Source organism: Chamaesiphon sp., assembly GCF_041737865.1.
Taxonomy (GTDB): Bacteria; Cyanobacteriota; Cyanobacteriia; order Cyanobacteriales; family Chamaesiphonaceae; genus Chamaesiphon.
In genome coordinates, this window is sequence record NZ_JBGSQZ010000214.1 from 1 (window position 1) to 40,909 (window position 40,909).

Below are 40,909 nucleotides of genomic sequence, written 5' to 3' on the forward strand. Positions count from 1 at the left end.
TATCAAGGCAGGGCTGATCTATTGGAAAAAGAATAATGCTAAAACCCAATTGTTTCGTTTAACTTCCATCTACATTCGATCGAGACTTAACGACAGAAAAGGGTTAGAGCGGTTTTTCTCTGGTGGATGGATCAGCCCTGCTTATCAAGGGGGGGTTGGGGGGGTAAATCAACCTCAGTATAGATCCAGCCGACTTGTGGATAAACAGTAAATCGATCGAGAAAAGTTGAGAGGGTTAAATATCTATGCTTTAACCATGAAGCTCGATATCGGTTTGATTTGCTTCAATATAGATGGTGAAAACTTCCCACCATCTACGTTTCAAGAGCGATAGATTAAATAAATATTTGTGCCTAGATACTTGGTTAGGCAATTTTTCACTGCAACATCAGAAAATTATGACGAAAACAGTTTCAGTTGCAGTGATGCCATCTGAGCCAGGAACTAGGATGGGCGATAGCAAGTTACAGACAAGAGTGAAAACAATAGCCACTCTTCTATTATTGCTATTGGTACTACCGTTGAATCTCACCTTAACGGCGATCGCCTTACTGGTAGCCGTACTCACCAAGCCGTTCCAGTCGAGATCGATCGCCGCCAATCCCCAGACAATTTTGATTAGCGGCGGTAAGATGACCAAAGCCTTACAGTTGGCTCGATCGTTCCATCAAGCGGGGCATCGGGTGATTTTGGTAGAAACTGAGAAATATTGGCTGACTGGGCATCGTTATTCCTGGGCGGTCGATCGCTTTTATACAGTCCCCAACCCCCAGACACCGGAATATCCCCAGGCACTCTTAGATATCGTCAAACAAGAAGGTATTGATGTCTATGTGCCCGTTTGTAGTCCAGTTGCTAGCTATTATGATGCCGCAGTGCGAACGATACTCTCCCCCTACTGCACCGTTATGCACGTCGATGTAGACATGCTCCAACGCTTAGATGATAAGTATGAATTTGCCACTGATGCCCAAGCACTGGGGTTGCGGGTACCCAAGTCTTACAAGATTACGCATCCTCAGCAAGTCATCGATTTTGATTTTTCTAACGAACGGCGGAAATACATCATCAAAAGTATTCCCTACGATTCGGTGCGACGCTTGGATCTGACTAAGTTGCCTTGTGATACGCCAGCGGAAACTGCGGCTTTTGTCAAGTCTTTACCGATCTCTGAGAGTAAACCTTGGGTGATGCAGGAGTTTATCCCAGGGCAAGAATACTGTACTCATAGCACGGTTCGCAATGGGCATCTTCAGTTACACTGTTGCTGTGAATCGTCCGCATTTCAGGTGAATTACGAGCATGTAGATCGATCGGACATCGAAGCTTGGATTCGTACTTTTGCCAGTAGTTTGAAACTAACTGGACAAGTCTCATTAGACTTTATGCAGGCGGATGATGATGGGCAGGTTTACGCGATCGAGTGCAATCCTCGCACCCATTCAGCCATCACGATGTTTTATAACCATCCCGATGTCGCCAAAGCTTATTTACAACAAGAGGCACTGACTCAAACAGTACAACCATTAAGATCTAGTCGTCCGACTTACTGGATCTATCATGAAATTTGGCGATTGATAACGCATCTCTATTCGCCACAATTGACTTGGCAACGATTACAAATTATTACTCAAGGTAAAGATGCTATCTTTGAATGGAACGATCCGCTACCATTTTTGATGGTGCATCATTGGCAGATTCCATTACTACTATTAGGAAACTTACGTAATCCTAAAGAATGGATTCGGATCGACTTTAATATTGGCAAACTTGTCGAAATAGGCGGAGATTAAATTAGTTGATAGTTGATAGTTGATAGCGGAAAACCCTCTTGTCCCTCCTCCGTTTTTAATTATGTTCAGCCCAGTAGGGTGGGTACTCCCCACCAGCTAGGTTTCAGACATACTCTACCCGACCGATAATTGCTACCTACTTATGTCTAGTTACTCATGACACCATTACGCATTTTGCACTTAGTCGGATCGGCAGTCAGTGATTTTTATGTCGATCTGTCGCGCCTCTATGCCCAAGATTGTCTGGAAAATACCGCCAATCCAGCTCTCTATGAATTTCATATTGCCTATATTACGCCCGACAAACAGTGGCGTTTTCCGGTAGAGCTGAGTCAGGAAGCGATCGCCACAGCCAAGCCCCTGTCGCTAGCTCAAGCACTACAAGTGCTAGAACAGCTCCAGATTGATGTAATGGTGCCTCAGATGTTTTGCGTTCCTGGGATGACTCAATACCGGAGCCTGTTCGAGCTGTTGAATATTCCATATGTGGGTAATACCGCAGATCTGATGGCACTAGTTTCTGACAAAGCCAAGACCAAAGCAATAGTCGCCGCCGCCGGAGTAGTTGTACCCGCAGGAGAAGTCCTCCGCGCTGGCGATCTTCCAAGTATTAACTTCCCAGTTGTGATCAAGCCAATGAACGGCGATAATTCGATCGGTGTGACGTTGGTCAAAGATATCGCTGACTATGATGCAGCTTTGCAAACCGCATTGACTCATTCAGATGAGGTACTAGTAGAAACCTTTATCCCACTGGGACGCGAAATTCGCTGTGGAGTCATCGTCCAAGCTGGTAAACTAATCTGCTTACCACTCGAAGAATACGCACTCGATGCCGCTACGCGACCGATTCGGAGTTATGCTGACAAGCTCAAACAAAATGATACTGGAGACTTGGACTTTGCAGCTAAGGATAGTACCAAGTCATGGGTAATTGACACCAGCGATCCAATTACTGAAAGTGTCTGGGCGATGGCTAGAAAATGTCATGAAGCCTTGGGCTGTCGTCACTACAGTCTATTTGATTTTCGGATCGACCCCCACGGAAATCCGTGGTTCTTGGAAGCAGGTTTATACTGCTCATTTGCTGAAACCAGTGTACTTTCGGCGATGACTGAAGCAGCGGGAATTCCTTTAGATAAGTTCTTTCATGGTATGTTGCAAGATGCGATGGACGATCGATCGTCCTTTGTTTAGATCGATATCAAATTCTACTCACACCAAATCGATCGAATCTAGGCGCAGCATCCAAACTAGTACGCCCAAAACATTATCTACTGGCAGCAGTGGATAGTCAGTTAGATCGATCGATACCACCCGTTCTGTCAACTGCAAAAATCGCCAAACTGTCCCGCTCGTAACTACACCATAAACTGTCTCTACTAATTGACCCTTCATCGCGTTAAACCGCTGCGCCGCGACCATTTCTGCTAAACATTGACCTAAAGCAGGTTTGAGATCCTCCTTTTTTGCTTCCACTAGCATTAGCACTGGAGCTTTGACATAAAGCTGCTCTGAAGATCGACTCACCAAAAAATCACAGAACCCATTCAGATCCGCTGCGATATCTACGTTAAATTCTTCGCCCGAAAACACCCCAACCTGTCCGCCAAGTTGACGTTTGACTTCTAATAGCACTGGATTAATAATCCCCTCAGATCGCGCCTTCTGGCTACCTACAGCCACCGCCCAGGGTACATTTTCTATCAATAGCTCTCGGAGCAGCGGCGTGGGTACCACTGGCTGAATTGCGGCAAATAGATTTGACTCCTCTCGCACCGTCAAATCAAAATCTTCCACCGCACGACTAAGAGTGAATTTGCTATATGGCATGGGTTTGTCCGAACTTGTGGTGATGAGATGGCTATCTTTGATTGTGACATCTAAGCTTCACACTTAGGACGTGCAAAGATTCCGGCATATGGCTCTGCCGAAAATACGCCAGCACGATCGAGTAAATATCGATCGCATACCCCAAATAGTTCCGCCTCAGTCTGTGCTTTTCGCATATCACGCAAGAATGCCCCTTCTGCATCCACGCTTTGCCCGATGTAATTGAGATACATCTTCAAGTGACTAATCCGCGATCGCTCCTGCACTGCTTGCACCTTGGGCATCTGGTATAGTCGATCGATATAGTCCCGCACTTGCTCTAGTGTGACGATCGAAATCTCCTGTCCCGATAATGCCTCCCGCATCTGCTTGAAAATCCAGGGGTTACGAATTGCCGAGCGTCCGATCATCACTCCTGCTGCTTGAGTTTGGGATAGCACCGCCATCGCACTCATGGCAGAGGTAATATTGCCATTTGCTAACACTGGACATCGCAACCGTTGGACGGCGTGGGCAATCAGATCGTAATGGACGGTGCCATGGTAGCCTTCTTTAACCGTGCGACCATGTAAGCTCAGGAGATCGATCTGATGCTTGTCGATTAAGTCCAAAATCCGATCGAACTGACTCGTATCCTCAAACCCGATCCGCATTTTCACCGTCAACCGACCTTCTACAGCCGATCTCAATTCTCCCAGGATGCGATCGATCTTATCTGGATCGCGTAATAGTCCCCCCCCGACATTCTTGCGATAAATTTTGGGTGCAGGACAACCCATATTTAGATCGAACCCCGCAATGGGATAGTGGCTCAATAGCTGCGCCGTCCGCACTAGATCGGGAATACTTTCACCGATGGATTGAGCAAAGATCGGCCGACCTGTAGTGTTTTCGGTAATCGATCTGAGGATGTGTTTCTCCAACCGCGAACTGTCATGCACCCGAAAATACTCAGTAAAAAAGTAGTCAGGACAGCCATAACTCGCGATCGTATTCATAAAGCAGACATCTGTGACATCCTGCATCGGTGCCAATGCTGTCAATGCTACTGCTGAAAATTTTGGCATCATCTGAGCCGGAATCAGATCTGAGAGTGTCATAGAATGGCTGAGTGCGCGATCGAGCATGTGAAAATTAGTGTCCTCTTCACCATTCTATGCCCTAATCTCCAAGCCTTTAAACTAACCAACTCCTAAAACTACCCTCTATCCCTAAAACCTAAACCCTAAAGCCTAAAACCCACATTCCGCACTTCAATTTTTCGCGGGTGTAGGGTGCTGCGGCAGCAGCGGCTCGCGCACGCCTTTGTTCCCCGAAGGTTTAGCGGCGTTTTTATTCGGGGGTTCCCCCTGTCTTGGCGTTTTTTATGCGGGGGGAACCCCCGCATAAAACGCCGCCGAATAAAAAAACGACAAGACAGCGAGACAAGACAGCAAAACGCACCGATCTTCGTCCTCAAACCCCTAGGTGTGTTATCCCGTAAGGGTAACGCACCCTACATGAGCGAAAAACAAGGCTTTTTAGACATGAATTTTATGAAGTGCGGAATGTCGGCTAAAGCCTAAAGCCTAAGCCTACATCATGCCCCAATATTCTGGTTTGACGGAATCTTCGATCGCCACCATCCACGCCGCCAGATCGAACCCTGCGGCTACCCGCCAAATTTGTACCTGGGCAAACTGTCGCTGGCTGCCGCTACTAGCGATCCAGCGATAACTCCAATAACTCAGTGCCATCCAGCGCAGATAACGACGTTTTAGCCAGCGTAGGGGGTTTTGTCGAAAAGACTTTAATTCTCCAAGCATGGGTGACTTCTTACTAGATTCGAGCGGATATGAATAATTATGACAATAATTCTACTAACTTGCTGCTACCTTGTATTAAATTGAGAGCAATTCGGAGGTGTTAGATGTAGTTTAGAATAGGTATCGAGGAATGAAGTGCAGATGTAGAGATCGCATTGTGAATTGGCTCTTGTTCCCTGCTATGCCTCTTTTGTTTGATGCCGAACGCTTTGGCGATATGGAGCATCGACTCATCCTGATGTCTGACAGTTAATGTTTACGGTAAATATGTATCAACCTTCCACCCGCAATAACTTTTTAGACATTTTACTCGATCCGACGACGATCGCGATCCTCGCATCGATCGCGCTACATGCCACGATTGGAGCTAGTTTACCCTTCTTTACCCAGCCAGAAAAAGAAGGTAAAAAAGTCGGCCCCAGCACAGTAAAGGTCGTACAACTCACTCCCAGCGAACTGCAACGCATCCCCCAAGCACCACCAGCCCCCACGCCCCAAGTTTTACCCCCTGTCACTCAACCTATTCCCTCTACTCGCCCCTCTGTGGCTCCAGTGCGTCCTCCACAGTTCTCTACCGCTCCTCAAACGATTCCTTTTTCCCCGATTCGCGGTGCTTTTGATGGAGTAACCATCAAACCACCCGCAGGAAACAAACAGCAGCCAGCAACACCCCAAAAAACACCCATCGCCCCAATATTCGATCCCGAAAGCATTTTCAAGCCTACTCCTAAACCTAGCAAACCACCCATTAAAAAAGGCATTACCGCTAAGCCATCAACTCAACCATCCCCGTCAATAAAGAAGCCGCTAGCTAAAAAAGCTCAAGCAGTCCTTACTCCCACTCCACAGCCAAGCGCAGTGACAGATGACGATGGTGGCGAGCAAACGGCTACCACTCCAGCATCTACTCCGACAAACCAAAGCCAGCAACCAGCGGGGACACCACAACTATCTCGTCCCACGGTCACACCCGCACCTGCACCAATAACACCATCAGATAGCTCCGCAGGAGGTGGTAATGGTAATTTTTATGGTAAGTACACCAAATCGGCGACGGAGCGATTACAGCAGTACATAGGGGCAAATCCAGGTCTAAAGTTGTACCAGCCGAAATTATTATCGCAAAGTTACCCCTTGGGAGTAGCTTGTAGTAAAGTCAAGCAACCGCCATTTATCGTCCTGATGGTTGCTTTTGATAAAGTGCCAGAAAATCAGGAAAACAATATTTTAGGCGAGAGTAGCGCACCGTCGATCGACAAACCATATGTTGCTGGAGATCGAGACACACCTGAAAATCGCAGGTTGGGAGATCTTGCGGCTAATGCAGCACTATATGATGCCAATAAAGCCGACCAAGATCGCCCAGCCGCAGATAAAGATAAGCGAGTCCTCTATCAATATCGAGTCCAATTCGATCCCGCAACCTGCAAAAATTAGGCTGTAAACTCTTTTGCTGTGGGATTATCTAAAAATATGAGTGCATCTTTTATCGATCGATTCCAACCACCGCAAGTATTAGTAATTAGTGACTTAACTCTAGATGAATTTCTGGTCGGACAAGTGGAACGTATTTGAGGTTAAGCTTCGATAATTATAATAGATGCCCGAATTGCGGGAAACAACAACGTGCCTTTTTACCATCATCAAAAAACGCCAGCATCAAACGCTTTAACCGAAATTGCAGATGTTGAAGATATGCTCGATGCGATCGAAGCAGCAGGCACTCAAACCGACCTGCTCCAGACCTTGTGCAAACCGCTACCCCTCAAAACAATCTGCCGCCTACTGGGTGTGCCGCTGGCAGATGCTGCGAAGTTGAGCGGTTGGTCGGATGCGCTAATTGCTTTCCAGACCCCAGGCTTGCCTGTCGATGTGCAAGTCGCCGCCGCCCAAGGTTTGCGGGAGTTGGAAAACTATATGCGCTACGTATGTTCAGCTAGATAATGAAGAGACAATACCAAACGTCAGGCTGCTAGAAATTCAATTGTAACTATTGGCAAAGTTGCACTCTTTTTCAAATTTGATTGGGGCTTTCTCGCTCCATTGATTTCTCGATATATTGGGATAAAGCACCATAAAATTGACTGCTATGTTCGTGGTCTGGATTTCTATGATCGTTACTTAGCTAAAAGTTGAGGAATGCTTGTCACCCCTTCAGGTGCAAAAGATAAATATACCGAACCATAACCTCGATCTAAATCTTACTGATTCTGGATATCACCGCATTTTTCAGAGAATAGGTGGAAAGTTTCCGTATAATAAATAGTTGTGTGGCAACGCGCGGCTTGGCTACGTGCAGCGGCCTCAATATGATTAAAAAGTATGAAATCACCGAAAGAAGTCGCTCATGATTGGATTGCAGCCTATAATTCGTGCGATCCTCATGCACTTATTGAGCTTTATCATGATGATGCGGAAAATCATCAGGTCGCCTTCGGTGCTCCGCTTTCTGGGCGCAAAGTTTTATTAGAAAGTTTCATTGCGTTCTTTACCGCATTTCCAGATAACTATACGCATCCGTTAAGCATATTCGAGGATGGAGAATGGGTAATTATCGAGTGGAAAGGTGGTGGCACGTTTACGGGTCAATTGGGTGACTACGCTCCAAATGGTAAGAGTTACACGTTGCAGGGCTGCGGTTTCTTGCACGTCATTAACGGCAAAATCAAATTCCAGCGTGGCTACATTGACAAACATACATGGTTTACGCAGCTTCAAATACCAGTCGCGTAAGTCGTCAACTGCCACACAACAAGGAGCTGCATCCGACCGCCTACAGCATCGTTGCCCTGGTTATCGCTACAATGCTCTGTGCGCTGTTGGTTGTGATGGCAAAGTTTGAGTCGCTTATACCCCTAATCGCGGCTGTAGGACGGGTATCGGTGGCAGTCTGGCGATCTATTCCCCGCACGATCGATACCAACTCAATCCCGATCGGCTATTTCCCTGCGTGAGTTTCAATCTCTATTTATCTCTGGTAAATGGGTACTCTCTTAAATAGAGATTAACTAGATTTGAAAACAATGGAAATAGGCGTAGAGCGGGTGGTTCATCTGAGCAGTATGGGGGCGCATTTAGATCGTGGCACCGGATTTATCCTCGGTTCTCACCATACAGAAAGGATTCTCAATGAGCTATCAGACATCAATATTACTTATCTACGCCCTAGTTACTTCTACACCAATTTGTACAGCTTTGTAGACATGATAAAAAGCCTAAGCTCTATCGGCGCAAACTATGGTGGCGATGACAAGATTGCTATGGTTCACCCTCAAGATATTGCCACCGCTGCTGCTGAAGAGATCGAAACACCTGCGACTGGATTTAAAGTGCGCTATGTGGGCAGTGACGATTGTACAGCTAACGAAGCCGCTCAGATTTTGGGCATCGCTATTGGCAAGCCGGATTTAAAATGGGTGACTGTTACTAATGAGCAGATGCAAGCGGGTTTAGAACACAAAGGAATGCCAGCACATATTGCCGCCAACTTTGTGGAAATGTTTACTAGCATTCATAGCGGCGCATTACGCAAAGATTCTGACCTGCATCAGCCAGTTGCGATGGGTAAGGTAAAGTTGGCAGATTTTGCTTCAGAATTTGCTGCTGCTTTTTAAAAATATCGATTCTCTTTACCTCCTCTATAAGAGGCTGTGTCTACGGCAGGCTTTGCGTTGGCGTAGCCTGCGCTTTGTGCTTACAGAGAGGCTACGCCGACGATTGGAGGTAGCTAAAGTATCAAGTGATTCCAAATCCTAAATGCCATGTGGTAACAGCAAAGACGATCGCCGCAAACAACGATAATAAACCTTGGATAATCAGACCAATTACCGAACCGAGGACGATTCCAACTCCAGCTTTGACCGAAATCTTCAATCGATCGACCAGTGGTGCCTGACGCGGGTATAGTAACTCGCCGACTACAGCCCCAATAAATGGCCCAAAAAATAAGCCAACGAGCGGGCCACCTACAGGCAAAGCTGGCAGCAGTCCAAAGAATCCGAGGAATAAACCGAAGATCGAGCCAATTTGACCCCAATGACTCGCTCCAGCTTTTTGGGCACCCCAGATGCCCGACAACTGATCGATCGCAAAGCACATGACAAACACTACACTGGATACTACCAATGTGACTGTCACTTGGTTCCAGTCATACAAGAAGCCCGAAACGATCGATGCACCCAAAATTAATAACGGCCCAGGCATCACGGGTACTACAGACCCGACCACCCCCACTAAGGTCATCAGTAGTAAAGCAACGTAAATTAGTGTTGTAGTTGTCACTTGGGGGATATTTGTTAATTGTTAGTTACCAAGAACTTTTGTGTTTGTGCTGGAGCCACAGTTAGATCGTTGGCGTAGCCTACCGGAGGTAATCGTGACTAAAAAGCTAGTGCTGGAGCCAGGGTTGACAAAGCCTGCATCGCGAATTGTAAGGCAAAGATGGCGATAATTGGGGATAGATCGATCGTACCGATTGGCGGTACAAATCTAAACAGGTTGAGATAAGGATCCGTTACTGGACTGAGAAAGCCCACGATTTGCTGCATCCAGTCAATATTCGGAAACCAAGTCAGTAACAACCGGACAAAAATAATAACTAGATATATATTTAGAAAATTTGAAATGCTAACAATCAGTAATGGTAAGATCGCGGCGTTGTTCATAAAAATTATTGTTTGAGCGGAAACCTGCTCCACCTATTTTAACCGATCGACTGGTAATTATGGCTTGTGTGGCATACCGTACAAACCGACTAAACCATACTGCTAGCGGTATGGTTTAGCACGATCGCTCAGATCTGAGGATCTAGCGGTGGTTGAGTCTGGACATCTTCATCCTTGCGTTCGGGGGAGAAGCCTCTGGTTTGGAGCATCGGATCTCCAGGTGCATGTCCGATCGACGATCTGACTGAATCGATCGCATTATTTAAGTCACTGATTTTATCATCCAAACTGCGTCGGGCTATTTCCATCCGATCGAGCGTCCGGTTGCGGCTGGATTTAAATGGTCTTTTTTCACCACTTGCGCCGGACAATCTACTATTCTCAGTTTCATCATCAAGCCGATTGGCTCTTTGTGTCGCGATCGCAGCACCAACAATTCCCCCAACTACGCCACCTACGAGCGTCCCCAACCAAAACCCACCACCAAATCCATCCCGATTACTCATAGATCTTCCTACCTAAAATTACTATTTTACAATTATCCCCTATTCCCGATCTCCGATCCCCTAAGTGGTTTGACCAAAAAAGCATATTCCTCGACAATGCGATCGCCTAATAAATGCTCTTGAATAATCCGCTCGATAACGGCTGGGGTAACAGAATGATACCAAACACCATCAGGGTAGACAACCGCGATCGGCCCGTGATGACAGACCCGCAAACAGTTTGCTTTAGTCCGAAAAATACATCCTGGCTGTGCATCGGGACGATCGAGATTTAATTCTTTTAGTCGTTTTTTGAGGTAGTCCCATGCCACCAAGCTCTCTGCTTTAGAGCAACATAGGGGTTTAGTTTGGTCTGCACAAATCAGGATATGTCGATCGATCCGATCTAGTCCCAGACTAGCGATCGAGTTATCGAACATCTGAAGATCCAGTAATTCATTATCCATAATCGACAGATTAGCTATTATCTTTATTTTACTAATCTGAGTCCACTAATAACTATCAACTAATAACTATCAACTATCAACTATCTTGCTGCCCCCACTGAATCGGGGGTAGGCAAACTTACTGGTACTGGAGCAATGGTAGTCACTTCTAGTTTATAGCTACTGCTCATGGTACTTGGGAGTGACACGATTTCGATCCGATATTCACCAGAGAGCGGGAGATTCCCCTCCCAATTGACAGTATTTTTGGCGAAGACATCTACATTTGCTTGATTGGGAGCAAGGATGTTCATGGTTGCCCCCGCAGGTATACTCACCAGTGTCACCTTGAGTTTTTGTCCGACTGGCAGATTGATGCTAAAGACTGTCGGTAGGGGCGAATTTAGATTGCCTTCTTTGATTAGTGGTTTACCTACTTCGATACTCAAAGCTTCTACACTTGCTGCTACAGGTGGGGTGGTAGTAACCGCCACAGGTGGGGATGCTGTCTCGATCGGGAGCGGTACTTGACTGGGCGGAACCGCTGAGAATGGCGAGGGAGTTATGGTTGCAGTCAGTGGTGGTGTCTTGGTGCCACTACTTGATGTCGTCATCGATCGACTAATCAAATATATGGGGAGAATGATAACTACAAATGTGGCAAATACCGAACCTAGGGCAACCCCCCAAGGTGTGTTGAAGATGCCGCGCAGTGGATTTTGTCGTCGCTGATGATTACTAGTTGGATAGGAACTAGATTTTACTTTAGTCGATCGCTTGCCTCGCGATAGTGGTACTGATTCTCGATTGCTCGGAGCTGACGGCTGAGATCGACTAGTTGAAGGGCGGTTAGTGCTCGGCGGGATCAAGATGCCGCCAACCGGAGCATCCGCTGTCGCTCCGACAAAATCTGATACCGCACGCAAGGCTTGAGCGACCTCAGTGGCTGACTGGTAGCGACTATTTGGCACCCGACTGAGCATTCTATTGAGGATTTTGGCAAACCAAGGTGTGAGGGTGGGTACCCACTGATGCCATTTCCAGGTCATGGTACTTTTGTCAATCAGACTTTCGGGTTTTCGTCCAGTCATCATTACGACAACCGTGACAGCTAAGGCATATAAGTCACTATTGGCATAAGCTTCCCCTGTTTGGAGTTGCTCTCCAGGTGCATATCCAGCTTTACCAACAGTTGTCCCTTGGTGGATTTGGGTAGATACTTCTAGTTGAGTCACACCTGCTTTGACTACACCAAAATCAATCAGCACGGGCAACTTATCGCGATCGCGAAAAATCATATTGTCAGGAGAAATATCGCGGTGAATAATTCCCATCCCATGAATATGTGATAGTACGGGAAGCATATCGAGCAAGAAGGCAACTGCTTCAGCTTCTGTAAAAGTTTTACTATTTTTGAGTCGATCGCTGAGAGTTTTGGCAACTGTTTTCCCCTCTGCATACTCCTGCACTAAAAAGAGCCGTTTTTGCTCTTCAAAGTTGGCCCGGAACTTAGGAATTTGGGGGTGATTAATTTGGTATAGTACTTGAGCTTCACGCTGAAATAACTCCTTAGACTTTTTGAGTGCTTCCCGACCGCGATCGTTGGGACTAAATTCTTTGAGCACACACATCTCGTCAAAACAGCCAGTGTCTTGAGCTAAGTATGTCCGCCCAAAACCCCCTTGACCCAACACTTTGGTCACACGATAACGCTGTTGAAGTAGTGTTCCCAATGGAATTGGTGGTTGCATAACTCGAACTTACGCCTCGAACTAAGGAGAATATAGAAAAGTTGACTAAAGAGTTGCTAATAATCTGACTCAGTACCTTTATATGCGGATAGACGGCAATCGATCGGGATGAGATGGCTCTTCGACTATTGTTGGCTCACTTGCTGCTGTGGAGCCTCGATTTACCACGATCGGTTTGTGAAGATCGCGATCGTCAGATCGTCAATCGTCCCGAAAATCTAACACAGTCTGACTTTATAATTGTGATGTCGCAATATTTTAGTCAAAACGAGTAAACAATCTAAATGTATATTTGTCTGGGTTGGATCGAACAATCGCTGGTGATTCGATCGCGTTGGCGTTAGCCTTGCCGTTGTGCACAGCGCGGGCTTTGCCCAATCGGATTTAGATTCATGACAGCAACTGCGATCGAAAGGTAATTTCGCTCTAACCGCTCTTATCATACCCTCGCATCAGTCAGAATCGTTCATCTGTGTGCAATAAACTTCCAATGAAAATTTTGCTTGTTGATGATGAACCCGCTCTCACCGAACCACTAAGTCGGTTACTGACTAGAGAAGGGTATACTGTGGATGTTGCGACAGACGGTCGAGTTGGTAGCAATTTGGCGATCGGTGGCAATTACGATCTGCTAATTTTAGATTGGATGTTACCACGTCTGACTGGGTTACAAATTTGTCAACAATTACGCGATCGTGGTGACTTGACCCCTGTATTATTCCTGACAGCTAAAGATACTCTCGACGATCGCGTGATTGGACTGGATGCGGGAGCTGATGACTATTTGGTCAAGCCGTTCGAGCTGCGGGAATTGCTAGCTAGAGTTCGCGCTTTGCTCCGGCGGGTACAACCAATAGATCCTCATCCGACTCAATCTAGACTCCAAGTGGACGCTCTAGAATTAGATCTAGACAATCAACTTGCCTATGTACATGGGCGGAGTATCGAACTTTCGGAGAAGGAAACTCAATTACTGGGATACCTGATGCAAAATGCCGGACAAATCCTGCCTCACAGTCAAATTCAAGCCTATCTCTGGGGGCAAGATACTCCCCCTAGCAGTAATGTTCTTGCCGCTCTAGTTCGGTTGTTGCGGCGTAAAATTGAAGTCAAGGGGTCGCCGGAGTTGATTCAGACTGTGTATGGGAAGGGATATCGGATTGGTTTTAAACAGTTGACAGTTGACAGTTGACAGCGATTCGCTAAACCGTCGGCTGTGCCGACGGTTTAGCGAATCGCTGTCAACTTTACTGGGTGGGGAACCCGCCCACACAACTGTCAACTGTCAACTGTCAACTGTTAAACATGCTTACTTCCTCGATCGTTACCGCCGCGACGCTCAATAGTTATCTATCCTCAGTATCAAATCTCGATATCAAGATCGTCGATTGTCGATTTGCGCTGGGCGATCGAGATTTGGGTAGACAGCAGTATGAAACCGCGCACATTCCTGGAGCTTATTACTTGGACTTAAATCGCGATTTATCGAGTCCTGCTGGAGTTCACGGGGGCAGGCATCCGCTACCGGACGATCGAGTACTGGGGGACAAATTAGCCGCTATGGGGATTAGTTCTGACACCTTAGTAGTTGCTTATGATGATTCGCGATTTGGTTTTGCGGCGCGGTTGTGGTGGTTGCTGCGCTACTACGGACACGATCGCGTCGCTCTCCTCGATGGTGGTTATAGTAATTGGCAAGCTGGTTATCCAGTGACTAGCGATCCACCAGCAGTAGCGGTGCCTGGTAATTTTCAGCCGCAACTTCAGTCAGACTGGATCGTCGATATCGATCGAGTTAGAGCTATCCAACATTCAGCCGCTCATCTGCTGATTGATTCCCGCGAACCCGCTCGATATCTAGGCAAAACCGAACCGATCGATCCTGCTGCCGGACATATCCCCAGTGCTGTCAATTATCCCTGGCAAGGCGTGACTACACCTGAAGGATTCTGTTTACCTATTCAAGAGCAGCAACAACGCTGGTCGGCAATTTTACCAGATCTCGCATCGTCGGCACAGCCACAGCTTGAAAAAATCGTCTATTGCGGTTCGGGGGTGACGGCTTGTGTCAATTTATTTTCCTTGGAGTTGGCGGGAATCGCTGGAGCCAAATTGTATCCAGGGAGTTGGAGCGATTGGTGTTCTTATTAGGGAGTAGCCAATAGCGGTAATTATTTCCTTCGGGTCGATCGGCATATCCGCGAATACCGTCGAGGATTGGAAAGGATAAAAATCGGGAGAAACTTTAATCTCCTGCTCTGACTTACCAGGATCTTAGCGGCTCAGACCTGTTTTTCAGCCTATATTCTGGAGCTGCGGCACTGCGGATTAAACGGGGATAGATCCGCCGCAGGTTGCCATCGGCAGATTTTTTTATCCTCAGATCGTAACTTGACCTTGAATTCCAATATTAAAATACATTAAGATAAATAAATAAATATATATAAACATCCCAATCACTTAATCATGATTAACTCTCTTATTCTTCGGCTCCTTAAATCGAGCACGACCCCAAGCTTTTGGTCGCAGTCTGCTCTGACCGTATTGCGAGTTTGTATCGGTGTCACGATGGTTCACAACGGTATGGATAAGTTAGGAGATATTTCGAGCTTTGCTGAAGCATATGTAAAAGTGATTGGGTTGCCATTTCCGATCTTCTTTAGCTACGTCGCCGCCTTCACCGAGTTGATTGGTGCGCCCTTACTAGCAATTGGTTTTCTAGCTCGTCCCGCGGCTTTCGGCTTATTTAGCACGATGTGTGTAGCAATGTACCATCACATCCTCGTTGCAGGTTTTAGCATTCCTTATCTGGAGCTGTCAGTAGTTTACGCATCTTGTTTCCTATTCTTGACAGTCAACGGTCCTGGTCTATTTTCAGTCGATACTTTGATCCTAAACTGGTTAGACTCCAACGCTCTATCGGCGAAAGCGAAGCAAATCATGAACCTAGAGCGAGCTTCTAACTTAGACGTTTCTGACAAGTCGGCAGCAGTAGGCAAGTAGTAAGTAACTAGCCTGTCAATCTGAGTATTCGATCGATAATAAATAAGGGTAGGGGCAATTCATGAATTGTCCCTACCCTTATTTATTAGAAATGCCTGTTAGTAGACACCGCAAATCGAGGCTACTATAGCAACCGTTAGGGCGATTCAGACAGCACAGCGATTGTGTCTTGTCGCACTTTTCGCTTCGCGGATTAAGAGAATAGTCCGCGAAGCGAAGCGTCTCGAAGAGAAGGCGGACTTTGCATCATGAGCAGAGCCTACCCTTCGCCAAAGGCGACGCTTCGCGAACGGGAACGCTTCGCGAACAGTCCCTAGGCTCTGCTCAACCCGTTGGCAAAGACACTCACATTGGGATTACTTCATTGAGTTCCCCAAAAACATCGGAATAAACTGAGTCACAAAAGCTTCAGGATCGCGACTCCAGGCTTTTTGAGCGGCGGTGATGCGAACTTTTTGGAGTTCGGGGTCGAGGAGGGTTTCGGGTAGCCGTGCCATTAGATATTGGGGACGTTCCCAGAGTGGGAGAGTGTTGACGACATCCATCAAGTTACTTACTCGACGAAGTTCGGCACCAAACATGATATCCATTCCCGACTCGTAGGCAGCTTGCTCGATCGCGATAAACTTACGTTTAGCTACTTCGACTTTTTGACGATGTTCGGGACTTTTGGCCGCTATTTTAGCTAGTTGGCGATTACCCCAACGAACGTGTCCGGTTTCTTCAGGAAAGATTTTCTCGATCGTTTCGCGGATCTTAATATTTTCTTCAGTTTGTAGCCCAGTTTTGAGCGCGTGAATGTGCGCTGAAAAGAATTCACAACCACGCTTTTCAGTGATATTAATAGCGGCTAGGGCGGCAATTACAGCATCTTCGGGAGTGGTATAAGTCTCTCGATCGATCAACCGTTCAAACTCATCGATATATGATACGCCTGGTGGGGTATCAATCGGGCCACCAAGATCGACTAAAAGCTCTGTGAGCCACATCGCATGGCGGGATTCATCATTGATGTGATGGGAAAGATCGCGAATTAACTCTGGGGGCTTTCCATTGAGTTGTTCGATTAATTCGGTGAGATCTTTGCAACTGCGTTGTTCGTTATAGCGGTAGCGATTGAGAGTGACGAGGTGAATTTCTCGATCGCTGACAACACGTTTTAAGATATCTCTGGCACTAAGACTGTTATTTAGTTTGCGAGGGTAGGCAACTGTCATAATATTTTTCTCAATAGTTAGCTATTGGGTGCTTTAAGAATTGTAACGCAATCTTAATTCCTTCCCAGTATCAAATTAGCGAGCTAGGGTAGTGAGTGGATGGTGGATGGTGGATGGTGAATTGTCTCTCGATTGGGTTGAAAGGGCGTAATGACTGCTTTCCCCGATCCTTTTACCCCGAACTCAAGTCTAATTGGCAACGCAGATCGGTTAGCCCCTGTTCTCGATCGCCCAAATCGCCGATAATGCTGTGGTGTCGATCGCTGGATATCAAAGCTAATGCTCAAGATTGCTAATTTTCGTCGGTTTCTGATTTGTGGTTTGTTAGGACTGATCCTCACTGGAGTGGTAAGTTGTCTCAAATCCCCCAATACCAAAGCACCACAGTTAGAATTTTGGACGATGCAGCTTCAGCCCAAGTTTAATGGTTATTTCAAAGATGCGATCGGGACATTTGAAGTCGCCAATCCTGGTATTAAAGTTCACTGGGTAGATGTGCCGTGGGGAGCCATGCAGGGCAAAATCCAAGCCGCTATGGGTTCGAAAACTGCTCCCGATGTCGTCAATCTCAATCCTGATTTTGCCATTCAACTAGCCGCTAGAAATGCTTGGTTAAATCTAGATCCTGTTTTGACTAAAGGTGAGAGCAAGGAGTATCTACCCAGTATCTGGCAAGCTGGCACCCTCGACGGTAAAGCCTTTAGTTTTCCCTGGTATCTGACCAGCAATATCACGATCTATAATCAAGAACTGTTCGCCAAAGCCGGAATCGTCAAACCACCGACTACTTATCAAGAATTAGCCCAAACTGCCAAACAAATCAAAGAGAAGACAGGAAAATATGCCTTCTTTGCTACCTTTGTCCCTGAAGATACCAACGATGTCCTAGAGTCCCTAGTCCAAATGGGTGTCCAACTAGTAGACAAACAGGGCAAGGCTGGCTTCAATACCCCTGCTGGTAAAGCTGCCTTTCAATATTGGGTTGACCTTTACAAACAAGGCTTGCTACCCAGGGAATCGTTGACGCAGGGACATCAACAGGGTATTCAACTCTATCAATCGGGTGAGACGGCGATGCTGTTTGCTGGGGCACCATTTATTGATACGATTGCTAAAAATGCACCCCAGATTGCGAATATCTCCGCCGTCGCTCCCCAAATATCGGGACAAACGGGCAAAAAAGGTGTCGCTGTGATGAATCTAGTCATTCCTCGGACTACTAAAACACCCGATGCAGCCGTTAAATTTGCGCTGTTTATCACCAACGCTACCAATCAATTAGCTTTTGCTCAAGCATCGGATACATTGCCTTCAAATGTCCAAGCAGTGACAGATTATACGACTAAACTAGCCAGTGGTAATGATAAATCTACCATTGCTCAGGGAAAATCGATCGGCGCGCAACAATTAGCGCAGTCAGAGATATTGATTCCCCCACTCAAGAATCTCAATGTACTCAAGAAAGCAATTTATGACAATCTTCAAGCTGCGATGCTGGACGAAAAAACAGTCGAGCAAGCAGTAGCTAATGCGGCTAATACTTGGGATGCAGGGAAATAAGACATAAGATCGCGCATGTGCAGGAGTATTAAATACTGGTGCGTTGCGGCTCAAGCCGTAACACACCAGACATCAACCTAGCTATTCATCTAGGATTGCTAGATTAATTAGCAACTATCAACTAATTAACTGCCATATCCATCAGAATTTGTTGAGTACTTTCTTCATTAGTACCAGGTTGAGGACGACGTTGTTTATAACTACCATCAGATTGCATATCCCAAGCTTGGCGGTTGTCTGACAACATGATACCTAATATTTCTTGGAGATCTTTAGATATTTCTGGATCTTCGATCGGTGTAATTACTTCTACACGTCGATCGAGATTTCTAGTCATCCAATCAGCACTACCAATTAAGACTACCGGATCGCCATCATTATTAAAATAGTAGATCCGAGAATGTTCGAGAAACCTCCCAATAATACTGATAACTCGAATATTTTCGCTCACGCCTGTTACGCCTGGACGCAAACAGCACATCCCGCGAACGATCAGATCGATCGAAACTCCAGCTTGAGAGGCTCGATAGAGACTTGCAATCATTTTTGAATCGACTAAAGCATTCATCTTGATCGCGATTCGCCCAGTTTTACCTGCATGACAGTGCTCGATTTCTTGTTGAATTAGTTGCTCGAATGATTCACGCGTATTTACAGGTGAGACAAGTAGCTGGCGATACGCACGTTGCTGAGAATAGCCAGTGAGATAATTAAATAAATCTGTCAAATCTGCACCCAATTCAGGGCGACAACTAAACAAACCAACATCTGTATATAGTGTTGAAGTTTTAGCGTTATAATTTCCCGTACCAATATGAACATAACGGCGAATCTTTTCATCTTCCCTGCGGACAACTAGTACAACTTTAGTATGTGTTTTTAGACCTACTAGTCCATAGACAACATGAATACCAGCTTGTTCTAGTTGACGTGCTAAGTTAATATTATTTTGCTCGTCAAATCTAGCTTTTAGTTCGATTAGTACCGAAACTTGTTTACCATTTTCGGCAGCTTCAATTAAAGCTTTGAGAATCAGAGAATCTCCAGTAGTACGATAAAGTGTCATCTTAATTGCTAACACTTTCGGATCGTTTGCAGCACAAGTAATAAACCGTTCTACCGTATCGGGAAAAGATTGATAAGGATGATGGACTAAAATATCTTTCTGAGCGATTAAACTAAAAAAGTTCCCGCCGTCTTCAGTGGCTTTTCGTCGCCGTAAATATGCAGGTATGACTCCATTCCACGGTGGATCTTTTAATTCAGGAACAGGTAAAGATAAAAAAGACATCAGATCCCCTAAACCTAACATCCCGTTAACTTCATAAACATCTTGCTCTGTGACTTCCAATTCCTCTTGCAGCATCTGTCGAATCTGTTTAGGCATAGCAGATTCTACTTCAATTCGGACTGTAGAGCCACCTTTACGCCGCTTCCGCAAGCCTTCTTCGATCGCTTGGAGTAAGTCATCAGCTTCATCTTCAGCAACGCTGATATCAGCATTTCGAGTGACTCTGAAGGTGTAGCAACCTTGGATATTCATCCCTGGAAATAGGGATTCTAAATTGTGAGCGATCAATTGTTCTAAAGGAATACCCGTCCAAATTTGAGGACGTTCTCGATCGATTTGGAGCGGATTAGTTCGATCGATTACTTGTAGTGTTGGTAAATTGATAAAGCGTGGTAAAACTTTAGGTACCTTAACTCTGGCAAATAATTCTTCCCCAGTATCGGGATGTTCGATTACTACTGCCAGATTTAAACTAAGATTGGAAATATATGGAAATGGATGTCCAGGATCGACAGCTAAAGGGGTCAGAACTGGAAAAATTTGCTCTTCAAAATAGCTTTGGAGATAGCTACATTGCTCCTGATTTAGATCGAAATAGTCTAATAGGTAGATGCCCTGCTGGATCATTGCTGGGCGTAATACTGTTTCAAAATGCTGGTGCTGCTGGGTAATTAGCTGCTGGACTCGATCGCTAGCTACTGCTAATTGTTCTGTCGGCGTTCTTCCATCTGGAGTTAGTTGGCTGACTTTCGCTTCAATTTGTTGCTTGATTGCAGCAATCCTCACCATATAAAATTCATCGAGATTCGAGCTAAAAATTCCCATGAATTTCAGCCGTTCGATTAGTGGTGTCCGCTCATCCATCGCTTCATGCAATACGCGAGCGTTAAATTCTAGCCAAGTTAGTTCCCGACTCAGATAGTATTGAGGATCGGACAAATTAATATCTGATGGATTTGTTGTCATTGATTTTGAGAAGTTCATGTAGCAACGCTCCAATTTAAATTAATTGATAATTGATAATTGATAATTGGATTGTTCCACTGTGGGGATTTCAACCCCGAAGCCATAGCTTCTGCTCTTTGTTAAAACTTAAACTTTTAAGCCAGATTCCTTACAATTTGGTAGTATATTTTACGCTTTCTTTTGACTCAGTACCCCAACCACCTCAATTATACATTTCTATTCTATAGTTACCCTTCCCCACTTTCCGTTCGCGAGGCGTACCGTAGGTAATCGAGTCCTATCTCCAATACGGAACCCACCCCAGCCCCTCCCAAGAGGGGATTGATACGGATAGCTGGGCGTGGCTTCTGGGGTTTAGGGGGATCTACGATTTCACTGAGGATGACGATCTAGATGAACTACATTAGTACAAATTTTCTAAAAAGTATTGACGATTGCCTCCTTTGATGGTACAATAGTATTATGAGTTGAGAGCTTGAATTAATTAGCCTTAGCTCTCAAACAGCAAATCAAGCGATATTTAAGTTAATTCACTCGCAGATTTGGGCACAATTAGTTAGTGACTAAAATCGGACTAAACTCTATCTGTATTGCAGGGGAGTGGTTTTCATGCGTCGTTATCCTCAAGGCATCTAAATTATGGCAATAGTAAAAGATAGTAAGTTCCAAATTTTAACCGAACTCGATCGGATTTTAGCCCAACAACGTCAACCTGGTTCTAAAGTTGCCACCAAAGAGGAAGAAGCGCAACTAGTCAAGAATCAAGAAATTGTGACTAAAGCTGCTACTTATACCGTTGACACGATCGTCAAGGGGATGGCAGATTTACAGTTAGAATTTGGGAGTATTATTAATGGACTATCTGACAGATTAACTCTAGAAGTCGAAAAACTCACCGAAGTCAAGCAATCGATCGAGATTGAAACACAACATCGCTCGGAACTCCAACAAGTCAGAGTAGTTGCAGATGCCCTACACATCATTACTCAAGAGCATCAACAAAGTTTAAAAGCGATCGAGCAGGATCTTGCAACCGATCGAGAAAATCTAGAGAAAGAGCAAACAAACCTCCGTAAACAGTGGGAACGAAACGATCGAGACTATACGGAGCAACAGACAGAATTAGTTACTATCGCTGCCAAAGATCGTCAAAAAGAGCAAGACGAAGTTCAGTATAAAGTCACACGCGATCGCCAGTTGCAAAATGACACTTATACTGAGACAAAACGCAATCAAGAGCAAGATCTGCAATCGCAAGATCGCGAAAAACAGAAGCAATGGAAAGAACGTGAAAAATTCTTGAAAGAGCGTCAAAAACTTGCTGATGAAAATACGGCTAAAATTACTGCTTTCCCTACAGAGCTAGAAGAAGCAGTCAAGAAAGCCAGAGAAGAAGCTATTAAAGAAACTAGTAGCGATGCTAAAGTCAAAGCCGACTTAGCCGAAAAAGAATGGGAAGGCATGAAACAAGGATTTGAAATGAAGGTTCAATCATTGGAACGCACGATCGAACGTCACAATGAACAGATTGCCGCTATGACAACCCAACTTCAGACAGTGATGAATCAAGCCCAATCATTAGCAATGAAGGCATTTGAAACTTCCGCTAAAATTAGCGAGAAAAATTAAAGATTAACCAAGAGCCTCAATATCCACACTTTCTACACCCTAATTGAATATGGCAACAAAACCAACAGATAAAAATACTAAAGCAGAAATTCTTACTGCTTATAATCAACTTGCTGATGAGAAAAAGGCTCTAGAAACCCAAGTAAAAAATGCTCGACAGCAAGCTGCACCCCCTGCATCTATCCCCACTACAAAAGTAGTTAAAGACGAACCAAAAGCCATGACAAATGCAGGATCCGATCGAGATAAGGTCAACCATACCATTGCTAATCTAGATAGCCTTCAGCTCGGTTTTGGTTCCGCAGTCAGCGAACTATCAGAGAAGCTCACTACCGAAGCTGCAAAATTAGCTGAAGTTCGTGAAGGTGTAACTTCTGAAATCACTGACTTGCAAACGCTACATAGTTTGGCAGTAGATGAGGATACATTTGAAGAACTAATTAATAACTATGAAACTAGTTCTAAAGCCTTTGATGAGGAGTTGAGAGAGCGACAAGAAACTTCTCAACAAGAAGTTCAGAGCTTAACCAAAGCTTGGAGTAAAGAGCAAGAACAACATGGGATCGCCATCAAAGAGCGCGTCGAACTCAATCGCCAAACTAGCCAGCGGGAAGTCCAAGAATATAAGTACAATTTGGAGCTGCAACGGAAGATCGATCGAGAGCAGCACGAGCAGCAACAAGCAGCTTTATATTACGAACTAGCTGAAGCTAAAGAAGTCCAAGAAAAAACTTGGGCGGAGCGAGAGCAGGCTCTAGCCGAACTTGAAAAGCTATTTCACGAAGCTAAAGATAAAGTCGCTGCTTTTTCTCAAACTAAAGAAAAAGCGATCGATAAAGCTAAGGCAGAAGGTAAAGGTATCGCTACCTATCAAGCTAAAATTAAATCCGATCTCTATGCTGCTGAAGTAGAAGGTCAAAGTAATTTTTATGAAAGTAATATCGAATCATTAGAAGAGACAATTCTTACCCAAGAGAACCGTTTAAATAATCTATCTAAACAATTAGAAGCAGCACTGAAACAAGTCCAAGATTTAGCTGTCAAAGCGATCGAAGGTTCGGCAAATGCCAACTCTTATCAAACGCTCAAGGAGATTACTCTAGAACAAGCCAAGTCACAAAATAAAACGAAATAGTACGATCGAGGGTATCTGTAACCTCACATCTTGCACTAATACATAAAGACTAGTAAAGGCGTAGATCTAAGGGCACCCTGGATCTATACTCAAAACGGCTACAGGATGGACTTTTTATTCAATAGCCTAAGCTTTGCTCCACAAGGGTTTCAACCGTTAGAGTAAAAGTCTAGCTCTCATCCGTGTTTAGTATATACTAAGCACTAGTATATTTAAACTAGTGCAAGATGTGAGTAACTAGATACCCTCGATTTTAGCTGAGTCTTTGCCAACTCAACTTCCGCTCCGCATCTATACTCCAACGTAATAAATTAGCTGTTTGTCCGATATGAGGATCTGCAAAATCGCTCTCTCCCAGAGCATGACGCGGTGCTATAGTTGCTAGTGAGATCGCATCACCCACATCACAAATCTCCCATTTCACTAAATTCTGCACCCCGACTAAAAGCGATCGAGTAGTCCCCGAAAGTGTCCCATCAGGTAATCTCGCCGTACCATCAACCACCTCAATTTCGCGCCGATCCCAAGGATATTTCCCATCGGCTAACCCCAATGGGGATAAAGCATCACTCACCAAAAATAACCCCTCGCCGTATCTACCAGCGCGTACGAGTAACTTTAACATCGCCGGGTGAACGTGCTGCCCGTCGGCAATAAACCCGCACTGCACATGCGGCTGAGTCAGTGCCGCACCCAATAAACCTGGTTCCCGATGGTGCAATCCTGGCATCGCATTGAAAGCATGAGTCACCATTGATGCGCCGCTAGTAAATGCACTTTCAGCCTGGGCAAAATTCGCCTGAGAATGCCCTAAGCTGACGATAATGCCTAAAGACTTCAGATAAGGCACGATCGTTCCTGTCGGGTCTAATTCTGGGGCAAGGGTGATAACTTTAATTGTCTCAGTATATTGATTGAGTACCAAAGTAACAAAATCTAGAGTTAGCGGTAATAAATACTCTTCAGGATGGGCACCGCGCTTGTGAGGATTGAGAAATGGCCCTTCCAGATGAACGCCGAGGATTTGGGCTGTATGAGGCGGCTGATGTGCCATAAACTCACTAAAGACGGCTAGCGATCGATGGATATTCTCGATCGAAGTCGTGACGATCGTTGGTAAAAATTCATTCACACCCTGCGCCCACAGGAAATCGCAGATCTGCGTCAACCGCTCCAGATCCCCCATCTGCACATCAGGAAACGCCAATCCCAACGCACCATTGATCTGAAGATCCACCCCACCCAAAGAAATCCAATCGCCCTGTACATCTAGACTTGGTAAATTTGCTGTCGTCTGTCGAGCGGCAATTTCGACGATCTTGCCATTGCCGATCTCGATCTCCTGCATCCCCACATAGCCAGGTATCCGAGCGTTAGTAATTTTGTAATCTTTCATGTTATCGATCGGGGGCGATTGGCTACTATCGATCGTCAATATATCAATTTGTATCCAATTTGACTATTTATCGATTTTGTTCGATGTTTAATTGAATACACTAATGTTGTGTGAGATCGCCGATTAAATAAATTTCTCAATATACTCAGAAAATACTACAGCACCTTGCTCCAGATTGAACCAATCGATTTAATGGTCGCAGTGTTGGCTGACAAACAGAAGTTATTCGACTTAGCTATCGAAAAAATAGGAAATTACTCATGGTTTCAAAAATAAGCCCAAAACAGCACCAAAGATCTACAGAAGAAAGCTTAAATCGTTTTTTTAGAAAGCTGTTTGCTATCAATTGGTATAGGCAACTATCAGGCACTTGGCGTAGTTGCTTGCCGATTGCCGTGGCAATTATCGTTTTTTGGAATGTTGCAGCAATAGCACAAAAAGCTCCGCCAGACCCGATTAAAATGGCGGAAGAACTCAAAGTCAATCTCGATACGGCTTGGGTAACGATCGCGGCGATGTTAGTAATTTTTATGAATGCTGGTTTCTGCATGTTAGAAACTGGATTCTGTCGTGAGAAAAATGCTGTCAACGTCTTGGCAAAAAACCTGATCGTGTTTGCCCTCTCCAGCGTCGCTTTTTGGGTGCTGGGATTTGGCTTGATGTTTAGCACAGGTAACGACTTCATCGGTACCGAAGGATTCTTCTTGACAGGCGCGGACAATAGTCCAGCCATGGGCGATGCCTACAAAGGGGCATTTACACCGCTCAATTGGACGGGAGTACCTTTAAGTACCAAGTTCTTTTTTCAACTGGCGTTTGCTGGTACCGCAGCCACAATCGTGTCTGGTTCAGTTGCCGAGCGGATTAAGTTTCCCTCTTTCCTGATGTTTAGCTTATTATTGGTCGGGATCGTTTATCCGATTACTGGGCATTGGATTTGGGGCGGTGGTTGGCTGGCAGACATGGGATTCTATGATTTTGCTGGTTCCACTGTGGTCCACGCCGTCGGCGGCTGGGCTGCTCTGATTGGGGCATGGATGCTTGGGGCGAGACTTGGTAAATACAATAGTGATGGCACAGCCAATGCTATACCAGGTCACAATATGAGTATTGCGACCCTGGGCTGCCTGATTTTGTGGTTTGGATGGTTTGGGTTTAACCCTGGTTCGACAATGGGTGTATCAGCAGCGATCGGACATATTGCTGTGACTACTAATACTGGTGGTGCTTTTGGTGGGATTGCCGCCACCGCCGTTGCTTGGCTCGTACTCGGTAAACCAGATCTATCGATGATTATCAACGGGATCTTGGCAGGACTGGTCGCTGTCACTGCTTCATGTGCTTGGATTAGCGTACCCTCAGCAGCAATTATTGGTGCTGTGGCTGGGGTCTTGGTTGTGTTCGCGGTTAGTTTCTTCGATCGTATCAAAATTGACGATCCTGTCGGCGCAACTTCCGTGCATTTAGTCAATGGGATCTGGGGGACTTTAGCGATTGGCTTGTTCAGTCAGGGTGATGCTTTTGGTGTTACACCTGCACCAAAACTTGGCATCTTCTTTGGTGGTGGTTTCGAGCAATTGGGTCATCAACTAGTTGGGACGTTGTCAGTTGGTGGCGTGACAGTTGTGCTGTGCCTGATCTTCTGGGCAATTCTGAAAGCGACCTTGGGAATTAGGGTTACTCCGGAAGAAGAATTCCAAGGATTGGACATCAGCGAACACGGAATGGAAGCATACCCAGGCTCGTCACTCGGCGGCACATCTGACTATAGCAAAGAGATTCACTCTGGGCGTAAATCTGGTCGTGGTAGTGCAGAATATCCATAAGTGAGCGGTCGTCTCTAATACCTGAGGACTCGATCTAGAAATCCAATTTCAACAAAAAGACTAGGCTGTCTAATAGCCTAGTCTTTTTTTCTTTTAATAGACCTCCTGCGAAAGTAAAAACATCATCTTTTTTAGTATGGTTTTCGTCTATGGTTTTCCCTAAAGCCTAAAGCCTAAAGCCTGACTTTCGTAGGAAGTCTAATGATTTCGGTTCGCCAATACCATATGATGTTCATAGCTTTGAGAAACTATCCAGCAATTCCCAACTATGACATCTCCCCTGATTGGCATCATTATGGGTAGCGATTCCGACTTACCAACAATGAAAGCGGCGATCGAAATCTGCGAACAATTTGAGATTGCCCATGAAGTCGCGATCGTCTCTGCACATCGCACCCCCGAACGGATGGTTGAGTACGCCAAAACCGCCTACGAACGCGGCTTAAAAGTGATTATTGCAGGTGCGGGTGGAGCCGCTCATTTACCTGGGATGGTGGCATCCCTAACACCTTTACCCACGATCGGCGTACCCGTGCAGACTAGGGCGTTGCAAGGCGTGGATTCACTGTACTCGATCGTGCAGATGCCCGCAGGTATTCCGGTGGCGACAGTCGCGATCGGCAATGCTACAAACGCCGGATTACTAGCCGTCCAAATCCTCGCCATTCACGATCCTACTTTATCAGCCCAAGTTCAGTCTTATAGAGACAGCTTGAGAGATATGGTGCTAGCTAAACAAGATCGGTTGACAGAGATCGGATATCGCAGTTATTTGGACAAGCAGTAACTACAAGTAAGCTGCTCTCTGACTTCTCACTCAAAATGTAAGTGAGGATACATTTTTTTTAATCTAGCTTGCGTAATGTTAGATTTATTCAGATCGAGCTAGGTCAACACAATGCTTGTCAGGTCGATCGACTAGGCCGTTAAATCGCAGGTTTGCTAAAGCCCTAACTAAATAATGGGGATTTCAAACTGCCAAACATCATCTCGATTCCGCCGTGCCGACGCTCCGCGAACGATGATGGTGAATTTTTACATGTATTTACTTATAAATCAGGTAAATTGGACTGATTTACTTCTTAATCTTGGATCTAAATATCTAGATCGATATCTGTTTTCTTATTTTAGGGACATAGTTAATGACTATTAGCAGAGGTAAATTTAGAGGTCGATTCTCCGTAGGAGAGGCTACGCCAACGGTTCGTCGGGGTACCTCGTCCGATTCTGGTTTGGTGAGTAATAAAATGCTCAAATGGTTATGGAGAAATTGCTCGGATTTATTAACAAAAGTCCGAGCGACGATCGATCCCAGACAGAGCGCGTCTGGATTACAGCCTTTACCAACTCACAGCCGCAGCGGTCGCCGAATCGATAATTGGAGACGATTGGGTCAAAGGTTGCAAGATCCTGAATGGCGACGATATGGGTACGTCCTGCTATTTTCCAAGTTTGTGGCTATTTTGGTACTCGCCCTCGTGGCGATTCCGATTGTTGCTCACTTTGTCGGATCGCCTGTGCTAGCCGCAGATCCTGTCATCAAGGCAAATGATATTGTCAATCCGATCAATACTTTGTGGACATTGCTCGCAGCATTTTTGGTATTTGGGATGCAGGCGGGGTTCACGATGCTGGAGGCAGGATTCTCTCGTTCTCGCGAAACTGTCAACGTGTTGATGGAGTGTATTGTCGATACCTGCCTGTGTGGCATTTTGTTTTATGCGATCGGTTTTGCCTTTATGTTTAGCACTGGCAATGGCTTCATCGGTGGTAATTGGTTTTTCTTGCAAGGTGCGCCAGCAACTTATCAATCTACGGGTGTTGCCTTCTTAGCTTTCTGGCTATTTCAATTCGCTTTTGCTGATACCTGTTCGACGATTACTTCAGGATCGATGCTCGGTCGGACGGGATTTGTCGGCGATCTGCTCTACAGTACTGGCGTTTCTGGCTTTATTTACCCCATTATCGGACATTGGGTCTGGGGGCCAGATGGATTTCTGGTATCGATGGGTAGTGAGAATAACTTCTTACCCTTTGTGGGTACTGGTTTTCGGGACTTTGCTGGATCGGCAGTGATTCATACCGTCGGCGGGATTATCGCTCTGGCAGGCGCGATCGTCCTGGGGCCACGTCTCGGTCGGGTATTCAAGCGGGATGGTGGCGGCCCAATGCTGCCTCACGATCTGACGATCGCGGCGATTGGCGGTCTGATTTTGTGGTTTGGCTGGTATGGTTTTAACCCTGGCTCTACGCTTTCAGCGATGGATTTTCAGGGTACAGCACGAGTCGCTGCCAATACCACCCTCGCCGCCTGTGCGGGTGGGCTATCAGCCATGTTTGTCGGCTTTCCCAAGACCAAAAAATGGGATCTTAGCTATACTGTCAACGGTTTCCTGGCTGGATTGGTATCGATTACCTGTCCCTGTTACTGGGTAAATCCTACAGGTGCGATCGGTGGAGCAGTCGTGGTTTGGGGCATCGACCTATTAGAACATCTACGCATTGACGATCCGATCGGTGCTGTCCCCGTTCACGGCTTTTGTGGAATTTGGGGTACATTGGCTCTCGGATTTTTTGCAACGGGTGAATTTGGTGCCACAGGGGCATTTGCCGCCGATAATTCAGCTCCGTTGCTGGTGAAAGGACTACTCTATGGTGGTGGGATGCAGGTATTGACTGCTCAATTTGTCGGCAGTGCGATCGTGACCCTTTCGGCTTTTTCGCTTGGAATGGCTCTAATGGCTGCGGTAAATCTAACTGGTACACTCCGAGTTTCCGCAGAAGGAGAACTCGAAGGCATCGACGTTCACGAGCATGGGATGCCAGCTTATCCTGAGTATGTCATCCAACCAACTCCCTCCGCTCACTCTTCAAGCTATGGATTGGGAGGAGGCGATCGCCAATTGGGGCAGAAATTTGAGAAACCTGAGTAGACGTTGCTAAAAATAAGGGCAAGGTCTACTGCTACTCGCAAACATAGCCAAGCTTTACTTCCGATATCTACCTGAGGTAGGGGCAATTTATGAATTGCTCCTACCTTAAATTTTGAAACTGGACATACATCATAATTCACTCCTCAATATTAAAATTTTGTTGCTTTCTACGCTGTTCCGCTGCCAGCGATCGATAATACTGAAGTCTTAGCAAATGTATTTTTTTTATACAGAATTTTTGTATCTTCAAACACAAAATTGTTCCAAATTGATACATAATTATCTTTAAGTTCAAATACTCTGGCGTGTAAAGGATCGAACAAGGTGTTCAAAAAAATTCTCTTTGTAATGATGGCTGTGTGGGTGCTCAGTGTCCCACTGATGGGAAATGCTCTGGCAGATGATATTAAAACACCAGCGATGGATGTCAATGCTATCAATACTGGCGATACCGCATGGGTACTAATGTCCTCAGCATTGGTACTACTGATGACTCCAGGACTGGCATTTTTCTATGGTGGTTTAGTACGTTCTAGAAACGTCTTAAATACCATGATGATGAGCCTGGTATTGATGGCTGTTGTGGGCGTGACTTGGATCTTATGGGGCTATAGTATTGCTTTTTCGCCCGATTCAGTTGTTAAAGCGGCAGATGGCACGATTAAGGAGGTGATCGCTAACCCAATCTTTGGTAACTTAAATTGGTTTGGGTTAAATAACGTTGCATTCGATCGACCCGATCCGGTGGGCTATGCACCGACAATTCCCCACCAGTTGTATATGATTTACCAGATGATGTTTGCCATCATCACTCCAGCCTTGATTTCTGGAGCAATTGTCGAACGGATGAGCTTCAAAGCTTATTTCTGGTTTATCTTGATTTGGTCTACAATCATTTACGCCCCTCTAGCTCACATGGTTTGGGGTAAAGGTTATCTAGGTGCTACACTCGGTGCCCTAGACTTTGCTGGTGGTACGGTAGTTCATATCAGCTCTGGTGTTTCGGCTGTCGTGGCGGCTTGGATGATCGGTCCTCGTAGAACTTACCCAAATCAACCAGCAGCACCACACAATGTGCCGTATGTGCTGCTGGGAATCGGACTACTATTTTTTGGCTGGTTCGGATTCAACGGTGGGAGTGCCCTCGGTGCCAATGGTATAGCTGTTGTCGCATTTGTTACTACGGCTGTTTCTGGCTGTGCGGGCGGTTTGATGTGGATGATTTTAGAATGGGTATTACGGACTAAACCTACCGCCGTGGGGATTGCCAGTGGTTTCTTAGCTGGATTAGTTGGAATTACTCCTGCGGCTGGTTTTGTGACTCCTCTGAGTGCGATTATGATTGGCTCGATTACGGCGACTTGCTGTTTCTTTGCTGTCAGTCTGCGGGCTAAATTAAAGTTTGACGACTCTCTCGATACATTCCCCGTTCACGGTGTCGGTGGTACTGTTGGTGGCTTGCTGACTGGTGTATTTGCCTCCAAAGCTGTCAATGCTGCTGGTGCTGATGGTTTGATTGTCAGTGGCGATCCTGCTCTATTGGGCAAACAGATTGTGGCGACGATTATTACTTATGCGATCGCTGCTGCTGGTACATTTATTATTATCAAGGTGTTGAGTTTGGTAATGGAGCTACGGGTTAAACCTGAATCCGAATATCAAGGCTTAGATATCGCCGAGCATGGTGAAGAAGGGTATGGCGAAGAATTTGCTTCTGGTTTGAGCTTTGCTGAGAAGGAAGGCTAGGCTAATTAGGCTTTAGGCTTTAGGTTTTAGGCTTTAGGCTTTAGGCAAAATACTGGTTTAGAAATAAGTTTAGATTATTAAAATAAAAAGTCGTAGGTCTAGATTGACCTACGACTTTTTAGCGATCGACAAATGGATTGTCGGGTGAGTATTGACGATCAAATTAGATATAACAGAATAAATAAAATAATCCAAATCACATCAACAAAGTGCCAATAAATCTCGGCGGCTTCGACACCGAAATGATTATTTGTACCGTAATGTTCGGATTTGAGCGATCGCCATAATACGGATAAAATTAACAATACACCGACAGTGACGTGCAAGCCGTGGAATCCTGTCAAGACATAGAAAGTACTCGCAAATAAATTGGTACGGAGTCCAAATTCTAAGTGACTGTACTCATACAACTGTCCGCCCAAGAACAGAATCCCCATCAGGGCAGTAATCCCAAACCACAGTTGCAAACCCTTAACATCATTCTTTTTAATCGCAGTATCAGCTTGATGGATCACCAAGCTACTGGCAATCAGCACGACAGTATTTATTCCAGGTAGCAGGAGTTCGAGCTTGGGTGTACCTGCTGGCGGCCACTCGGGTGCCATCGAGCGAAATGCGAAGTAGGCAACAAACAATCCGAGGAAAATCATCCCTTCAGCCACGAGAAACACGATTAAACCAAAGATCCGAAAATCTGGATGTGCTTCATGATGGCTCTCATGGGTATCACTCTCAATATTGATTTGCGTCTGGTCGGAAATAGATCCTTGCATAGATATTAAGGTTTAGGATAGAAAATCCCCTCCTCTGCACAGGCAGACACTTCGCAAACGGAGCGACAAGTGCTTTACTTGGGGAAACCCAAAGTAAAGCACTTTTTCAAGAGAGGGGTGCCCACAGGGTGGGGTGGGTAGTCCGTAAATGGGTAGGCGTAGGGTGTGTTACGCTTGCGCGAATGCGGAGCGTAACCCACCAGCTCGAGCATAATTGGCACTGCTGCTATCGCAACTAGCCCGAAGTCGTAAATACCTTGGCTGGCTCTTCAACTTCCTCAGTATCACCATAATCATAAGGACCAGTCGTCAACACTGGTAAAACCTCAAAATTCTCGATTTGTGGGGGTGAAGTAGTTTGCCAATCAAGAGTCAACGCATTCCAAGGATTACTCCCTGCTGGCTTGCCCTTGTAAGCGCAGTAAATCACATTCACTATGAAGGGGAGAGTCGAAATCGCCAGCACATAGCTACCATAGGTGATAAATTGATTCAAACCTTGGAATTCTGGTGCATACATCGCAACCCGACGCGGCATACCTTGCAATCCCAATATGTGCATGGGGAGGAAAGTTGCGTTAAAACCGACATAAGTTAGCACGAAGTGGATCTTGCCCCAAGTGTCGTCGATGTGTCTTCCGGTTACTTTAGGGAACCAATGATAGACACCCGTAAAAATCCCAAAGACGCTTCCACCAAACAGTACATAGTGCAAGTGGGCGACCACAAAGTAAGTATCGTGAACATGGATATCAAAAGGCACCGCCGCCAACATGACTCCAGTAATCCCACCGATGACGAAGGTAGAGATAAAACCCATCGCAAATAACATCGGCGTATTGAGATTGATTTTCCCGCCCCACATCGTCGCCAACCAACCAAAGATTTTAATCCCCGTGGGTACGGCAATTACCATCGTGGCGATCATAAAGAACATCCGCAACCAGGGTGGTGTACCGCTGGTAAACATATGGTGCGCCCAGACAATCAAGCCTAAGAAGCTGATTACCATACTAGAATACGCGATCGCACCGTAACCAAAAATCGGTTTGCGACAATGAACGGGAATCACCTCAGAAATCACCCCAAAGAAGGGCAATACCATGATGTACACCGCAGGGTGAGAGTAGAACCAGAACATGTGCTGATAAACTACTGGTTCGCCGCCGCCAACCGGATTAAAAAAGGCTGTGCCAGCAATCAAGTCAAAGGAGAGTAAAATCAGTGCCCCAGCTAGAACTGGAGTCGCAATTAACATCAATAATGAAGTTGCCAACATCGCCCAACAAAATAAGGGCATCTGCATCATGGACATACTCGGAATCCGCATCTTGATAATTGTGGTAAAGAAATTAATCCCTCCCAAAATCGAAGAAGTTCCAAGTAGTAATAGCGTCATAATCCAGATCCCTTCACCGACTTTACCTGTAAGTAAACTCAGTGGTGGATAGGAAGTCCAACCAGCTTGGGCAGGGCCTAAAAAGAAGCTAAGAATTAGTAATAATCCTGTCGGTGGAATAATCCAAAATGCCACAGCATTGAGCTTGGGAAACGCCATATCTCGCGCCCCAATCATCAGGGGCAGGAGATAATTTGCAAAGGCTCCCGTTCCGGCTGGTACGATCCACAGGAAGATCATGATCGTCCCGTGCATAGTGAACATACTATTGTAAGTAGCAGGATCGACCAAATCGGGATCGGGAGTTGCTAGTTCTGTCCGAATTCCTTCAGCTAATAAACCACCAATGATATAGAAGATAAACCCAGTCACAAAGTACTGGATGCCAATCACTTTGTGATCGGTACTAAATGTAAAATAATCTTGCCATCTGCGCGGATTATGAACGACATCATCCTCGGCTGAGGCTTGAGTAGGAATTGATAATTCTGCTGTCATCTTTTAGGGATTAGGTGTTAGGTATTAGGTGTTAGGTGTTAGGTGTTAGGTATTAGGTATTAGGTATTAGATTTGGAGGTTGGATTTTGTTTTGCTTAGGAGTTGCCGCTGGTTGCAGGTAGGCCGGACATATTCATCGACTCATGCTGGTGAAGGTGCTTGAGCATCTCTGGTTGAATACCCATTTCTTTGGCATAGGGAGCCAAATAATTTCCGGTAGACAGGTTGGCAGGGTTCATCGCAATTGTTTGTTTGACTACTTCTGCTTGAGCTTGGGCAGATTCTTGCTGACTGGCAATCCAGGTAGCGTAATCTTCGGGAGTATGGACAACCATTTGAGTCACCATCGAACCATGATAGCCACCACAGAGTTCGGCACAGCGCAGAGGATAAGTACCTACTTTATTACTGGTAAATCTGAGTTGGGTAGGAGTACCTGGAATCACGTCCTGTTTGAGTCGCAGTTGCGGAATCCAGACAGCATGGATCACATCTTGAGCGTTCATGTTGAGTTGAACTTCTTTGCCAACCGGAATATGTAGTTCTGCCGAAGTTACATTCGCATCAGGATAGGTAAAAATCCAGGCATACTGTAGCCCTAATACGTTGACACTGACATCGGCTGATTTACCTTGATTGGCTGGAGAGGCACCGACACCCAATGCCATCAGGGTGCTAGAGTTGGGCATTCCGTCTAGAGTTGCCGCCATCGCACTGCCTTTACCTGCGGGCATTCCGTGCATCGCGTGCATGTCATTTGCGGCAGGATCGAAACCACCCATTTCGTTGTAGATTTCAAAACTATAGATCGAAATCCATAGTACTACAGCAGCCGGAATCGCCGTCCATAATATTTCCAATGGTACATTACCCTCGATCGCAGCACCATCGCCGAGTTCGCCAGGTTTGCGCCGAAATTTAATCGCACAGTAGACAATTATGCCTTGAACTAATAAAAATAGTCCGACCGAAATAGTCATCATGGCATTGAATAAGCCGTCGATGTGTGCGGCTTCTTCGGAAGCAGCAACAGGCATCAGTCCGTGATTTTGTCCGTACCAGAGGCTAACTAAGGTTAGTCCTATACCCAGCAGGAGCGTAATAATTGAGTTAGGAATATTCATCGGGTATTGGCAGAATGGAACAGAGTTGATGAAACCAAGAGTAAGACTCGCTCTATCGTTTAAAAATCGAGTTTCGATTTTGATAGGGGTAATAATATAGCTCGGCTGGCTGGCATTCCGTAAATCAAAGCATGGCTTTGAGGGCTAGATTTAGGGGTATTTTACACTGATAAATTTAGTTAAAAAGTTTAGATAATAGCAATATGAGGATTGACATAGTGTTAACTGTCATCTCTACTAAGGTACCGTAACAGATCGATCCGATTGATACTTGTTTGCATTTCTTCAGATTTTCTTTGGGATCTATTCCAAGCATAATTAAGCAACTTAATCCTTGGTGGGTATACAGCACTGTGCCTAAGAGTTTGCATTATTGCGATCGCTAATTCTGAGAACTTCTCAATTATGTCAAGATTTCGATACATTTAAATTTTTAAGGTTTTCTTTGGGATCTAAAATAATCGCGGCTCTAACATAGATAGCGTAAGAGTTGGCACGATCTAATAGTAACGGGATATCGATCGAAACCCCGATTGTGCCGATCGTGGTCACTAGGTATTAATGCTAGTTTGAGAATGATTGAGCTAGCATAGCTAAAAAATCTAACCAAGCAAACTAACTCAGCGATCGATACCATGTCAAACTCTGCATTCATCCCTCAATACCCTTCTGATAAAGATAAATATCGGCACGATCGAGGAAGTATTATCATTCGAGATCGGATTCGTCGATCGATCTGGAAAATCGCTGTTGCAACATTATTATTAATGGCGATAGGTAGTGCCACCAGAGTGATGAATGCTGGTTTGGCTTGTCCCGATTGGCCGCTCTGTTACGGACAATTGGTACCTACCCAGCAGATGAATCTTCAGGTATTTCTAGAGTGGTTTCATCGCTTGGATGCCGCACTGATTGGGTTGAGTACTCTGGGCTTAGTTAGCTCCGCTTGGTGGTTGCGTCGCCAACTTCCGAGCTGGCTCCCGTGGGCGACAACCTTTGCGATGAGTCTGATTTTGGTTCAGGGAGCTTTAGGGGCATTCACTGTCACCGAACTACTCCGCTTTGACATCGTTACCGCACATCTAGGCACAGCACTACTATTCTTTATTACCTTACTGACGATCGGTACCTGCTTACTCCCAATCGCCCAGTCACCCAACCCAGTCACCCAGTTACCATACTGGCTCCCACTCACTGCGGCGATTTGTGTTTACACTCAGAGTATTCTCGGTGGTTTGGTTGGCTCTAGATGGGCACTGCATCAATGTTTTGGCAACTCCGAATGCACTGTGATGAATAGTCACATCATTGGGGTAGTTCCAGCCACACTAAGCTGTCTGGCGGTAATCATTACGATCTGGCGCAACCCAAATTTACCCAAATATTTGTATAATCTAGCTGCTCTGACTGGAGGATTGTTAGTCTCTCAAGTATTACTAGGTACTGCGACTTTCAAACTACATCTTCAAGTTGAAACTTTGACAGTTGCCCATCAATCGATCGGTGCGATTCTACTGGGTACATTAGTTATAATTACAGTATGGTCTTGGCGACTAAAAAATTTAAAACTTTCTAATCAAGCTTAGATAAGATCCGATTATTACTGCCGCTGCGTTTAAACATCCCCACTCCCTATATATGCAAGAGACTCTCGATCGATCCGTCGATACCAAACACCAAACCTTCCTTCAAGTTATTCAGAGTTACTACCAACTCACAAAGCCAAGAATTATTCCCTTACTCTCGATTACGACTGCGGCAGCGATGTGGATGGCTTCTGATGGGGCAACCGATCCAGTCTTATTTTTAGTGACAGTAATTGGTGGAATGCTTGCCGCAGCTTCAGCCCAAACGATGAATTGTATTTACGATCGAGATATCGATTATGCCATGGAACGGACCCGCAATCGTCCTATTCCTTCAGGTAGAGTCAAACCCTTTCATGCGGGGGTTTTTGCGGCAGTTCTGGCGGGATTATCCTTTGCGATCTTGGTAGTTTTTACCAATCTTTTGGCTGCCTTATTAGCGATGGCTGGCATTGCTTTCTACATGGGAATTTATACCCATCTACTCAAACGCCATACGCCGCAAAATATCGTCATTGGTGGAGCCGCTGGCGCAATACCCGCGCTAGTTGGTTGGGCAGCAGTAAATAATAATTTGAGTATCGAAGCTTGGATCTTATTTGCGATCGTCTTTGTCTGGACACCACCGCATTTCTGGGCATTATCACTAATGCTCAAAGATGACTATGCTAAAGTTGGGGTGCCGATGTTACCTGTGGTTGTCGGCGAAGCTGCTACGGCTAAACAAATTTGGATTTATACCCTATTGCTGATTCCAACTACGCTGCTACTGATGTATCCATTGGGTGGAGCTGGCATAGTTTATGGGATCTCAGCAGTAGGATTGGGTGGGATCTTTGTATATGAGGCTTGGAAGTTGTTACAAGCTCCTACTGACAAGACTGTAGCTAAATCAATGTTTAAGTATTCAATCTTGTATATGATGTTGCTGTGTACATCGATTGTCATTGATAGTTTACCGCAGACTCAAGCGGCGATCGACATGCTGTTGAAATGATTAATTAGTGTGACTAGTTATAAAATAATAAACCCAGTGGAATCAACAAATTTTACTGGGTTTATTATTAGTATATAGAGGACATAGATTAAAGATCGATCGATTAATCTAAGTTCTATAGTTGGGATCGATCCAGCAGCGGGGTAGATCTTCGCCTGATGCGAACGTTAGCTCCTGCTTGCTAAAAGGCTGTGGATCTTGCTCTTCCTCACCTTCTTGGATTCTACCTTCAATCTCGTTTTTGAGTGGATTAAACAGAATTTCCAGATCTTTATCTTTAATCTCGATTAGCGTTTCAGAACCTTTACTTTGAAGAAACATTTTTACCTCAACTATTAATTATTCTAACAAAGGATTGACTAGGTATTTCTAGCGATGAAATGAGAGTTGGCTGTGTGCGATCCTTAGAGATCTAGATTGTCGTAATTCCATAATCGCCGTCTTAACATCAATTAGCTGCCAACGAATTGGACAAGTTTTTTGCTGATATTGTGTGACTTTCTCAAATAGTCTGCCAAATGTTTGAGAGAGTAACAACTCATCGAGTAACCAATCATCGCAAACACCTAATTTGTTGGCTAGTGGCTTGATTTCTTGAAAGGAAAGCTGATGACCGTGTAATGCCCTTTGCCAAGCTAATCGGAGCTTGCGGCGCGATCGAAACCGCGAGATGACTACATCGGCTGGCTCCACTTTCAGAGCTGAATCAGCAGACATTTCCGTCCATTTTGTTAATTGATTTGCCAGACCGACAGGGGAACGCCCCGATGCTCTAGCAGAAGTAGTTACCTGGACGCGGAGACTGTGACGGAACCGCGCATTGACTCGCAGTAGAGATTGATAAAACGCTTCATCCTCAGGGGTGCGGACTGGCGGTATCCCACCAGCTTTGGCATACATCTCGGCTGTAACAGCTAGACTAGCACCATAGTGCTGGTAATGGCGAGGGAGAGGATCGTAGGGATCGGGGTCGATATAACACTCCATCTCAGCCACTAGAAAACGATAGCCAACCTCCTGTAAAAAGAAAGTCCTCGCCTGTGGTGAGAGCGCATGACGGCTTTGTCGGTCGGTCAAAATCCGCCCGCCGACAGCATCGATCCCACTCGCAATCTCCGCGATGGTTGCCGAGATCCAGGTAGTTGCAACCTTGGTATCACCATCTGTCGAAGCAATAATACCTCGGCTCCGTCCCAAACTCATCAGGCGACCGTACGCTTCATCCATCAAAAGCTTGCGGACATAGCCAATGTACGCTCGATCGAGGGGTAAGGTAATCTCAGCAACATGGATTGCTAAAAGTGGATGCGCTCTAGCAAATTGACGGGCGATCTGAGCCGACTCGTCAGTACAATTATTTGCCAAGATAATTATCTCGTAGCGCAGTGGAGATAAAGGCTGACCATTTAAACCAGTTTGATGAGCCAGTGCTGCGAGAGTTGCGGCTAAGGTCTGCGCCTCATCCTTGACAGGAACGATAACACTAACTTCACACTGCTTTAATGGTGGGGTAGAAATCAGTGGCTGGTGGAGATTTCTATCCCTAACAGATTGGATAATCATGTTTTGTGAATAGCATCAATGGGTTAGCTGTTCTTGCGAGTACTACGTTCGAGATCTTCAGTTTGCTGTTGTACCTTCTCTTTCAGATCGCCAACTGCTGACTTGACATCTTCTGTAAATGATTTAGTATTTTCTTTGAGATTTCCAAATCCTCTCTCAGTACCCTTGGCAACTCCGTCGGCGGTTTCTTTAGCCGATCGACTCACATCTTTAGATAGATCCTCAGCTCTTTCTGGGAGTCCTTTTTTATCTAGTTGCTTACCGATTTCTTTGAATGGATTTGTATCTTTTTTAACTAGATCGTCAGTTTTCTTTATCAGGCGATCTGCTTTAGCCTCTACTTTAGAGATATCTACTCTAGGATCGACATCACTATAGTTATTCATCCCACCTTGAGGCGGCGTCAGGGGTTTGTACAACTCCGTTAACTTACCCGCTGATGGATTATCTACATCTACTTTTTCGATTTTAGCAGTCTGATTTGAACCGCCACAGGCAGTAACTGTAACTAGTAAGGCAACAGCCAAAAAAGTTACTACTGTTTTGTAAAGCGATTTAAAGTCAAAACGCGGAAGTATAGTTTTCATTAATTTAATTAATTCAGCCCTTAGTTGCTAAATCCATATTCAGTACATTATGAATTATACCTAGATCGACTTCTAACCCATAGATCCTAAAGACAGACTACTGACTCTACCAAAAGATAGATCTTCGATAAAAATAGACAGGAGCAATTTATCATTACCCCTGTCTATTTTTAATATAAATATTTGAACTGCTGCTATCTAGCTTCTGTTCCTTGGTTAGGAGAACCTTCAACGGTAGTAGTATCTACTGATGGTGCTTCAGCTCCAGCACCTGGACGAACGTCTGCTTTCATGTCACCTTGCCCAGTGCGGCGGGTGGCTGGCTCGATCGTCGTCTGCTTACCACCGGATGGTGTCGTCGCTTGAGGTTTTTTGGGTGCAGCGGCTGTTTCTTTTAGCTCGTGCAATCCGAAGTTATTGGTATTGACACCTGCATAGTTTACTTTGTCAAACCGGACGATGGCGGGATATTTAATTCCGCTCTTGTCAACAGCGACAATAGTGCCTTCTTCCTGAAACCAGTAAGATTCCGCTCGAAGTATCCGAACTTTAGAACCACGTTCGATCATGAGATTGTCCTCGTTAGTAGTTGGCTCAATTTCTTTGGCTTTTGAGCTTTATTAACATTATCAAGCCGATCGGTGTCGAGCACCTATAAAAAGATACATAAACTTAACTTAGAGGATGTTTGAGTTGTTGCGTAGTCCCTTTACCCCACCCCAGCCCTCGCCTTATAGAACCCATTCGGGATCTTCTAGTGACAAGTTGAGCGGTAAACGTAGAGAATTTGCGGGTTGCGAATTTTTCTAGTGTGGGCAGAACCCGGATCTGGGGGTCGGTACCCCCAGACCCCCCGTTGAGAGGCGGAACGCTCTCTTGATTCGCTGTCTTGTCGTTTTTTTA

General features: G+C 45.4%; 38 protein-coding genes. 20 read left to right on the forward strand and 18 right to left on the reverse strand.

Going from position 1 to position 40,909, the window contains the following annotated elements; translation table 11 throughout:
• The first annotated feature begins 398 nt into the window (after positions 1–398).
• Both ACEW9J_RS15935 and ACEW9J_RS15940 read left to right on the forward strand, forming a co-directional pair.
• Complete coding sequence (locus tag ACEW9J_RS15935; RefSeq protein ID WP_373546096.1) at positions 399–1,793, forward strand: ATP-grasp domain-containing protein; 1,395 nt, start codon at positions 399–401, stop codon at positions 1,791–1,793.
• A 156-nt stretch (positions 1,794–1,949) separates the two neighbouring features.
• Complete coding sequence (locus ACEW9J_RS15940) at positions 1,950–2,990, forward strand: D-alanine--D-alanine ligase (RefSeq protein ID WP_373546097.1); 1,041 nt, start codon at positions 1,950–1,952, stop codon at positions 2,988–2,990.
• Between the two features lie 18 nt (positions 2,991–3,008).
• Here ACEW9J_RS15940 and ACEW9J_RS15945 read toward each other — a convergent pair whose 3' ends face one another.
• The 3 genes from ACEW9J_RS15945 to ACEW9J_RS15955 all read right to left on the reverse strand — a co-directional run bounded on the left by ACEW9J_RS15945 (position 3,009) and on the right by ACEW9J_RS15955 (position 5,431).
• Positions 3,009–3,626 carry a hypothetical protein gene (locus ACEW9J_RS15945; RefSeq protein ID WP_373546098.1) on the reverse strand — a complete coding sequence of 206 codons (618 nt, stop codon included), beginning with the start codon at positions 3,624–3,626 and terminating at the stop codon, positions 3,009–3,011.
• A 50-nt stretch (positions 3,627–3,676) separates the two neighbouring features.
• A complete protein-coding gene (locus ACEW9J_RS15950; RefSeq protein WP_373546099.1) occupies positions 3,677–4,726 on the reverse strand; it encodes a tRNA dihydrouridine synthase in 1,050 nt (349 codons plus the stop codon).
• A gap of 474 nt (positions 4,727–5,200) precedes the next feature.
• Positions 5,201–5,431: a hypothetical protein gene (locus ACEW9J_RS15955; protein ID WP_373546100.1), complete on the reverse strand. Its 231-nt coding sequence runs from the start codon at positions 5,429–5,431 to the stop codon at positions 5,201–5,203.
• A 267-nt stretch (positions 5,432–5,698) separates the two neighbouring features.
• Here ACEW9J_RS15955 and ACEW9J_RS15960 point away from each other — a divergent pair, with 267 nt between their 5' ends.
• From ACEW9J_RS15960 to ACEW9J_RS15980, 5 genes are all read left to right on the forward strand, one after another.
• Positions 5,699–6,868, forward strand: a complete 1,170-nt coding sequence (locus tag ACEW9J_RS15960) for a hypothetical protein (RefSeq protein ID WP_373546101.1) — start codon at positions 5,699–5,701, stop codon at positions 6,866–6,868.
• Between the two features lie 189 nt (positions 6,869–7,057).
• Positions 7,058–7,375, forward strand: coding sequence for a hypothetical protein (locus tag ACEW9J_RS15965; protein ID WP_373546102.1), 318 nt, complete (start codon positions 7,058–7,060; stop codon positions 7,373–7,375).
• A 378-nt stretch (positions 7,376–7,753) separates the two neighbouring features.
• The gene (locus ACEW9J_RS15970; protein ID WP_373546103.1) at positions 7,754–8,164 is read left to right on the forward strand and encodes an ester cyclase; all 411 of its coding nucleotides are present in this window, start codon (positions 7,754–7,756) and stop codon (positions 8,162–8,164) included.
• Entirely contained in the window at positions 8,131–8,385 is a 255-nt protein-coding gene (locus tag ACEW9J_RS15975; RefSeq protein WP_373546104.1) for a hypothetical protein, read from the forward strand. The genes ACEW9J_RS15970 and ACEW9J_RS15975 overlap by 34 nt, the downstream gene beginning before the upstream one ends.
• Before the next feature lie 69 nt (positions 8,386–8,454).
• Positions 8,455–9,045, forward strand: coding sequence for a hypothetical protein (locus ACEW9J_RS15980; RefSeq protein WP_373546105.1), 591 nt, complete (start codon positions 8,455–8,457; stop codon positions 9,043–9,045).
• A gap of 121 nt (positions 9,046–9,166) precedes the next feature.
• On the opposite strand, the gene ACEW9J_RS15985 is transcribed toward ACEW9J_RS15980, so the two are convergent.
• The 5 genes from ACEW9J_RS15985 to ACEW9J_RS16005 form a co-directional block, all read right to left on the reverse strand.
• Positions 9,167–9,712: a DUF456 family protein gene (locus ACEW9J_RS15985; protein WP_373546106.1), complete on the reverse strand. Its 546-nt coding sequence runs from the start codon at positions 9,710–9,712 to the stop codon at positions 9,167–9,169.
• Between the two features lie 98 nt (positions 9,713–9,810).
• Positions 9,811–10,095 carry a YggT family protein gene (locus tag ACEW9J_RS15990; protein WP_373546107.1) on the reverse strand — a complete coding sequence of 95 codons (285 nt, stop codon included), beginning with the start codon at positions 10,093–10,095 and terminating at the stop codon, positions 9,811–9,813.
• Positions 10,096–10,223: 128 nt separating this feature from the next.
• On the reverse strand, positions 10,224–10,601 hold the full coding sequence (locus ACEW9J_RS15995; RefSeq protein WP_373546108.1) for a hypothetical protein: 378 nt from the start codon (positions 10,599–10,601) through the stop codon (positions 10,224–10,226).
• Positions 10,602–10,633: 32 nt separating this feature from the next.
• Positions 10,634–11,047 carry a ferredoxin gene (locus ACEW9J_RS16000; RefSeq protein ID WP_373546109.1) on the reverse strand — a complete coding sequence of 138 codons (414 nt, stop codon included), beginning with the start codon at positions 11,045–11,047 and terminating at the stop codon, positions 10,634–10,636.
• 80 nt (positions 11,048–11,127) lie between these two features.
• Positions 11,128–12,777: a protein kinase gene (locus tag ACEW9J_RS16005; RefSeq protein ID WP_373546110.1), complete on the reverse strand. Its 1,650-nt coding sequence runs from the start codon at positions 12,775–12,777 to the stop codon at positions 11,128–11,130.
• 113 nt (positions 12,778–12,890) lie between these two features.
• On the opposite strand from ACEW9J_RS16005, the gene ACEW9J_RS16010 reads away from it, so the two are divergent.
• From ACEW9J_RS16010 to ACEW9J_RS16025, 4 genes are all read left to right on the forward strand, one after another.
• Positions 12,891–13,052: a hypothetical protein gene (locus ACEW9J_RS16010; RefSeq protein ID WP_373546111.1), complete on the forward strand. Its 162-nt coding sequence runs from the start codon at positions 12,891–12,893 to the stop codon at positions 13,050–13,052.
• Positions 13,053–13,267: 215 nt separating this feature from the next.
• The gene (gene rppA / locus ACEW9J_RS16015; RefSeq protein ID WP_373546112.1) at positions 13,268–13,969 is read left to right on the forward strand and encodes a two-component system response regulator RppA; all 702 of its coding nucleotides are present in this window, start codon (positions 13,268–13,270) and stop codon (positions 13,967–13,969) included.
• A 113-nt stretch (positions 13,970–14,082) separates the two neighbouring features.
• Positions 14,083–14,928 (forward strand): sulfurtransferase, encoded by an 846-nt coding sequence (locus ACEW9J_RS16020; protein ID WP_373546113.1) that lies wholly within the window; start codon positions 14,083–14,085, stop codon positions 14,926–14,928.
• Positions 14,929–15,243: 315 nt separating this feature from the next.
• Entirely contained in the window at positions 15,244–15,780 is a 537-nt protein-coding gene (locus ACEW9J_RS16025; RefSeq protein ID WP_373546114.1) for a DoxX family protein, read from the forward strand.
• Between the two features lie 356 nt (positions 15,781–16,136).
• Here the strand turns inward: ACEW9J_RS16025 and ACEW9J_RS16030 are convergent, their stop codons facing one another.
• Entirely contained in the window at positions 16,137–16,997 is an 861-nt protein-coding gene (locus ACEW9J_RS16030) for a ferritin-like domain-containing protein (protein WP_373546115.1), read from the reverse strand.
• 279 nt (positions 16,998–17,276) lie between these two features.
• Between ACEW9J_RS16030 and ACEW9J_RS16035 the strand changes: the two genes are divergently transcribed.
• Positions 17,277–18,557, forward strand: a complete 1,281-nt coding sequence (locus ACEW9J_RS16035) for a sugar ABC transporter substrate-binding protein (RefSeq protein WP_373546116.1) — start codon at positions 17,277–17,279, stop codon at positions 18,555–18,557.
• A gap of 121 nt (positions 18,558–18,678) precedes the next feature.
• Here ACEW9J_RS16035 and ppk1 read toward each other — a convergent pair whose 3' ends face one another.
• The gene (gene ppk1, locus ACEW9J_RS16040; RefSeq protein WP_373546117.1) at positions 18,679–20,814 is read right to left on the reverse strand and encodes a polyphosphate kinase 1; all 2,136 of its coding nucleotides are present in this window, start codon (positions 20,812–20,814) and stop codon (positions 18,679–18,681) included.
• 639 nt (positions 20,815–21,453) lie between these two features.
• On the opposite strand from ppk1, the gene ACEW9J_RS16045 reads away from it, so the two are divergent.
• Positions 21,454–22,443 (forward strand): hypothetical protein, encoded by a 990-nt coding sequence (locus ACEW9J_RS16045; RefSeq protein WP_373546118.1) that lies wholly within the window; start codon positions 21,454–21,456, stop codon positions 22,441–22,443.
• Positions 22,444–22,492: 49 nt separating this feature from the next.
• The gene (locus tag ACEW9J_RS16050) at positions 22,493–23,578 is read left to right on the forward strand and encodes a hypothetical protein (protein WP_373546119.1); all 1,086 of its coding nucleotides are present in this window, start codon (positions 22,493–22,495) and stop codon (positions 23,576–23,578) included.
• Between the two features lie 253 nt (positions 23,579–23,831).
• On the opposite strand, the gene nagA is transcribed toward ACEW9J_RS16050, so the two are convergent.
• Complete coding sequence (gene nagA / locus ACEW9J_RS16055) at positions 23,832–24,974, reverse strand: N-acetylglucosamine-6-phosphate deacetylase (RefSeq protein ID WP_373546120.1); 1,143 nt, start codon at positions 24,972–24,974, stop codon at positions 23,832–23,834.
• A gap of 260 nt (positions 24,975–25,234) precedes the next feature.
• Here nagA and ACEW9J_RS16060 point away from each other — a divergent pair, with 260 nt between their 5' ends.
• From ACEW9J_RS16060 to ACEW9J_RS16075, 4 genes are all read left to right on the forward strand, one after another.
• Positions 25,235–26,800 (forward strand): ammonium transporter, encoded by a 1,566-nt coding sequence (locus tag ACEW9J_RS16060; RefSeq protein WP_373546121.1) that lies wholly within the window; start codon positions 25,235–25,237, stop codon positions 26,798–26,800.
• A 268-nt stretch (positions 26,801–27,068) separates the two neighbouring features.
• Positions 27,069–27,587 carry a 5-(carboxyamino)imidazole ribonucleotide mutase gene (gene purE, locus ACEW9J_RS16065; RefSeq protein ID WP_373546122.1) on the forward strand — a complete coding sequence of 173 codons (519 nt, stop codon included), beginning with the start codon at positions 27,069–27,071 and terminating at the stop codon, positions 27,585–27,587.
• 355 nt (positions 27,588–27,942) lie between these two features.
• Positions 27,943–29,733 carry an ammonium transporter gene (locus ACEW9J_RS16070; RefSeq protein WP_373546123.1) on the forward strand — a complete coding sequence of 597 codons (1,791 nt, stop codon included), beginning with the start codon at positions 27,943–27,945 and terminating at the stop codon, positions 29,731–29,733.
• 381 nt (positions 29,734–30,114) lie between these two features.
• Positions 30,115–31,479, forward strand: a complete 1,365-nt coding sequence (locus tag ACEW9J_RS16075) for an ammonium transporter (protein WP_373546133.1) — start codon at positions 30,115–30,117, stop codon at positions 31,477–31,479.
• Positions 31,480–31,637: 158 nt separating this feature from the next.
• Here the strand turns inward: ACEW9J_RS16075 and ACEW9J_RS16080 are convergent, their stop codons facing one another.
• From ACEW9J_RS16080 to ACEW9J_RS16090, 3 genes are all read right to left on the reverse strand, one after another.
• Complete coding sequence (locus tag ACEW9J_RS16080) at positions 31,638–32,252, reverse strand: heme-copper oxidase subunit III (protein WP_373546124.1); 615 nt, start codon at positions 32,250–32,252, stop codon at positions 31,638–31,640.
• Between the two features lie 235 nt (positions 32,253–32,487).
• Positions 32,488–34,149 (reverse strand): cytochrome c oxidase subunit I, encoded by a 1,662-nt coding sequence (ctaD, locus tag ACEW9J_RS16085; RefSeq protein WP_373546125.1) that lies wholly within the window; start codon positions 34,147–34,149, stop codon positions 32,488–32,490.
• A gap of 95 nt (positions 34,150–34,244) precedes the next feature.
• Positions 34,245–35,273: a cytochrome c oxidase subunit II gene (locus ACEW9J_RS16090; RefSeq protein ID WP_373546126.1), complete on the reverse strand. Its 1,029-nt coding sequence runs from the start codon at positions 35,271–35,273 to the stop codon at positions 34,245–34,247.
• A gap of 635 nt (positions 35,274–35,908) precedes the next feature.
• Here ACEW9J_RS16090 and ACEW9J_RS16095 point away from each other — a divergent pair.
• On the forward strand, positions 35,909–36,859 hold the full coding sequence (locus tag ACEW9J_RS16095) for a heme A synthase (protein WP_373546127.1): 951 nt from the start codon (positions 35,909–35,911) through the stop codon (positions 36,857–36,859).
• Positions 36,860–36,911: 52 nt separating this feature from the next.
• Positions 36,912–37,856: a heme o synthase gene (locus ACEW9J_RS16100; protein ID WP_373546128.1), complete on the forward strand. Its 945-nt coding sequence runs from the start codon at positions 36,912–36,914 to the stop codon at positions 37,854–37,856.
• A 108-nt stretch (positions 37,857–37,964) separates the two neighbouring features.
• Here ACEW9J_RS16100 and ACEW9J_RS16105 read toward each other — a convergent pair whose 3' ends face one another.
• The 4 genes from ACEW9J_RS16105 to ACEW9J_RS16120 form a co-directional block, all read right to left on the reverse strand.
• Positions 37,965–38,177, reverse strand: coding sequence for an acetyltransferase (locus ACEW9J_RS16105; protein ID WP_373546129.1), 213 nt, complete (start codon positions 38,175–38,177; stop codon positions 37,965–37,967).
• 48 nt (positions 38,178–38,225) lie between these two features.
• Positions 38,226–39,419 carry a glycosyltransferase family 2 protein gene (locus tag ACEW9J_RS16110; RefSeq protein ID WP_373546130.1) on the reverse strand — a complete coding sequence of 398 codons (1,194 nt, stop codon included), beginning with the start codon at positions 39,417–39,419 and terminating at the stop codon, positions 38,226–38,228.
• A 23-nt stretch (positions 39,420–39,442) separates the two neighbouring features.
• Entirely contained in the window at positions 39,443–40,006 is a 564-nt protein-coding gene (locus ACEW9J_RS16115) for a hypothetical protein (RefSeq protein WP_373546131.1), read from the reverse strand.
• Between the two features lie 194 nt (positions 40,007–40,200).
• Positions 40,201–40,575: a photosystem I reaction center subunit IV gene (locus tag ACEW9J_RS16120; RefSeq protein ID WP_373546132.1), complete on the reverse strand. Its 375-nt coding sequence runs from the start codon at positions 40,573–40,575 to the stop codon at positions 40,201–40,203.
• Positions 40,576–40,909 lie beyond the last annotated feature (334 nt).

Excerpts from the sequence above, each read along its gene's own strand:
- ACEW9J_RS15935 (WP_373546096.1), top strand. The coding sequence starts at position 399 with ATGACGAAAACAGTTTCAGTTGCAGTGATGCCATCTGAGCCAGGAACT.
- ACEW9J_RS15940 (WP_373546097.1), top strand. The coding sequence starts at position 1,950 with ATGACACCATTACGCATTTTGCACTTAGTCGGATCGGCAGTCAGTGAT.
- ACEW9J_RS15945 (WP_373546098.1), bottom strand. The coding sequence starts at position 3,626 with ATGCCATATAGCAAATTCACTCTTAGTCGTGCGGTGGAAGATTTTGAT.
- ACEW9J_RS15950 (WP_373546099.1), bottom strand. The coding sequence starts at position 4,726 with ATGACACTCTCAGATCTGATTCCGGCTCAGATGATGCCAAAATTTTCA.
- ACEW9J_RS15955 (WP_373546100.1), bottom strand. The coding sequence starts at position 5,431 with ATGCTTGGAGAATTAAAGTCTTTTCGACAAAACCCCCTACGCTGGCTA.
- ACEW9J_RS15960 (WP_373546101.1), top strand. The coding sequence starts at position 5,699 with ATGTATCAACCTTCCACCCGCAATAACTTTTTAGACATTTTACTCGAT.
- ACEW9J_RS15970 (WP_373546103.1), top strand. The coding sequence starts at position 7,754 with ATGAAATCACCGAAAGAAGTCGCTCATGATTGGATTGCAGCCTATAAT.
- ACEW9J_RS15975 (WP_373546104.1), top strand. The coding sequence starts at position 8,131 with ATGGTTTACGCAGCTTCAAATACCAGTCGCGTAAGTCGTCAACTGCCA.
- ACEW9J_RS15980 (WP_373546105.1), top strand. The coding sequence starts at position 8,455 with ATGGAAATAGGCGTAGAGCGGGTGGTTCATCTGAGCAGTATGGGGGCG.
- ACEW9J_RS15990 (WP_373546107.1), bottom strand. The coding sequence starts at position 10,095 with ATGAACAACGCCGCGATCTTACCATTACTGATTGTTAGCATTTCAAAT.
- ACEW9J_RS15995 (WP_373546108.1), bottom strand. The coding sequence starts at position 10,601 with ATGAGTAATCGGGATGGATTTGGTGGTGGGTTTTGGTTGGGGACGCTC.
- ACEW9J_RS16000 (WP_373546109.1), bottom strand. The coding sequence starts at position 11,047 with ATGGATAATGAATTACTGGATCTTCAGATGTTCGATAACTCGATCGCT.
- ACEW9J_RS16005 (WP_373546110.1), bottom strand. The coding sequence starts at position 12,777 with ATGCAACCACCAATTCCATTGGGAACACTACTTCAACAGCGTTATCGT.
- ACEW9J_RS16010 (WP_373546111.1), top strand. The coding sequence starts at position 12,891 with ATGGCTCTTCGACTATTGTTGGCTCACTTGCTGCTGTGGAGCCTCGAT.
- rppA (WP_373546112.1), top strand. The coding sequence starts at position 13,268 with ATGAAAATTTTGCTTGTTGATGATGAACCCGCTCTCACCGAACCACTA.
- ACEW9J_RS16020 (WP_373546113.1), top strand. The coding sequence starts at position 14,083 with ATGCTTACTTCCTCGATCGTTACCGCCGCGACGCTCAATAGTTATCTA.
- ACEW9J_RS16025 (WP_373546114.1), top strand. The coding sequence starts at position 15,244 with ATGATTAACTCTCTTATTCTTCGGCTCCTTAAATCGAGCACGACCCCA.
- ACEW9J_RS16030 (WP_373546115.1), bottom strand. The coding sequence starts at position 16,997 with ATGACAGTTGCCTACCCTCGCAAACTAAATAACAGTCTTAGTGCCAGA.
- ACEW9J_RS16035 (WP_373546116.1), top strand. The coding sequence starts at position 17,277 with ATGCTCAAGATTGCTAATTTTCGTCGGTTTCTGATTTGTGGTTTGTTA.
- ppk1 (WP_373546117.1), bottom strand. The coding sequence starts at position 20,814 with ATGACAACAAATCCATCAGATATTAATTTGTCCGATCCTCAATACTAT.
- ACEW9J_RS16045 (WP_373546118.1), top strand. The coding sequence starts at position 21,454 with ATGGCAATAGTAAAAGATAGTAAGTTCCAAATTTTAACCGAACTCGAT.
- ACEW9J_RS16050 (WP_373546119.1), top strand. The coding sequence starts at position 22,493 with ATGGCAACAAAACCAACAGATAAAAATACTAAAGCAGAAATTCTTACT.
- nagA (WP_373546120.1), bottom strand. The coding sequence starts at position 24,974 with ATGAAAGATTACAAAATTACTAACGCTCGGATACCTGGCTATGTGGGG.
- ACEW9J_RS16060 (WP_373546121.1), top strand. The coding sequence starts at position 25,235 with ATGGTTTCAAAAATAAGCCCAAAACAGCACCAAAGATCTACAGAAGAA.
- purE (WP_373546122.1), top strand. The coding sequence starts at position 27,069 with ATGACATCTCCCCTGATTGGCATCATTATGGGTAGCGATTCCGACTTA.
- ACEW9J_RS16070 (WP_373546123.1), top strand. The coding sequence starts at position 27,943 with ATGACTATTAGCAGAGGTAAATTTAGAGGTCGATTCTCCGTAGGAGAG.
- ACEW9J_RS16075 (WP_373546133.1), top strand. The coding sequence starts at position 30,115 with ATGGGAAATGCTCTGGCAGATGATATTAAAACACCAGCGATGGATGTC.
- ACEW9J_RS16080 (WP_373546124.1), bottom strand. The coding sequence starts at position 32,252 with ATGCAAGGATCTATTTCCGACCAGACGCAAATCAATATTGAGAGTGAT.
- ctaD (WP_373546125.1), bottom strand. The coding sequence starts at position 34,149 with ATGACAGCAGAATTATCAATTCCTACTCAAGCCTCAGCCGAGGATGAT.
- ACEW9J_RS16090 (WP_373546126.1), bottom strand. The coding sequence starts at position 35,273 with ATGAATATTCCTAACTCAATTATTACGCTCCTGCTGGGTATAGGACTA.
- ACEW9J_RS16095 (WP_373546127.1), top strand. The coding sequence starts at position 35,909 with ATGTCAAACTCTGCATTCATCCCTCAATACCCTTCTGATAAAGATAAA.
- ACEW9J_RS16100 (WP_373546128.1), top strand. The coding sequence starts at position 36,912 with ATGCAAGAGACTCTCGATCGATCCGTCGATACCAAACACCAAACCTTC.
- ACEW9J_RS16105 (WP_373546129.1), bottom strand. The coding sequence starts at position 38,177 with ATGTTTCTTCAAAGTAAAGGTTCTGAAACGCTAATCGAGATTAAAGAT.
- ACEW9J_RS16110 (WP_373546130.1), bottom strand. The coding sequence starts at position 39,419 with ATGATTATCCAATCTGTTAGGGATAGAAATCTCCACCAGCCACTGATT.
- ACEW9J_RS16115 (WP_373546131.1), bottom strand. The coding sequence starts at position 40,006 with ATGAAAACTATACTTCCGCGTTTTGACTTTAAATCGCTTTACAAAACA.
- ACEW9J_RS16120 (WP_373546132.1), bottom strand. The coding sequence starts at position 40,575 with ATGATCGAACGTGGTTCTAAAGTTCGGATACTTCGAGCGGAATCTTAC.